This is a genomic window from Tsukamurella sp. 8F (assembly GCF_029167375.1).
Lineage (GTDB): Bacteria > Actinomycetota > Actinomycetes > Mycobacteriales > Mycobacteriaceae > Tsukamurella.
In genome coordinates this window covers 1-57,671 of the sequence record NZ_JARFTP010000024.1, presented here as the reverse complement: position 1 = coordinate 57,671, position 57,671 = coordinate 1, and the positions used below count along the sequence as shown (strand labels likewise).

At 70.1% G+C, this 57,671-nt stretch carries 52 protein-coding genes and 1 riboswitch (1 of these 53 running past the window's edge); of the genes, 12 read left to right on the top strand and 40 right to left on the bottom strand.

Going from position 1 to position 57,671, the window contains the following annotated elements; all coding sequences use genetic code 11:
• The 22 genes from ileS to P0W64_RS16765 all read right to left on the bottom strand — a co-directional run.
• Nucleotides 1-2,368, bottom strand: the 5' portion of a protein-coding gene (ileS, locus tag P0W64_RS16870; protein WP_275481331.1) for an isoleucine--tRNA ligase. Its footprint begins 749 nt before the window's first position; only the first 2,368 of its 3,117 coding nucleotides appear in the window; its start codon is at nucleotides 2,366-2,368; its stop codon lies off the left edge, out of view.
• 351 nt (nucleotides 2,369-2,719) lie between these two features.
• Nucleotides 2,720-3,571, bottom strand: coding sequence for a hypothetical protein (locus P0W64_RS16865; protein ID WP_275481316.1), 852 nt, complete (start codon nucleotides 3,569-3,571; stop codon nucleotides 2,720-2,722).
• 36 nt (nucleotides 3,572-3,607) lie between these two features.
• Nucleotides 3,608-4,468 carry a DivIVA domain-containing protein gene (locus tag P0W64_RS16860; protein ID WP_275481315.1) on the bottom strand — a complete coding sequence of 287 codons (861 nt, stop codon included), beginning with the start codon at nucleotides 4,466-4,468 and terminating at the stop codon, nucleotides 3,608-3,610.
• Between the two features lie 145 nt (nucleotides 4,469-4,613).
• Complete coding sequence (locus P0W64_RS16855) at nucleotides 4,614-4,895, bottom strand: YggT family protein (RefSeq protein WP_275481330.1); 282 nt, start codon at nucleotides 4,893-4,895, stop codon at nucleotides 4,614-4,616.
• A gap of 159 nt (nucleotides 4,896-5,054) precedes the next feature.
• Nucleotides 5,055-5,732, bottom strand: a complete 678-nt coding sequence (sepF, locus tag P0W64_RS16850; protein ID WP_275481314.1) for a cell division protein SepF — start codon at nucleotides 5,730-5,732, stop codon at nucleotides 5,055-5,057.
• A gap of 59 nt (nucleotides 5,733-5,791) precedes the next feature.
• On the bottom strand, nucleotides 5,792-6,502 hold the full coding sequence (locus P0W64_RS16845; protein WP_275481313.1) for a YggS family pyridoxal phosphate-dependent enzyme: 711 nt from the start codon (nucleotides 6,500-6,502) through the stop codon (nucleotides 5,792-5,794).
• Nucleotides 6,499-7,212: a peptidoglycan editing factor PgeF gene (gene pgeF, locus P0W64_RS16840; RefSeq protein WP_275481312.1), complete on the bottom strand. Its 714-nt coding sequence runs from the start codon at nucleotides 7,210-7,212 to the stop codon at nucleotides 6,499-6,501. The genes P0W64_RS16845 and pgeF overlap by 4 nt, the downstream gene beginning before the upstream one ends.
• Before the next feature lie 104 nt (nucleotides 7,213-7,316).
• Nucleotides 7,317-8,480 carry a cell division protein FtsZ gene (ftsZ, locus tag P0W64_RS16835; RefSeq protein WP_275481311.1) on the bottom strand — a complete coding sequence of 388 codons (1,164 nt, stop codon included), beginning with the start codon at nucleotides 8,478-8,480 and terminating at the stop codon, nucleotides 7,317-7,319.
• A gap of 287 nt (nucleotides 8,481-8,767) precedes the next feature.
• Nucleotides 8,768-9,478 carry an FtsQ-type POTRA domain-containing protein gene (locus tag P0W64_RS16830; RefSeq protein ID WP_275481310.1) on the bottom strand — a complete coding sequence of 237 codons (711 nt, stop codon included), beginning with the start codon at nucleotides 9,476-9,478 and terminating at the stop codon, nucleotides 8,768-8,770.
• Nucleotides 9,475-10,965 carry a UDP-N-acetylmuramate--L-alanine ligase gene (gene murC, locus P0W64_RS16825; RefSeq protein WP_275481309.1) on the bottom strand — a complete coding sequence of 497 codons (1,491 nt, stop codon included), beginning with the start codon at nucleotides 10,963-10,965 and terminating at the stop codon, nucleotides 9,475-9,477. Before murC ends, P0W64_RS16830 begins: the two co-directional genes overlap by 4 nt.
• A gap of 49 nt (nucleotides 10,966-11,014) precedes the next feature.
• Nucleotides 11,015-12,100: an undecaprenyldiphospho-muramoylpentapeptide beta-N-acetylglucosaminyltransferase gene (gene murG / locus P0W64_RS16820; protein ID WP_275481329.1), complete on the bottom strand. Its 1,086-nt coding sequence runs from the start codon at nucleotides 12,098-12,100 to the stop codon at nucleotides 11,015-11,017.
• On the bottom strand, nucleotides 12,097-13,890 hold the full coding sequence (ftsW, locus tag P0W64_RS16815; protein WP_275481308.1) for a putative lipid II flippase FtsW: 1,794 nt from the start codon (nucleotides 13,888-13,890) through the stop codon (nucleotides 12,097-12,099). Before ftsW ends, murG begins: the two co-directional genes overlap by 4 nt.
• Entirely contained in the window at nucleotides 13,887-15,329 is a 1,443-nt protein-coding gene (gene murD / locus P0W64_RS16810) for a UDP-N-acetylmuramoyl-L-alanine--D-glutamate ligase (RefSeq protein WP_275481307.1), read from the bottom strand. Before murD ends, ftsW begins: the two co-directional genes overlap by 4 nt.
• Nucleotides 15,329-16,408 carry a phospho-N-acetylmuramoyl-pentapeptide-transferase gene (gene mraY, locus P0W64_RS16805; protein ID WP_275481306.1) on the bottom strand — a complete coding sequence of 360 codons (1,080 nt, stop codon included), beginning with the start codon at nucleotides 16,406-16,408 and terminating at the stop codon, nucleotides 15,329-15,331. The genes murD and mraY overlap by 1 nt, the downstream gene beginning before the upstream one ends.
• A gap of 1 nt (nucleotide 16,409) precedes the next feature.
• On the bottom strand, nucleotides 16,410-17,972 hold the full coding sequence (gene murF / locus P0W64_RS16800; RefSeq protein ID WP_275481305.1) for a UDP-N-acetylmuramoyl-tripeptide--D-alanyl-D-alanine ligase: 1,563 nt from the start codon (nucleotides 17,970-17,972) through the stop codon (nucleotides 16,410-16,412).
• Nucleotides 17,973-18,005: 33 nt separating this feature from the next.
• Nucleotides 18,006-19,580 carry a UDP-N-acetylmuramoyl-L-alanyl-D-glutamate--2,6-diaminopimelate ligase gene (locus tag P0W64_RS16795; protein WP_275481328.1) on the bottom strand — a complete coding sequence of 525 codons (1,575 nt, stop codon included), beginning with the start codon at nucleotides 19,578-19,580 and terminating at the stop codon, nucleotides 18,006-18,008.
• A gap of 85 nt (nucleotides 19,581-19,665) precedes the next feature.
• Nucleotides 19,666-21,492 carry a penicillin-binding protein 2 gene (locus tag P0W64_RS16790; protein WP_275481304.1) on the bottom strand — a complete coding sequence of 609 codons (1,827 nt, stop codon included), beginning with the start codon at nucleotides 21,490-21,492 and terminating at the stop codon, nucleotides 19,666-19,668.
• Between the two features lie 137 nt (nucleotides 21,493-21,629).
• Nucleotides 21,630-22,487, bottom strand: coding sequence for a hypothetical protein (locus P0W64_RS16785; RefSeq protein WP_275481303.1), 858 nt, complete (start codon nucleotides 22,485-22,487; stop codon nucleotides 21,630-21,632).
• A gap of 5 nt (nucleotides 22,488-22,492) precedes the next feature.
• Nucleotides 22,493-23,572 carry a 16S rRNA (cytosine(1402)-N(4))-methyltransferase RsmH gene (gene rsmH, locus P0W64_RS16780; protein WP_275481302.1) on the bottom strand — a complete coding sequence of 360 codons (1,080 nt, stop codon included), beginning with the start codon at nucleotides 23,570-23,572 and terminating at the stop codon, nucleotides 22,493-22,495.
• 143 nt (nucleotides 23,573-23,715) lie between these two features.
• Nucleotides 23,716-24,150: a division/cell wall cluster transcriptional repressor MraZ gene (gene mraZ / locus P0W64_RS16775; RefSeq protein WP_275481301.1), complete on the bottom strand. Its 435-nt coding sequence runs from the start codon at nucleotides 24,148-24,150 to the stop codon at nucleotides 23,716-23,718.
• Nucleotides 24,151-24,702: 552 nt separating this feature from the next.
• Entirely contained in the window at nucleotides 24,703-25,110 is a 408-nt protein-coding gene (locus tag P0W64_RS16770; protein WP_275481300.1) for a DUF3040 domain-containing protein, read from the bottom strand.
• 207 nt (nucleotides 25,111-25,317) lie between these two features.
• Nucleotides 25,318-25,827: an SAV_6107 family HEPN domain-containing protein gene (locus P0W64_RS16765; RefSeq protein ID WP_275481299.1), complete on the bottom strand. Its 510-nt coding sequence runs from the start codon at nucleotides 25,825-25,827 to the stop codon at nucleotides 25,318-25,320.
• 267 nt (nucleotides 25,828-26,094) lie between these two features.
• On the opposite strand from P0W64_RS16765, the gene P0W64_RS16760 reads away from it, so the two are divergent.
• From P0W64_RS16760 to P0W64_RS16750, 3 genes are all read left to right on the top strand, one after another.
• On the top strand, nucleotides 26,095-26,769 hold the full coding sequence (locus P0W64_RS16760) for an N-acetyltransferase (protein WP_275481298.1): 675 nt from the start codon (nucleotides 26,095-26,097) through the stop codon (nucleotides 26,767-26,769).
• Nucleotides 26,766-28,346, top strand: coding sequence for an NAD(P)/FAD-dependent oxidoreductase (locus P0W64_RS16755; protein WP_275481297.1), 1,581 nt, complete (start codon nucleotides 26,766-26,768; stop codon nucleotides 28,344-28,346). The genes P0W64_RS16760 and P0W64_RS16755 overlap by 4 nt, the downstream gene beginning before the upstream one ends.
• A 67-nt stretch (nucleotides 28,347-28,413) precedes the next feature.
• Nucleotides 28,414-29,166 (top strand): DUF3153 domain-containing protein, encoded by a 753-nt coding sequence (locus P0W64_RS16750; protein WP_275481296.1) that lies wholly within the window; start codon nucleotides 28,414-28,416, stop codon nucleotides 29,164-29,166.
• 4 nt (nucleotides 29,167-29,170) lie between these two features.
• Here the strand turns inward: P0W64_RS16750 and P0W64_RS16745 are convergent, their stop codons facing one another.
• The gene (locus P0W64_RS16745) at nucleotides 29,171-30,097 is read right to left on the bottom strand and encodes a methylenetetrahydrofolate reductase (protein WP_275481327.1); all 927 of its coding nucleotides are present in this window, start codon (nucleotides 30,095-30,097) and stop codon (nucleotides 29,171-29,173) included.
• A gap of 152 nt (nucleotides 30,098-30,249) precedes the next feature.
• Between P0W64_RS16745 and P0W64_RS16740 the strand changes: the two genes are divergently transcribed.
• Complete coding sequence (locus P0W64_RS16740; RefSeq protein WP_275481326.1) at nucleotides 30,250-31,233, top strand: polyprenyl synthetase family protein; 984 nt, start codon at nucleotides 30,250-30,252, stop codon at nucleotides 31,231-31,233.
• A gap of 2 nt (nucleotides 31,234-31,235) precedes the next feature.
• The gene (locus tag P0W64_RS16735; RefSeq protein WP_275481295.1) at nucleotides 31,236-32,762 is read left to right on the top strand and encodes an alpha-(1->6)-mannopyranosyltransferase A; all 1,527 of its coding nucleotides are present in this window, start codon (nucleotides 31,236-31,238) and stop codon (nucleotides 32,760-32,762) included.
• Here the strand turns inward: P0W64_RS16735 and P0W64_RS16730 are convergent.
• Complete coding sequence (locus P0W64_RS16730) at nucleotides 32,731-33,117, bottom strand: Rv2175c family DNA-binding protein (RefSeq protein ID WP_275481294.1); 387 nt, start codon at nucleotides 33,115-33,117, stop codon at nucleotides 32,731-32,733. The genes P0W64_RS16735 and P0W64_RS16730 overlap by 32 nt on opposite strands.
• Before the next feature lie 184 nt (nucleotides 33,118-33,301).
• Between P0W64_RS16730 and pknB the strand changes: the two genes are divergently transcribed.
• A complete protein-coding gene (pknB, locus tag P0W64_RS16725) occupies nucleotides 33,302-35,521 on the top strand; it encodes a Stk1 family PASTA domain-containing Ser/Thr kinase (protein ID WP_275481293.1) in 2,220 nt (739 codons plus the stop codon).
• Nucleotides 35,522-35,549: 28 nt separating this feature from the next.
• Here the strand turns inward: pknB and P0W64_RS16720 are convergent, their stop codons facing one another.
• From P0W64_RS16720 to P0W64_RS16675, 10 genes are all read right to left on the bottom strand, one after another.
• Nucleotides 35,550-36,551 (bottom strand): 2-dehydropantoate 2-reductase N-terminal domain-containing protein, encoded by a 1,002-nt coding sequence (locus tag P0W64_RS16720; RefSeq protein ID WP_275481292.1) that lies wholly within the window; start codon nucleotides 36,549-36,551, stop codon nucleotides 35,550-35,552.
• A gap of 62 nt (nucleotides 36,552-36,613) precedes the next feature.
• A complete protein-coding gene (locus P0W64_RS16715; protein ID WP_275481291.1) occupies nucleotides 36,614-38,488 on the bottom strand; it encodes an acetate--CoA ligase in 1,875 nt (624 codons plus the stop codon).
• Nucleotides 38,489-38,566: 78 nt separating this feature from the next.
• Complete coding sequence (locus tag P0W64_RS16710) at nucleotides 38,567-39,964, bottom strand: 3-deoxy-7-phosphoheptulonate synthase class II (protein WP_275481325.1); 1,398 nt, start codon at nucleotides 39,962-39,964, stop codon at nucleotides 38,567-38,569.
• Between the two features lie 19 nt (nucleotides 39,965-39,983).
• Entirely contained in the window at nucleotides 39,984-40,457 is a 474-nt protein-coding gene (locus P0W64_RS16705; RefSeq protein WP_275481290.1) for a polyadenylate-specific 3'-exoribonuclease AS, read from the bottom strand.
• Between the two features lie 26 nt (nucleotides 40,458-40,483).
• Nucleotides 40,484-41,188, bottom strand: coding sequence for a lysophospholipid acyltransferase family protein (locus tag P0W64_RS16700; RefSeq protein ID WP_275481289.1), 705 nt, complete (start codon nucleotides 41,186-41,188; stop codon nucleotides 40,484-40,486).
• Between the two features lie 43 nt (nucleotides 41,189-41,231).
• On the bottom strand, nucleotides 41,232-42,200 hold the full coding sequence (locus P0W64_RS16695) for an ROK family protein (RefSeq protein WP_275481288.1): 969 nt from the start codon (nucleotides 42,198-42,200) through the stop codon (nucleotides 41,232-41,234).
• The gene (locus tag P0W64_RS16690; RefSeq protein WP_275481287.1) at nucleotides 42,197-42,718 is read right to left on the bottom strand and encodes a hypothetical protein; all 522 of its coding nucleotides are present in this window, start codon (nucleotides 42,716-42,718) and stop codon (nucleotides 42,197-42,199) included. The genes P0W64_RS16695 and P0W64_RS16690 overlap by 4 nt, the downstream gene beginning before the upstream one ends.
• A complete protein-coding gene (locus P0W64_RS16685; RefSeq protein ID WP_275481286.1) occupies nucleotides 42,705-43,988 on the bottom strand; it encodes an ArsA-related P-loop ATPase in 1,284 nt (427 codons plus the stop codon). The genes P0W64_RS16690 and P0W64_RS16685 overlap by 14 nt, the downstream gene beginning before the upstream one ends.
• A complete protein-coding gene (locus tag P0W64_RS16680) occupies nucleotides 43,989-44,435 on the bottom strand; it encodes an SRPBCC family protein (RefSeq protein ID WP_275481285.1) in 447 nt (148 codons plus the stop codon).
• The gene (locus P0W64_RS16675; protein ID WP_275481284.1) at nucleotides 44,432-44,902 is read right to left on the bottom strand and encodes a hypothetical protein; all 471 of its coding nucleotides are present in this window, start codon (nucleotides 44,900-44,902) and stop codon (nucleotides 44,432-44,434) included. Before P0W64_RS16675 ends, P0W64_RS16680 begins: the two co-directional genes overlap by 4 nt.
• Nucleotides 44,903-45,030: 128 nt before the next feature.
• On the opposite strand from P0W64_RS16675, the gene P0W64_RS16670 reads away from it, so the two are divergent.
• On the top strand, nucleotides 45,031-46,860 hold the full coding sequence (locus tag P0W64_RS16670) for a long-chain fatty acid--CoA ligase (protein ID WP_275481283.1): 1,830 nt from the start codon (nucleotides 45,031-45,033) through the stop codon (nucleotides 46,858-46,860).
• 1 nt (nucleotide 46,861) lies between these two features.
• Here P0W64_RS16670 and P0W64_RS16665 read toward each other — a convergent pair whose 3' ends face one another.
• The 3 genes from P0W64_RS16665 to P0W64_RS16655 all read right to left on the bottom strand — a co-directional run bounded on the left by P0W64_RS16665 (nucleotide 46,862) and on the right by P0W64_RS16655 (nucleotide 49,877).
• Nucleotides 46,862-47,989, bottom strand: coding sequence for a glycosyltransferase family 4 protein (locus P0W64_RS16665; RefSeq protein ID WP_275481282.1), 1,128 nt, complete (start codon nucleotides 47,987-47,989; stop codon nucleotides 46,862-46,864).
• A gap of 60 nt (nucleotides 47,990-48,049) precedes the next feature.
• Nucleotides 48,050-49,111, bottom strand: coding sequence for an NlpC/P60 family protein (locus P0W64_RS16660; protein ID WP_275481281.1), 1,062 nt, complete (start codon nucleotides 49,109-49,111; stop codon nucleotides 48,050-48,052).
• Between the two features lie 121 nt (nucleotides 49,112-49,232).
• Nucleotides 49,233-49,877, bottom strand: a complete 645-nt coding sequence (locus P0W64_RS16655; protein ID WP_275481280.1) for a C40 family peptidase — start codon at nucleotides 49,875-49,877, stop codon at nucleotides 49,233-49,235.
• A gap of 16 nt (nucleotides 49,878-49,893) precedes the next feature.
• Nucleotides 49,894-50,037, bottom strand: a riboswitch (cyclic di-AMP (ydaO/yuaA leader).
• Between the two features lie 586 nt (nucleotides 50,038-50,623).
• Between P0W64_RS16655 and P0W64_RS16650 the strand changes: the two genes are divergently transcribed.
• On the top strand, nucleotides 50,624-52,441 hold the full coding sequence (locus P0W64_RS16650) for a DEDD exonuclease domain-containing protein (RefSeq protein WP_275481279.1): 1,818 nt from the start codon (nucleotides 50,624-50,626) through the stop codon (nucleotides 52,439-52,441).
• Between the two features lie 27 nt (nucleotides 52,442-52,468).
• A complete protein-coding gene (locus P0W64_RS16645; protein ID WP_275481278.1) occupies nucleotides 52,469-52,744 on the top strand; it encodes an Lrp/AsnC ligand binding domain-containing protein in 276 nt (91 codons plus the stop codon).
• Nucleotides 52,745-52,808: 64 nt separating this feature from the next.
• Here the strand turns inward: P0W64_RS16645 and P0W64_RS16640 are convergent, their stop codons facing one another.
• The 3 genes from P0W64_RS16640 to P0W64_RS16630 are packed head-to-tail and all read right to left on the bottom strand — an operon-like array spanning nucleotide 52,809 to nucleotide 54,782.
• Nucleotides 52,809-53,264 carry a YbaK/EbsC family protein gene (locus P0W64_RS16640; protein ID WP_275481277.1) on the bottom strand — a complete coding sequence of 152 codons (456 nt, stop codon included), beginning with the start codon at nucleotides 53,262-53,264 and terminating at the stop codon, nucleotides 52,809-52,811.
• Nucleotides 53,261-54,301: an anthranilate phosphoribosyltransferase gene (gene trpD / locus P0W64_RS16635; RefSeq protein ID WP_275481276.1), complete on the bottom strand. Its 1,041-nt coding sequence runs from the start codon at nucleotides 54,299-54,301 to the stop codon at nucleotides 53,261-53,263. Before trpD ends, P0W64_RS16640 begins: the two co-directional genes overlap by 4 nt.
• Before the next feature lie 19 nt (nucleotides 54,302-54,320).
• Complete coding sequence (locus P0W64_RS16630; RefSeq protein WP_275481275.1) at nucleotides 54,321-54,782, bottom strand: hypothetical protein; 462 nt, start codon at nucleotides 54,780-54,782, stop codon at nucleotides 54,321-54,323.
• A gap of 105 nt (nucleotides 54,783-54,887) precedes the next feature.
• Here P0W64_RS16630 and P0W64_RS16625 point away from each other — a divergent pair, with 105 nt between their 5' ends.
• Genes P0W64_RS16625 through P0W64_RS16615 form a run of 3 tightly spaced genes read left to right on the top strand, consistent with a single transcriptional unit; the run spans nucleotide 54,888 to nucleotide 57,651 of the window.
• Nucleotides 54,888-55,502 carry a heme-copper oxidase subunit III gene (locus tag P0W64_RS16625; protein WP_275481274.1) on the top strand — a complete coding sequence of 205 codons (615 nt, stop codon included), beginning with the start codon at nucleotides 54,888-54,890 and terminating at the stop codon, nucleotides 55,500-55,502.
• A 47-nt stretch (nucleotides 55,503-55,549) separates the two neighbouring features.
• On the top strand, nucleotides 55,550-56,476 hold the full coding sequence (locus tag P0W64_RS16620) for a cytochrome c (RefSeq protein ID WP_275481273.1): 927 nt from the start codon (nucleotides 55,550-55,552) through the stop codon (nucleotides 56,474-56,476).
• Nucleotides 56,473-57,651: a ubiquinol-cytochrome c reductase iron-sulfur subunit gene (locus tag P0W64_RS16615; protein ID WP_275481272.1), complete on the top strand. Its 1,179-nt coding sequence runs from the start codon at nucleotides 56,473-56,475 to the stop codon at nucleotides 57,649-57,651. The genes P0W64_RS16620 and P0W64_RS16615 overlap by 4 nt, the downstream gene beginning before the upstream one ends.
• The last annotated feature ends 20 nt before the right edge of the window (nucleotides 57,652-57,671 follow it).

Here is a 57,671-nt window from a genome sequence, read left to right as displayed (position 1 = left end):
GCCAGTCCGCGAGATGCACCGATTCGCGCCCCGTGAGACCACGCCAGATGACCTCGGTCGCCATCGGGAGCAGCGGAGCGGCGATGCGGCACACGGTCTCGAGAACGGTGTAGAGGGTGTCGAAGGCGTCCTTGTCGCTGCCCTCCCAGAAACGCGAACGCGAGCGGCGCACATACCAATTGGTCAGAGCGTCGAGGAACAACCGGATCTCGTCGCATGCGTCGTCGATCCGCGTGACCTCGAGCGCCGCCGTCACGGCGTCGCGCGTCAGCGCCAGCTTCGCCAGGATGTACCGGTCCAGCGGGTCCACCGAATCGGTGCGCCATGTCGCCTCACCCTCCGCGTACAGCGCGAAGAAACTGTACGCGTTCCACAGCGGCAGCAGCGCCTGGCGGACGCCCTCCCGGATACCCTGCTCGGTGACGACCAGGTTTCCGCCGCGCAGGATCGGGCTGGCCATGAGGAACCAGCGCATCGCGTCGGAGCCGTCGCGACCCAACACCTCGTTGACGTCCGGATAGTTGCGCTTGCTCTTCGACATCTTGAGGCCGTCGTCGCCGAGCACGATTCCGTGCGCCGCGCACGTGCGGAAGGACGGGCGGTCGAACAGCGCCGTCGCCAGCACATGCAGGTAGTAGAACCAGGCGCGGGTCTGCCCGTTGTACTCGACGATGAAGTCGCCCGGGTAGTGCGTCTCGAACCAGGCCTGATTCTCGAACGGGTAATGCACCTGAGCGAACGGCATCGACCCCGACTCGAACCAGCAGTCCAGTACCTCGGGCACGCGGCGCATCGTCGAGCGCCCACTCGGGTCGTCCGGGTTGGGTCGGGTCAGCTCGTCGATGTAGGGACGATGCAGGTTGGCGGGGCGCACGCCGAAGTCACGCTCCAGTTCATCGAGCGAGCCGTAGACGTCGACGCGCGGGTACTGCGGATCGTCCGACACCCAGACCGGTATCGGCGCGCCCCAGTAACGGTTCCGGCTGATACTCCAGTCGTGCGCGCCCTCCAGCCACTTGCCGAACTGACCGTCGCGGATGTGCTCGGGCACCCACGTGATCTGCTGGTTGAGCTCGACCATGCGATCGCGGACGCGCGTCACCTCGACGAACCAGGACGTCACGGCCATGTAGATGAGCGGTTGCCCGGAGCGCCAGCTGTGCGGATAGCTGTGCTCGATCGTCTCGTGCCGCAACAGCTTTCCGGCGGCCTTGAGGTCCTTGATGATCACCGGGTTCGCGTCGAAGACGAGCATCCCCTCGTACGGCGGCACCGCGGATGTGAACTTTCCGCCCGGGTCCAGCGGCTGCACCACCTCGATGCCGTACGCGCCCGTGGCGAGGTCCATGTCCTCCTCACCGAATGCGGGCGCGAGGTGGACAACGCCGGTGCCGGAATCGGTGGTTACGTAGTCGGCCAGCAACGTCACGTGAGCCTTGGGGTGCCCCGCGAAGAAGTCGAAAGGCGGTTCGTAAGCGGCGAATTCGAGATCCGCCCCCTTGTAGCGTCCCTTGACCGGCGGCTCATCCCCCAGCTCCCGCGCGTACTGGGGCAGTCGCGCCTCGGCCAACAGATACTCGCCACCGTCGGCGCCGACGACGTGCACGTAGTCGAGCTCGGGGTGCACCGCGATGGCGAGGTTCGACGGCAGGGTCCACGGCGTGGTAGTCCAGATGAGCGCCTGCACGCCGTCGAGGGCCTCGAGCTTCGTCCCCTTGGTACGCAACGGCATACCCACGGTGACCGCCGGGTCCTGGCGCATCTTGTACGCATCGTCGAGCTTGGACTCGGCGTTGGAGAGCGGGGTCTGCTCAGACCAGGAGTACGGCAGCACGCGATAGCCCTGGTAGATCAGACCCTTGTCGTAGAGGCTCTTGAACGCCCACATCACCGACTCCATGAAGTCGATGTCGAGCGTCTTGTAGTCGTTGTCGAAGTCGACCCAGCGCGCCTGGCGGGTCACGTAGTCACGCCACTGGTCCGTGTACCGGAGCACCGACGTGCGGCAGTAGTCGTTGAACTTCTCCACGCCCATGGTCTCGATCTCGGACTTGTCGGTTATCCCGAGCTGGCGCTCGGCCTCGAGCTCTGCCGGGAGGCCGTGGGTGTCCCAACCGAAGCGCCGGTCGACCTTGTAGCCGCGCATGGTTCGGTAGCGCGGGATCAGATCCTTGACGTAGCCCGTGAGCAGGTGGCCGTAATGCGGCAGCCCGTTGGCGAACGGCGGGCCGTCGTAGAAGACGAACTCCTCGGCACCCTCGCGCCCCTCGATCGACCTGCGGAACGTGTCGTCCTTCGCCCAGTAGGCCAGAACGCGCTCCTCGAGGTCGGGGAACGATGGGCTACCGACCGCGCCGGAGCCGGTCATGTCGGTCTTGGGATAGGGGCGGGTCTGCTCACCCACGGCGTCGTCTCCTCATGCCTCGTCGCTCGTGCCTGCCTGGCACGGGGACGACGCCCGGCGTCGCCGGGTACCGCGGTACCACCCCGCTTGCCGCACCGCGAGACGGATGCAGCCACTTCGTTCGGCTGTGACGGGCCGCGCCCGTCCGGTTCTACTGAGGCTCGCGCCCGTTCTTCCGGATGCTCCCCGGTGATAGCCGGATCGATGCAGATACCAGTGTAAGGGACGTGCCCCACCGGTTATTCCACGTGCTGCAGGTACATGCGCCGCGACCGGTCGGACACCGTACACAGTGCACCGTGGCTCGTACCGACGTCAGTCGTCCAAGTCGGGACGGGGGAACTCCGTCGTGCTGTCGGTCGGCGAGGGCCGCCGCACGTCGCGTGTCTCCGGGGTCTCGTCCCGTGGACGGGCTGCCCGGTTCGCAGTCTCTTCCGCGGCCGACGAGTCCGCGTCGGGATGCTGCCAGGAGTCCGAACCCCAGGACGGAGCGTCCTCCACTCGCTCGATGAAGTCGGTCTTGTCGGGGTCGTAGCCGCCGGACCGTGCCGGCGAACCGGACCGCTCGGACGATCCTGCGCGCCCCTGGACGTCCGAGCCGTAGAGCTCCTGCTCCCCCTCGTCGTCAGTATCGGCGGCACCCTCGTGCGCCCACTGCACGGCCGATACGCGGCCGTAATCGATCGAGAAGTCCCGGGTCGGCGTCTCGTCGTGGTGGCCGAACTCCTCGTGCCCGACAGCGGGGCCCGGAGCGCTCTCTTCGCCCGCGCTATCGGGCGAAGTCCCGCCGACGTCCTCGGTGGACCATTCGTCGCCGCGTGTGGGGTCCGCCGCACCGGCGTCGGCGGCCACGGGGGCCCCGGTCGCAGAATCCGCGGCAGCCGCTCCGGATTCGTGGTCGGCCTTCGAATGTGCGGCGGAAGCAGCACCCGCCGCGCCGACGGCACCCGCCGCACCGGCCGCGGTACCCCCGCGGCCACCACCCGTGTCCCGACCGCCGGGGTCGCGTTCGGCGCGGCGGTACGTCAGAACATCTCCGAGCAGCAGGAGGACGCCGACGACACTCACCGCGACACACGCCACCGCCAGCCACATGTTGGCGGTGATGAGCGCGACGACGAGCAGGACGAACCCGATCACCGTCGCTGCGAGCGCGGCTATCAGCATCCGTATCCCCTCATCTGCCCGGCGGGCGCCGACTCGTTACTTGTTGAACGACGCGTTGCCCGGATCGTTGAAGCCCTGACCGGTCCCATGATCGACGGGCGCCGCGCTGCGCAGCGAGGACAGCTCCTCGAGCTGGCCCTCCAGGTAGGTCTTCAGGCGAGTACGGTACTCGCGCTCGTAGGTCTTGAGCTGCTCGATCCGCCCCTCCAGCACGGTGCGCTGCTGGTTGATCGTGCCCATGATCTCGGTGTGCTTGCGCTCGGCATCGGCCTGCAGAGCGTCGGCCTTCTCCTGCGACTGGCGCAGCTGGTTCTCCGAGCGCGTCTGGGCGTCCGCGAGCATGGCGTCCGAGCGCTGGCGCGCGTCCGCGAGCATGGACTCGGACTTCTGCCGCGCGTCGGCGACCATCGCGTCGGACTTCTGACGGGCGTCCGCCACCAGCTGCTCGGCCTCCTGGCGCGAGTTGGTGGTGAGACGGTCGGCCGTGTCCTGCGCCATCGCGAGGACGCGAGCAGCACGAAGCTGGTGCTCCTCGAGCTCGGCGGCGGACTTGGTCGGCGCGCCCGTAGCGGCCAGCGGTGTGGTCGCGGCCGGAGTGGCGTCGGCCGGAGCCGCGTCCTCGGTGGCCGGCTTCGCGAAGGCGACCGTGCTGCTGCTGGACGGCTCCGGCGCCGCTGCCGTCGGGGCGGCGGCGGGCTTGGCCTTCTTGGCGTCTGCGAGCTCACGCTCGAGCTCGGCGTTGCGCTGCTTCAGGTCCGAGTTCTCCTCGACCAGCCGCGCGAGCTCGGTCTCGACGAGATCGAGGAACTGGTCCACCTCGTCCTCGTTGTACCCGCGCTTGCCGATGGGTGGCTTGCTGAACGCCACATTGTGCACATCAGCGGGTGTCAGCGTCATTTCTCTTTCCCCTCACGTCGGCGGTCGATGCTGCTCAAGTCAGTCGGATAACACTGTAACTAGAGCACATCCTGTCACACTAGACCCGTTCGTTCCTCATCACCTAGTCACATACAAGCCAAAATGCCCGAATCACTCCTGCGGATCAGTACGGGATCACCTGCTGCAGGATGCCGATCAGGATGAACAGGACCAGCATCGACAGGTCCAAACGGACGGCTCCGAGGCGGATCGGCGGGATCAGGCGGCGTAACAGCTTGATCGGTGGATCCGTGACCGTGAACACGGCCTCGAGCAGCACCACACCGAAGCCCGACGGATTCCAGTCCCGGGCCAGCGACTTAACAACCTCGAACACCAGGCGTATCAGGAGCAGTACGAGGAACAGCACCAGGAACACGTGGATCGCGAGTAACAGACCATGCACGGTTACCACTCTGCCTGATCCGCGGCCGTCGAACGTCGCGAGGCCCTGACGAACGCCGCGAGCCCCCTTGCGCGGCGCATGCGCAGGGGGCTCGGACCGGTGTCTCTCCGGTGGTGGATGCTCGGGCTAAGCGGCCCTACCACACCGGGTAGCGGTGTGTCAGTTGGTGTAGAAGCCGGATTCGGCGATCCGTGCCCGCTCCTCGGCCGTCACATCGATGTCGGCGGTCGACAGGATGAAGACCTTGGGCGCGAGACGGTCGAACGAACCACGCAGCGCGAACGCGAGCCCGGCCGCGAAGTCGACGAGACGCTTGGCGTCAGCGTTCTCCATAGCCGTGAGATCCATGACGACGGGCGTACCTTCGCGGTACTTCTCGCCGATCGTTCGGGCGTCCTCGTACGCGGACGGCTTCAGCGTCACGATCCGGGACAGCGCGCTCACATCCGCCGCCTGCTCGACGCGGGGGTCGACCGCGAGCGCTCCGCGGGTCGTCGGAGCCGGGCGGTGCAGATCGGCGCGGGCGTCCAGGCGCTCGGGCGAACGCAGCGGCTCCAGGCGGGCCGGTCGCGGTGCAGGCTCATACGCCTCCTCGTAGCCGTAGTCGCGCCCACGTCCGTAGTCGTAGTCGTCCTCCCGGCCGCCGTACCCGTAGCCGCGGTCGCCGTGGTACGCGGGACGGTAATCGCCCTCGTAGCCGTCGTACTCGTCGTCCAGGTTCCGCCGCCGAGCCGCGTGTGCCCGCGGCTCGGGGGTGGCGCTGTCGAGGTAACGGTCGTCGTACTCCTCCAGCGGCACCATGCCGAAGTACTGCTTGACCTTGTGCAGTGTGCTCATCGAAATCGTGACCTTCCCTCGGCGCGCCTTCGTCGGCCGTGTGACTGCTGTGACTGACGTTATGGCTGAGAGATTACGGGCCGTGCACCGAGAATCGCGGTTCCGACACGCACGCACGTCGAGCCGAATCGCACGGCGAGTTCGAGATCACCGGACATGCCGGCCGACAGCATCGTCGCCCCGGGGTACTGCGTCCGTATGCCACGCCATTTCTCGGCCAGGTCCGCGAAGGCACGCTCCGGCTCCCAGGCGAGGGGAGGGACACCCATCACGCCGGTGAGCTCGAGACCGTCGGCGTCCGCAACCTGTGCCACCAGCGCATCGAAGTCGCCGACGGGAACGCCGCCGCGATCGGGGTCGCCATCGAGGCTGACCTGCACGAGCACGGGCAGGCGACCGTCGCGCTCGCCCGCATCGCGCGCCGCGATCGCCGACCGGTCGAGGGCCGTCGCGAGCCGCGCACTGTCGCACGAATGCACGAGCGTCGCCCACCGGGCGACCGACTTCGCCTTGTTGCGCTGAATGTGGCCCAGCATGTGCCACCGCAGCTGTGGCAGCTCTGCCGCCTTCCTCGCCGCCTCCTGCTCGCGGTTCTCGCCGACGTCGGTGCATCCCAGCTCGGCGAGCAGCGCGGCGTCGGACGCGGGGAAGAACTTGGTGACGGGGAGCAACTGCACCTCGCCCGGCTCTCGTCCGGCCGCCCGGCACGCCTCGTCGATACGCTCGCGCGTGGCCTTCAGACCCGAGGCCAGCTCGTCGCGCCTGGTCATGCGCTCGCTTCCGTCCGGCTCGTCGGGTCCATCCAGATCACCGACGCGAGCCGCCCCGTGGGGGCGCCGCGGCGGTGCGAGAACAGGGAGGCGTCCGTGATGGTGCAGCGCGGGTCGACCGCGACTCCCCCGATGCCCGCCGCCTCGAGCTGCCTCCTGATGCCGGCCCGCAGGTCGAGGCCGTGCGTGCCCTTGTGCGTGCGGCACCGGCTGCCAGGCAGATGCTTCTCCACGTCGGCGGCCATGTCCGCTGGGACCTCGTACTCGGCCCCGCTCGCGGCCGGCCCGAGGAACGCGCCGATCCGCTCGGGCGCCGCGCCCAGCGACACCATCGCCTCGAGGGCGCGAGGAACGATGCCGATGCGCGCACCCACGCGACCGGCGTGCACGGCGGCGACGACCCCGGCGTCGTCGTCCGAGAGCAGGAGGGGCACGCAGTCCGCAGTGAGCACGGCAAGGGCCAACCCTGGCACGTTCGTCACGATGCCGTCGCACGCCTCGACCGGGCCGTCCTGCGGACCGTCGACGATGGCGACCGTGCGGCTGTGGATCTGCTCCATCCACACCATCCGCTCCTCGGGCACCGATATCGATTGCGCGAGGCGACTGCGGTTCGCGGCGACGGCGGCCGGGTCGTCGCCCACGTGGTCGCCGAGGTTGAACGACGCATAGGGCGGCCCGGAGAAGCCGCCCGCGCGGGTGGTGATCACCCTTCGCACACGAAAATCATTGCCGGGCAATGCATTTGGCTCAGAAGAAAAAGAAGCGGGCACGCACCCAGTATAGGTGCGTGCCCGCTGTGCGTTCCGGGAGGTCAGCGACGCATGAAGTCCGGGACGTCCACGTCCAGGTCGTCGTCGTATCGCGGCCGCTGCGCGCGCGCCGGCTGAGCGAACGGATCACCCTGGCGCGGGGGCTGGGCGAAGACGTTGCTGCGCGGACGCGCTGCCGACTGCTGATCGGGCTCCGGCTCGGCCGCATGCTGCGCCTGACGCGGCGCGGCCCCCTGGGCGGGACGCTGCTTGGGCGTCGCGGTGCCGTCGAATCCCGCCGCGACCACGGTGATGCGCACCTCGTCCCCGAGGTTGTCGTCGATCACGGTGCCGAAGATGATGTTCGCGTCCGGATGCGAGGCCTCCTGCACCAGTGATGCCGCCTCGTTGATCTCGAACAGCCCGAGGTCGCTGCCGCCGGCGATCGAGATGAGGACGCCGTGGGCACCATCCATCGACGTCTCCAGCAGCGGCGAGTTGACCGCGGCCTCGGCGGCCTTGAGCGCACGACCCTCGCCACGCGAGGAGCCGATACCCATCAGGGCGCTGCCCGCGCCGGCCATCACTGACTTGACGTCCGCGAAGTCGACGTTGATCAGGCCCGGAGTGGTGATCAGGTCGGTGATGCCCTGGACACCGTTGAGGAGGACCTCGTCGGCGCTCTTGAAGGCGTCCAGCGCGGAGACATTGGCGTCGCCCAGCTGCAGCAGCCGGTCGTTGGGAATCACGATGAGGGTGTCGCAAGCCTCACGCAGGGAGGTGATGCCCTGTTCGGCCTGCTTGCCGCGGCGCGCACCCTCGAACGTGAAGGGGCGGGTCACGACGCCGACGGTGAGTGCGCCGAGCTTCCGGGCGATCGACGCGACGACGGGGGCGCCGCCGGTGCCGGTGCCGCCTCCTTCACCCGCGGTGACGAAGACCATGTCGGCTCCCTTGAGGAGCTCCTCGATCTCGTCCTTGGCGTCCTCGGCGGCCTTGCGTCCCACCTCGGGGTCGGCGCCGGCGCCGAGCCCGCGGGTGGAGTCGCGCCCGACGTCGAGCTTGACGTCGGCGTCGCTCATGATGAGGGCCTGGGCATCGGTGTTGATCGCGATGAACTCAACGCCCTTGAGGCCCTGCTCGATCATCCGGTTAACGGCGTTCACGCCGCCACCGCCGATGCCGACGACCTTGATTACGGCGAGGTAGTTGTGCGGGGGCGTCATAGCGCTGTCGCCTTCCTGGTATCGATGGTGAGTCTTCGTGGTGGGTGCGTCTTCGTTGTGGGGAGCGCGGCCCGGCGAGGCCCGCCACCCGGGCAAACCCTAAACCTCAACCACAGGCTTAGAATTATGTCAAGTAGCTGCTCGTGGAACAACGTATGCGCCGACACCGGTCGCGTCTGTTAGGCGCGCCGCGTGTCGGGGAATTCCCTCGGAATCTCATCGGGCCAGGCGACCATGTGGTGTCGGGACAGAGCGCTCTCGTCACCGGGGCGTCGTGTCGAACCGATCTACTTGGCCGTCGGCACCGCGGGGTTGACGACGGTGTACTCGTGGCCCGGGCGAGTGAGGACCGTCCGCAGCGCAGTGGCCTTCTCGCCTGTCAGGGTGTCGTCGCCCCAGAGCACGATCCGCTTGTCGTGCAGGACGATACGCACAGCGGCGGGCGACTCGGCCCCGATCTCCTTGACCTGGCCGCGCAGATCGGCGGGCAGGGACGTGAGCACCGCGAGTGCGGCGCGGGTGTCTGCATCACCGGACGACGGATTCGACGTCGTCAGCCGGGGCGTGAACGAGGGCGGCTTGGCCACCTGCAGGAAGGGGGTGCCCTTGGCGTCGACGAGCGCGGTCGCGCCGCGGATGGACGCGTACGCGACGACCTCCCGCTCCACCACGTGCACGACGACCGACGACGGGTACTTGACGGTCACCGTCGCACTGTCGATCCATGGGCTCACCTCGGCGACGCGCACCGCGGCGGCGTCTCGCTCCGACCGCTGCAGTTGCATCAGCGGCCTCCCCTTCAGCCCGTCGACGGCCGCGGCGACGCGATCCTGCGGCGCATTGGTCGCGCCGGTCACCTCGACACTGCGTACGGACAGCAGCGGGCTGAAATACAGGGCGGCGACGATGCCCACGAGCACAGCCACCGCCCCGAAGGCGACCAGCAGCGGCAACAGCCCCGGGATCCGGCGGCGGCTCCCCTCGACGCGAGAACTCAACGGCCCGCCTCGGCAAGAGCTGTGAGGATCGCGGGCCCCTGGAGGGTCACATCCCCCGCGCCCATCGTGATGACGATATCGCCCGGCCGTGCCAGTCCCTTGACCGTCGACGGAACGCGGGACACGTTGGGCTCGTAGTGGACCGTGGCGGTCACGTGGTCGGCGATCAGCTTGCCCGTCACGCCGGGGACGGGCTCTTCGCGCGCGCCGTACACGTCCAGCACGACGGCCTCGTCGGCGAGCGAGAGGGCCGTGCCGAACTCCTCCGCGAACGATTCGGTACGGGAGTACAGGTGCGGCTGGAACACCACGATCACGCGTGAGCCTTCGCCGGTCTTCTCCGTCATATCGCGGGCTGCGGTGAGGACCGCGCGGACCTCGGTCGGGTGATGGGCGTAGTCGTCGAAGACCCGTACGCCGCTCTCGGTGCCGCGCAGCTGGAACCGGCGGTGCACTCCCCCGAAGCTCTCGATACCCTCGATCACCTTGGGCGTCGGGTAGCCCAGGCACACCGACGCGATGGTGGCGCCGATAGCATTGAGCGCCATGTGTTTACCGGGCACCGAGAGGACCAACGCGCGCTCGCTCACCGTGCGGTGCTCGTCGGAGAACCGGACGCGCAGCAGGCCGCCCTCGGCACGCGGCTTGTAGTCCACGAGGGTCGCGATCAACGTGACGTCGGGCGCCAGGTCGGTGTGCAGCCCCTCTCCATAGCCGAAGACGGAGACCCCGCGCGTCCGAAGGGCGGCGTGGTTGCGCTGCGCGAGCGAGGCTGATCCCGGGTCGTCGAGGCACGCGACGACGGCGCCACCCGGGCGCACGCGTGCGAGGAACGCGTCGAACACCTCGACGTACTTCTCGGCGGTGCCGAAGAAGTCCAGGTGGTCGGCCTCGACGTTGGTGACCACTACGACGTCGGGCGAGTACTGCAGGAGTGAGCCGTCGGACTCGTCGGCCTCCGCCACGAAGACGTCGCCGCTGCCGTGGAACGCGTTGGTGCCGGACTCGTTGAGCTCGCCGCCCACCGCGAACGAGGGGTTCGCGCCGCAGTGCTGCAGGCCGACGACCGCCATCGACGTCGTCGACGTCTTGCCGTGGGTGCCGGATACGAGCAGGGTCCGATAGCCCTCCATGAGGTCGGCGAGGACCTCCGGCCGCAGGATCACGGGGATGCCGCGCCGGCGCGCCTCCACGAGCTCGGGGTTGTCCTTCGGGATGGCGGCGTGCGTCGTGACCACGACCGAGGGGCCGCCCTCGAGCAGATCCAGCGCCTCAGGGCTGTGGCCGACCGCGATCTGCGCGCCGCGCGCCCGCAGTGCCAGAACACCCCGGCTCTCCTTGGCGTCCGAGCCGGAGACCTGACCCCCGCGCGCGAGCAGGATCCGAGCGATCCCGGACATACCGGCTCCGCCGATACCCACCATGTGCACGCGTCGCAACCGCTCGGGCAGGCCCGCCTGTACCGATGTCACCGACTGCAGTCCCATCTTCTCTCTCGTGCCGTGGCTGAAGCTCCCGGCCGCGGCGTCTCGAATCTCAGCGCCGGGCGAGGTCCAGCGCCGCCGCGGCGACGGTGCCCGCAGCGTCCCGGTGACCGCATCCCGCGGCCGCCGTCCCCATCGCGGCGAGCCGGTCGCCGTCGAGGGCGAGCGGCGCCACGGTGTCGCGGACGTAGCCCGGGGTGAAGTCGCTGTCGGCAACCATGATGCCACCCCCCGCGTCGACCACGGGCCGCGCGTTGAGCGCCTGCTCGCCGTTGCCGTGCGGGAGCGGCACGTACACCGCCGGCAGGCCGACCGACGCGACCTCGGCCACGGTCATGGCCCCCGACCGGCAGACGGCCAGGTCCGCCGCGGCATAGGCCAGGTCCATGCGGGTCAGATACGGCACGGCCACGTAGCCGGGCTCGCTGACGTCGAGGGTGTTCTTGGGCCCGTACGCGTGCAGCACGCCGACCCCCGCCGACGCGAGCTCCGGCGCCGCGCCGGAGATCCCCTCGTTCAGCCGCAGCGCGCCCTGGCTGCCGCCGAACACGAGGACCACGGGGCCGTCGCCCGGCAGACCGAAGTGGGCACGCGCCTCGGCGCGCAGCCCCCGGCGGTCGAGCGAGGTGATGGCCTCCCGCACGGGCATGCCCACGACTCGGCCGCGGATGCCTGAGTCGGGCACGGCCGCGAAGACCTCGGTTGCGAGGCGCGCGCCCACCTTGTTGGCGACGCCGGCGCGGGCGTTCGCCTCGTGGATGACGACGGGCAGCCTCAGGCTGCGCGCCGCGAGATACGCGGGCAGCGCGACGTAGCCGCCGAAGCCGACCACCACATCGGCCTCCACCTCGCGCAGCACCTGGCGCGTGCGGCGCACCGCACCCACGACGCGCGCGGGCAGCTCGAGCAGGTCCCGGCCCGGTTTGCGAGGTAGCGGCACCGGCGGGATCATCTCGAGCCGGTAGCCGCGCTCGGGCACGAGACGGCCCTCGAGCCCCTTCGGGGTGCCGAGGGCCGTGATACGTGCGTCCGGGTCGATCCGCTGGACCGCATCGGCCACGGCCATCGCGGGTTCGATGTGGCCGGCGGTGCCGCCGCCGGCCACGACCACCGATGCGGGCCGGGTGGGCGTGCTCAGGATCGTCTCCTCCGGTCGGTGCGGGTGGCGCGAGGCTCGGCCGAACGGCCCTCGGACCGGGCGGAGCGGCCCTGTGCCTGGCCGACGCCGCCACGGCGCCAGGGCTGGGCCACGGACGCGGAGCGTCCACTGGTGCGGGGCGCCGGGCCGCCACTGGTGCGGGGCGCAGGACGTCCGGCGGTGCGGGGCGCCGGGCGGCCCCACCTGGGGTCGTCATAGGGCTGACGGTCGTAGGGCGACGGGCCGGAGACGCGGCCGTACGATCCCGCCCCGCGCGGTGCGCGACGGTACATCTCAGGGCTCGCGACGCGTGCGCCACGGGGGCCGGCCGCGCCCGGTCCGGGGCGCCCCTTCCCGCGGCGGGGGTCGGGGGTTGCACGGTACGGCGCGACGTAGGGTCGCGGCGTGGGCAACCGCATCCAGCGCCCGAAGCGGCTGTCGCGACCGGTGCTCAGTGCCGCCACCGCCTCGGGTTCGTGCCTGGCAGCGCTCGCCAGCAGGCCGAACATGAACAGCACCATGATGATCGAGTTACCGCCCGCGGAGAGCAGCGGGAGCTGGATACCGGTCACGGGCAGCAGCCCGACGACGTAGCCCATGTTGATGATCGCCTGCGTCGCGATCAGCGTCGTGATGGTCGCGGCCGTGAGCCGGACGAACGGGTCCGCATTGCGCCGCGCGATTCGCAGGCCCACCCACGTGAGCAGCGCGAACATCGCGATCGTCACCGCCGCACCCACGTAGCCGAGTTCCTCGCCGATGATCGCGAAGATGAAGTCGTTCTTCGCATTGGGCAGGTAGTTCCACTTGGCCTTCGAGCCGCCGAGCCCGACGCCGAAGAATCCGCCGTCCGCGAGCGAGTACTTGGCCTGGGTGGTCTGGTAGTCGGCGCCGAGGTGGTCGTTGGCCGCCCCGGTGAAACCGCCGATGAACGAGCGCACGCGCGCCGACCGGTAGCCCTCGGTGAACGCGAGGATGATGGCTGCGGCGACTCCGGCCGCGATGAGGCTCACGAAGATCCGCACCGGCAGCCCGGCGAAGTACAGCAGGGTACCGACGACGATCGCGATGATGATCGCGGTCGACAGGTTCGGCTCCTTCGCGATGAGCGCGGCGATCAGCAGGCCCACGGGCACCAGCGGCACCGTCAGCTCCTTGAGCGTCGAGTCGGGGCGCTTATCCGCGAGCAGATGCGCGCCCCACAGGATCAGCGCGACCTTTGCGAGCTCCGAGGGCTGCAGGGTGATCGGGCCCATCTCGATCCAGCGGCGACCGCCGTCGACCATCGTGCCGATGCCCGGCACCAGCACCGCGACCAGCAGGATCAGGGACACGACGACGACGAACAGCGAGATCCGCCGGAGGAAGCGCATCGGCATGTGCATCGCCACCAGGAACGCGACCAGGCCGATCACCGCATACATGACCTGGCTGAAGAAGAGGCCGTACGCCGAACCGTTGCGCGTGTAGTCCTCGACCGACGACGCGGACAGCACCATGATCACGCCCATCACGGTGAGCACCATCGTCAGGCCGACCACGATGTGGAACGACGCCAGCGGACGGTCGAGCGCCAGCAGCACGTTCGATACGGCCGTCCGGACTCCGGAGGCGCCGTCGCGTACCAGTTCGCCCGCGTTGCGGCGGGGCTCGGCGGGCTCGTTCGCCTCGTCGCCTGGCTGCGCATCGAATTCGGTGCTCTCGGGCGCGCTCGGTTCGAACTCGTCGTCGAAGTCGTCGTGGTCCTGTTCAGTGGCCGTCCGGGCACCGTCTCCGACGGCCTCGCTCATGCGCGTTCCCCTGCCAGTGCGCGGGCGGAGGTGGCGAACGCGTCGCCGCGGTGGCCGTAGGACGTGAACATGTCCAGCGATGCGGCGGCGGGCGCGAGTAGCACCGCGGACGCGCCGCCCTCCTCGGCCATGCGTGCGGCGGCGCGGACGGCGACGTCCATTGCCGCGTCCGGCCCGCTCGGCGCCGTCACTGTGGTCAGTCGCGCAACATCAGTCACTGGAGACACATCTCCATCGTCACCCGTAGATACCCGAACCACCGGGACATCCGGCGCGTGTCGCGCCAATGCCTCCGCGATCACACCCGCGTCGACGCCCAACAGGACCGCTCCGGCCAACCGCGGCGCCGTATCGGCGACGAGCGGCGCGACGTCGGCGCCCTTGAGCTGTCCACCCGCGATCCACACGACGCGCTCGTGCGCCGAGAGCGAGACCCGAGCCGCGTGCGGGTTCGTCGCCTTCGAGTCGTCTATGTAGATGACCCCGCGCACCGTCGCCACCGGCTGCGCGCGGTGCCCGCCCACCTCGAACGCGGCGAGGGCGGCGCCGGACGTGGACGGCGGTACGCCGACGGCGGCGGCCAGCGCGGCGGCCGCGAGGGCGTCGGCTACACCCGCGGGGCTGGCGGGCACGACGTCGGCGGCCGGCAGGATCCGGGCACCACTGCCGTCGACCAGCACGCCGTCGCGGACACCGTACTGCCCCGGGCCGGGCTCGCCGGTGGTGAAGCCGACGGTGACCTCGGGGCCCGACAGCGCGGACGCCACCGGGTCGTCCAACCCGATCACCGCTACGTCACCCCGCAGGGCGCGCGCCTTGTCCGCGGTGTACGCCTCCATCGAGCCGTGCCAGTCGAGGTGGTCTTCGGCGACGTTGAGCACGACGCCTGCGCGCGGATGGATATTCGGCGCCCAGTGCAGCTGGAACGACGACAGCTCTATCGCCAGCACGCGGTGATCAGCGGGGTCGGCGACCGCGTCGATGACCGTGCGGCCGATGTTGCCGCATGCGACCGCGGCGAGGCCCGCGCGCCGCAGGATCGCCTCCAGCATCGATGTGGTCGTGGTCTTCCCGTTGGTGCCGGTCACCACGAGCCACGTGCGTGGCGCGCCGAACAGGCCCGCCCGGTCCGCCTGCCACGCGAGTTCGACATCACCGACCACCGGCACTCCGGCGGCCTGCGCGGCGACCAGCAGCGGGGAGTCGGGCCGGAAACCCGGCGCGCACACGACGGCGGCGAATCGGGATGGATCCGCGCGCTCGAGGTCGAGGACCGCCACGTCCGGCACCTCGGTCGCCGCCTTCTCGCGCGCCGCAGGCTTGCCGTCGGCGATCGTGGGCCGCACTCCGAGTGTCCGGAGCGCCCGGGCGACGGCCGGCCCCGTGACACCCGCCCCGGCGACGAGGACCTCGGCGCCCGGTTCGAGGTACGGCTGCATCAGCCCGCGCTGCCGAGGAACTCGATGTAGAACAGGCCCAGGCCCAACGCGCACGCGATGGCCGTGAGGAGCCAGAACCGGATGATCACGGTGGTCTCCGCCCACCCCGCCAACTCGAAGTGATGATGGAACGGCGCCATGCGGAACACGCGCCGGCCCGTGGTCCGGAAGACCGCGATCTGCGTCACCACCGACACCATCTCGGCCACGAACAGCGCGCCGATCACGATGGCGAGCAACTCGGTGCGGGTCGTGATGGAGAGTCCGGCCAGCAGACCGCCCAGCATGAGCGAACCCGTGTCGCCCATGAAGATCTTCGCGGGAGCTGCGTTCCACCACAGGAACCCGAGGCAGCCGCCGCCCGCGGCGACGGCGACCAGGGCGAGGTCGAGCGGGTCGCGCACGTCGTAGCAGCCCGCCGTCATCCCCTTCGGCCCGCCCACGCACGCGTTGCGGTACTGCCAGAACGTCATGAGTACATAGGAGCCGAGGACCATGGCCATCGACCCGGCAGCGAGCCCGTCCAGGCCGTCGGTGAAGTTGACGGCGTTCGACCACGACCAGATGACGAACAGGCAGAACAGCACGAAGACGATCGGCACCATGGAGAGCTCGTTGATGTCACGCGTGTAGCTCAGGTGTGGGCTCGCAGGCCCGGTGCCGCCGTCCCGGAACTGCAGCACCAGGACCCCGAACACGATCGCGGAGACCGCCTGGCCCACCAGCTTCGCGGTCTTGTTCAGGCCGAGGTTGCGCTGCTTGCGGATCTTGATGAAGTCGTCGAGGAAGCCGACGAAGGCGAGGGCGGAGGCGAGCCCCAGCACCAGCAGGCCGGATGCCGACGGGCCCGGTCCGCTTCCCAGGCCCACCAGGTGTGCCCCCAGGTAACCGCACCACAGTGCGACCACGATCGCCACGCCGCCCATCGACGGCGTGCCGCGCTTGGTCTGGTGGCTCTGCGGGCCCTCGACCCGGATCTCCTGGCCGAAACCCTGCCGGGAGAAGATCTTGATGAGCACCGGCGTGAGCATGATGGCCACCGCCAGCGAGATCCCGCCCGCGAACAGGATTTGCTTCACCTTACGAATTCCCCTCGGTCGTAACGCCCCTCTGTGCGGGGTCCGACGTGCCGGGCGCGGTCGTGCCCAGCGCGGTGACGGCTTCCGCCACGGTCCACATCTTCTCGGATTTGGACGCCTTCACCAAAACGAGGTCACCCGGGCGCACCTGCTCCGTGAGCAGGGCCACGGCCTCTTCCCGCGTGTCCACCCGCACGGCCTCGGCTCCCCAGGAGCCCTCCTGTACCGCTCCCTGCCACAGCGCGCGTACCGACCGGGACGGTCCGACACATACGAGCTGCGAGATGTCGAGGCGCACCGCGTACCGTCCGACCTTGTCGTGTTCCGCGATGGATTCGTCGCCCAGCTCGCCCATCTCGCCCAGGACCGCCCACGTCCGGCGCTTCTCGGCGGCGGGCGAGCCTTCGGGCGCGAACCGGGCCATCTGTGCGAGCGAGCGCAGGGCGGCGCGGACCGCATCCGGGTTGGCGTTGTAGGAGTCGTTGATCACCGTGACGCCGTTCTCCGCCGTCGTCACGTCCATCCGGCGCGGCGACGCCGCCGTCGCGCCCGACAGGCTCTCGGCGACGCCGGCGACGGTCGCGCCGCACTCGAGCGCCACCGCGGCCGCGGCCAGCGCGTTGTGCACCTGGTGCTCGCCGTGCACGAGCAACTGCACCGCCGCCTCGTCGCCGCGGGCGTGCAGCGTGAACGCCGCGCGCGCCCGGCCGTCGAGGGAGACGTCCGCGGCCCGCACGTCGGGAGTCTCGCCGAAGCCGTAGCTCACGACACGCGCAGACGTCCTCGGCGCCATCGCGGCGACCGCGTCGTCGTCGGCATTGAGTACCGCGACGCCCGTCTCCGGGAGTGCCTCGACCAGCTCGCCCTTGGCCTGTGCGATGGCCGCCCGCGAACCGAACTCGCCCAGGTGCGCGGTGCCGACGTTGAGCTCGACTCCGATGCGCGGCGGCGCGACGCGGGCCAGGGCCGCGATGTGGCCGGGGCCGCGCGCCGACATCTCGAGCACCAGGAAGCGTGTGGATTCGTTGGCGCGCAACGCCGTCCAGGGATGGCCGATCTCGTTGTTGAACGAACCGGGCGGTGCGACCGTCTCGCCGAGCGGGCGCAGCACGGCAGCGATGAGATCTTTGGTCGAGGTCTTACCCGCCGAGCCGGTCACGCCGACCACGGTGAGACCGCCGTTCGGTCGCGACGGATCCGCGAGCGCACGCACCACGTGGTTCGCGAGTGCCGCGAGCGCGCCCAGGACGGCGGCCCCCGCACCGTCGGCGTCGCTCTCGAGTGCCATGACCCGATTGTCGGTCTCCCCGGTCACCGGCACGACGATGGCCGGCACACCCACGGGGCGCGCTGCGAGGACCGCGGCCGCACCCTTCTCGACGGCAGCGGCGGCGAAGTCGTGCCCGTCCACACGCGCTCCCGGTAGGGCCAGGAACAGCCCGCCCGGGCCGATCTCGCGGGAGTCGAACTCGACGGTGCCGGTGATCCGGATGGACGGGTCGGGCGCATCGTGCAGCTCGCCGCCGACGATGTCGGCGACCTCACGCAGCGTCAGGGGGATCAACTGTTCTCCTTCCAGATCCGGACGGACGCGGGCTCAGGCCCGGTCCGGTCCGGCGTCGACGGACCCGCGCAGGCGCGCATCGATTGCGCGCGCCAACTCGTCGCGGTCGTCGAACGGGTGCTTGACGCCGGCGATCTCCTGGCCCGGCTCGTGCCCCTTGCCTGCGATCAGGACGACGTCGCCCGGACGCGCCCACGCGACCGCGGCCGCTATCGCGGCGCGCCGGTCGCCGACCTCACGCACCTCGCCTCCGCCGCGGCCCTCGCCCGCCGCGACGGCCGCACGGGCACCGTCGAGCACGGCCGCACGGATCGCACCCGGCTCCTCGGTGCGGGGGTTGTCGTCTGTGACGACCACCAGCTCGGCCCCACGCGCGGCGGCCGCGCCCATAAGAGGCCGCTTGCCGCGGTCGCGGTCACCGCCAGCGCCGACGACGATGCCGATGCGGCCCGGGGTCTGGGCGCGCAGCGTCGCGATGACCGCCTCGACGGCCGCGGGCTTATGCGCGTAGTCGACGACCGCGAGGAAGTCCTGGCCACGGTCGATCCGCTGGACCCGGCCGGGCACCGCCACGAGCGCGACACCCGCTGCGGCGGCGGCCAGGTCGGCTCCCGCCGCGTGGGCGACGGCGAGCGCCAGCGCAGCGTTGGCCACGTTGTAGCGGCCAGGCAGCGCGATGGTGACATCCGCCGTTCCGCCTGGGCCGGTCAGCGTGAAGGACTGCGAGCCGTCGGCGGCGACCACGACATCCCCCGTGGTCCAGTCGGCGGCGGAGGCGTCGGTCGGCGAGTTCGTGGCGACCGTGCTGAGCGGCAGGCCCGCGGCGCGGCGCAGGTCGGCCATCCGGCGGCCCCAGTCGTCGTCGACGCAGATCACCGCGTGAGCACAAACCGGGTCGCCGGGCTCGACCGGCACGAACAGTCGGGACTTGGCCTGGAAGTAGTCCTCGATCGTCGGGTGGTAGTCGAGGTGGTCCTGGCTGAGGTTGGTGAAGGCACCCACGGCGAACCTGGTGCCGCCCGCCCGGTTCTGATCCAGCGCGTGCGAACTGACCTCCATGACGGCTGCGGTGACCCCGCGTTCGACCATGACCGCGAACAGTCCCTGCAACGCGCTGCCCTCGGGCGTGGTGAGCGAGGTCGCGATGACCTCGCCCGCGATCCGTGTCCCGACGGTGCCGACCAGCCCCGTCGTATTCCCCGCCGCGCCCAGCGCCGCGTCGACGAGGTAGCTCGTCGTCGTCTTGCCGGAGGTGCCGGTGATTCCAACCAGCGTGAAGCGCGTCGAGGGATCGCCGTAGACGACGGCGGCGACCGGGCCGAGCACGTGACGCGGATCCTCGTGGACGACGACCGGCAGCCCCTGTGGCGGAAGGAGCCGTGCACCGTCGGGCCCGGCCAGCAGCGCCGCACCGTCGGGGTCGGTCAGCACGGCGACCGCACCCCGCCCGGCGGCGTCGCCGACGAACCGCGCGCCGTGCGTGGTCATGCCCGGCACTCCGGCGAACAGGTCTCCCCGCTGCACGGACTGGGCTCGAACCGTCGCGCCGGTCACCAACGTCTCGGCGTCCTCGCGAGCGATGCGCAGGTCCGGAACGGCCGCCGCCAGGGCGCCCAGAGTCGCCCCGGCCACGTTGGTCGGTCGAGTCGGATCCGATTCAGGCACCGGCGTAGCCTACCCGTCTCCTGGGCGTCTACTGCCAACCCGCCTGCAGCGTCAGCTTCGGCGCCGGCGGGGACAGTGGAACGCTGTTCTTCTGCAGGAGGTACGCGGCGATGTCGTGGAACAGCGGGGCCGCGGACTCGCCTCCCGTGCCGTCCGAACTGCGAGTGGGCGCGTCCATCATTATGCCGACGACGAAGCGGGGGTCGTTGGTGGGCGCGATCCCGGCGAACGTGATGTTGTACTTCGAATTCGAGTACGCATGGGTCACCGGATCGACCTGCTGCGCCGTACCCGTCTTGCCGCTGATCTGGTATCCGGCGACGGCGCCCTTCGCACCCGTGCCCTCCTGGAGCCCGGTCGGGTCGTCCTGCAGCGCCGCGCGGAACATATCCAGGACCGTCTTGGCCGAGTTCGGGCTCATCACCTGGTCGGTCTTGGCCTGCGCGACCGGGTTGTCGGCGCCCGCCACGGACTGGAGGATGCGCGGCTGGATGCGCTCACCACCGTTGGCGAGAGCCTGGTACATCCCCGTCATCTGGAGCAGCGTCATCGACAGGCCCTGGCCGATGGGTAGGTTCGCGAACGTGCCTCCCGACCATTGGCTCTGCGGCATGACCGAACCCGGGCTCTCCCCCGGCAGGCCCAGGCCGGACGCCTGGCCCAGGCCGAAACGCTGCAGGTAGTCCGCGTAGCGCTTCTCCCCCACCCGCTGAGCGAGCATCAGGGTGCCGACGTTCGAGGACTTACCGAAGATGCCGGTCGTGGTGTAGGGCGCCACACCGTGCACCCACGCGTCGTTGACCGTCACACCTGCCATCCGGATCGAACCGGGCACGTGCAGGACCTCGTTCGGGTTCGTGAGGTTGTTGTCGATCGCGGCCGACGCGGTGACGATCTTGTTCACCGAGCCCGGCTCGAAGGGAGTGCTCACAGAGGGGTTGCCGAGTTGGGCGTCCGGAGCCTGATTGGCCATGCCGAGCGCGGGGTTGAAGGTGTTGTTGTTGGCCATCGCCAGAACCTGGCCGGTCTTGGCGTCCATCACCACCGCCTGCACGCCCTTGGCGCCCGACTTCTTGTACGCCGACTGGACAGCCTGCTGGACGAAGAACTGGACGTCGTTGTCGAGCGTCAGCGTCACCTTGGAGCCGTTGACCGCGGGGTGCACGTCGCGGGTACTGCCCGGGATGACCGCGCCGTCGGAGCCGCGGTCGTAGACCTCGGAGCCGTCCTTACCCGCCAACACCGAGTCCAGCGACGACTCCAGGCCGACCAAACCGTGCCCGTCCCACCCCGTCGAGCCGACGACGTTGGCCGCGAGCGAGCCGCCCGGGTAGTTGCGGATGCTCTGTCGCTCAGCCCCGACCTCGCTGTACTCGTCGGTGATCTGGGACGCCTTCGCGGGATCGACGCCGCGGGCGATGTAGACGAACGTCTCGTTGCTGTTCAGCTGATCGAGAACCTTCTGCTCGTCCACCTCGCTACCCAGCACCTGCGCGATCTTGTGCGCGATGTCCTTGAGCCGCTGCTCGGGCTCCGGGTTCTTCTTCGGGTCTTTGGTGTAGGCGTCCTGCAGTTGCTTGCGGACCGCCTGCGGCTGGAAGGTCAGCGACTTGGCCTCGAGCGTGAACGCGATCGGCTGCCCGTTGCGGTCGACGATGGCACCGCGCGTCGCGGGCAGCACCTCGTAGACCTCGCGCTGATCAGCCGCGCGCGCCGAGAGGCCGGGCGCCTGCACGAACTGCACCACCGCGAGCCACAGCGCGATCGCGGTGAAGACAGCCAGGATCACGGCGCCGCCGAATCGGTTGCGGCGCAGGTACTTCGTCGCCAGCGGGAGGCCGGCGCCGCTCTTCATCCGTGCCCGGGCCGCCTGCGGGCGAGCCTGTCGCTGTGCGTTGCCCCTGGTCGGCTGAGACCGCCCCCTCGCCGGCTGCGGTCGGCCGGCCTGGGGACGGCCACGGCGCGTGCCGCGCGGCGGCTGCATCGAACGCGTCACCGGGCCCCCTGGGGTGCCTGAGTCTGCTGTGTCTGGGTCTGCTGCGCCTGGGGCCGGCCCTGTTGGGCCTGCGGCTGCTGGGCCTGTGGGCCCGGCTGGGCCTGGGTGGTGGGAGCCGGGGACGGCGTACCGTTCGCCGGCGCTGCCGTGTTGGGCACAGCGGGAGTACCGGAGTTCATGGTGACCAATTGTTCACCGCCGGAGCGCGGCTGCCCGGGATTCGGTCCTGTCGGCGTGCCACCCGCGGGCGGCGCATTGAGTGGTGCGGGCGCCGTACCGGTGGCCGGCTTGGGCGTGCCGACCACCTTCACCTTGCCCCTGGCGCCCTGCATGAGCACCGGGAGGTCGCCCGCGGGCACCATGCCCAGCTGAGTGGCGCGCTCTGCGAGATCCGGAGCGCTCTCCCCCGCCTTCACATCGCGTTCGAGCCCGGCGCGGCGCTCCGTCAGGGCCTGGTTGATATCGGATTGGCGACCGAGCGCGTAGGCCTTCTCCGCGCTCCCCGTAGACAGCCACAGGGTCAGGGCCAGACCTGCCGCGACCAAGAGGCAGACGCCGACCATGAACGGGACCCGGCGGGCCATCGCGGCGGGCGCGGAAGGGATGCGCGCGACGATGCGGCGCGCCGAGTACCCGCCCTCACGGTGCCGACGCAGGGCTCGCTCGCTGGGTGTCTCCCGAACGAACCGGCCCGACGCGGCGGCCGCGTCCTGGGCCTGCCTGCGGCGGTCGCGGCGCTCGATCGCGCGCTGCGCCGCTGCCGACCGTGTCCTGCTGCGTCCGTCCCGCGTGCGGTCCGCGCGGCGGGGGGACGCTGCGCGGGCACCTGGGCGGGGATCCGACGTGATGGTCATCGCGCTCAGCTCCTCTTCGTGGTCGGCGTGGTCTGGTGTGGCGTGACGGGGTTCGCGAGCGGAGCGTCGAGACTGGCGAGCCGCTCGGCCGCACGCATGCGGACGGGCGCGGCGCGCGGGTTGTCGGCGATCTCCTGCTCGGTGGCGCGTTCTGCACCACGGGTGAGCAGCCGGAACGTAGGGGCGGTACCGGGCAGATCCACCGGTAGCCCGGCGGGCGTCGTGGACCGGGTGCGTTCGGCCAGCGCGGCTTTGACGATGCGATCCTCGAGCGACTGATAGCTCATGAACACGATGCGGCCGCCGGGCGCGAGCACGTCCAGGCCGGCGGGCACGGCCGCCTCCAGGGATGCGAGCTCGCGATTGACCTCGATCCGCAGTGCCTGGAACGTGCGCTTGGCAGGGTGCCCCCCGGTCCGCCGCGCCGGCGCGGGGATGGTGGCATACAGCAGTTCGACGAGGCGGCCGCTGGTCGTGAACGGCTCGCGCACCCGCTCGCGAACCACGGCGGCGGCGATCTTCGACGCGAACTTCTCCTCGCCGTACGTGCGCAGCACACGTGCGAGATCGCGAGCCTCGTACGTGTTGAGAACGTCGGCGGCGGTCAGCTCGTCGGTCGGATCCATGCGCATGTCGAGTGGAGCGTCGACCGAGTATGCGAACCCGCGATCGGTCTGATCCAACTGCATCGAGGAGACGCCGAGGTCGAACAGGATCGCATCGGCGGCGGGGATGCCCAGGCCCGCGAGCGCATCTGCGATGCCGTCGTAGCGGGTGTGCACGGCCACGAACCGGTCGCCGAACGGCGCGAGGCGTTCGGTTGCCGTCGCGATCGCGCGAGTGTCCCGGTCCAGGCCGACGACGGTGAGCGCGGGGAACGCCCGCAGCATCATCTCGCTGTGGCCGCCCAGCCCGAGAGTTCCGTCCACGTACACCCGGCCGGCACCGTCCGCACCGACTACCCGCGCCTGGTCGGGGGCCGCTCCCAGCGCCGGGGCGAACAGTTCCCGCGCCCGGGCGGCGAGAACGGGGACGTGCCCGTAGGCACGGGAGGCCCCCACCTCGTCGGCACCGTCTGCGGGCATGGGGGAACTCCTGAAGTCGCGTCGTGTTCTGTGGGAAGCGCGGCGATGATCCTTGGTCCCCGCCCGATCCGTACCTGGCGCTGGGGAAGTGCGTCAGGGCCGTTCGGGCGCAGGCCACGGGCCACCGCGGTGTGCCGGGACACTCAGAAGATCGATCTGAGGGCGTCCGACTGGGGTTGCGAGTAGTCCTCCTCATGCGCGGCCTGGTAGACGTCCCAGGCCTCCGCGTCCCAGATCTCCAGGAACCGCCGGGATCCCACGACCACGCATTCCTTGGTCAGGCCTGCGTAGCGTCGATGATCGTTCGACAGGGTGATCCGGCCCTGGGCATCGGGTCGTTGCTCGTCGGAGCTGGCGAAGAAGTTGCGGTAGAAGGCGCGCCCGGCCGGGTCGGTCCACTCGATCGCGTCGGCCTTCTCGGAGATCCGTTCGAACTCCGCCTTGGGGTAGACGGTGAGGCTGCGGTCCTGTCCTTTCGTGATGGTGATTCCTCCCGCGAGTTCGTCGCGGTACTTGGCAGGCAGGGTCAGGCGACCCTTGTCGTCGAGCTTCGGCGTGTAGGTACCCGTGAACGCCACGGCAACCTCCCGCCTCCCGCTCTGGGGGTGTGTTCCGGATCGGGCCCCTGGGTCGTACTCCCTCTCCGCTGCGCCCCACTTTACCCCACGATTCACCACTTTCAACCACGACGCGCACGAAATTTCGGGGCTTTCCACGAGTATATGCAGGTCAAGGTAGTGGTTGACGGTGGGGGAAGCGACCGGGGTCCGCGCGTCGCACGATGGGTGGCCAGCGATTTTCCCTCACGCCAGTGCATTTCAGTGACGTATGTGACTTGGCTACCTGCGGAGATGTCACAGAGTGGGGAGAAGTGGGGATCTAGGGGCCGGGTGGGGCGCGGTGGGGCGCGAGTGGGGCGTCAGCGCGCCAAGGAGGCCCAGACACGATTAAGGCCGCCACCCCGGTAGGGTGGCGGCCTTACGAGACACGATATGAGCCGATAGAAGCGGCGCCGAGTCCGGCCTCACGAATGCCGCGCGGCTACCGGCCTTGCCGCCGACATCATGCGCGCAAGCTTGCGTTCGCCGGTAGCGAAACCCGGTGAGCACCGGCCGACCGGGGCGCGCCGACTACTCGAACCGGTGCCTGAAACGGTCCTCCATACGCTTACTGAAGCTGCGACCGTCGCCGCCCTTGGAGCTCTTCTTGCCGGGCTTCGGGCCGACGGTGCCGTCTGAACGGACCGCGCCGACCGGCCCCTTGGTCCCGCCGGACCAAAGGAGGTAGACCAGGGAGCCGAACATCAGGAGGAACCCCACGATGCCGACGGCCACCTGGAGCTGGACCGCTTGAAGCAACAGGCCGGTGACGAGAAGTACCAGGCCAACGATGAAACCGACCCCTGCAAAGATCCGACGCTTCCCCGGAACCCGTGAGATCCGGCTCCCGCGCACGCTCGATGCGAACTTGGGGTCCTCAGCGTAGAGCGCGCTCTCGATCTGATCGAGCATGCGCTGCTCGTGCTCGGAGAGTGGCACGTTCCCCTCCTTTAGCACTAATGGGGTCGACCTTGTTCCTGTACAGAATCCGCTTCCGTACGGATCCCACCGCCAATGATACGAGGCTTCCGGGCCCGGGACCACTGACCTGCTGCAAGTCTACTACCGCGCGTCACGCTGAGAACCCGGCCGCGCGGTGTGGATCGGACCGCTTCCCCTGCTCACTCGGCCCCCGCCGGACTCGAGTCAGGCCGCCGCCTCCAGATCCGCCTCGACCGCGTTCAGGAAGGTCTGGACCCGCGCGTGCAGGGTAGCCACCTCATCATGAGACACGGTGCGACCCGACGTCGTCTCGAGAGCCGCTACCACCCCGGACACCGCCGTGAAGTAAGACGCCCACTCCTGGTACGCCGGTGCCGCCTTGGCCAGCCTCAGCCAGGCGTTGCGTGAAGGACGTCGAACCCCGGTCTCCCGCTCGGCGAGTACGGCGGCCGCACCGCGCAGTGCCGCCAGATAGATCTCGCGGAACTGGTCCTCTGTGGGCGCCTCCCCGCCGGCGCGGGACAGGAACTGGTCGGCTCGGTCGAGCATCGCCAGTGAACCCGTGCGGGTGCTCGCCGCACGCGCCCGACCGGTGCGGCTCGCGCGCACACCGCGTAGCACATCGCCTCGCGAATGCGCCGTATACACCGCGGCCTTCGCCTCTGCCCCCTGCGGCACCGCCCCGGCCATCGCCGGCGTCGTCGTCTCGGTCATGTCCGCCCCCTTTCGCGAGCCTCGATCCGTCACCGTCTTCGTACCGGACGGGTCTGACATGTAACGCTTCCCTCGTTCCATGCCAGCCCGCCGGCACCGGGCCGCGCTCGGTGGACACGCCACGTCTGGCGCAGGTTATCGAACAACTGACCCGTTTATCGAACTTCCATTCGATACCTTCTAATATAGCCTGGGTCCCCGACACGTCAAGGCGACCCGGGCCCGGCGCACGGGCCCGAACGGGCCAGGCCGAACGAGGAGGGCGGGATGGACTCGGCAGCACGACCCGGCGCGCCCGCCGCCGACTACCGCGACACACGGATCGTCGAACTCTCACCGCACGACGCAACCCTGTGGCTGCCCGCTGCGCTGGAGATCTACGTGACCGCGATGGACTATCCGCGGGGGACCGAGACCCACCGCGCACCCATGTGGCGCGAGCACCTCGGACGTGACGGCTTCGCCGCCTTCGGCGCGATCACCGCGCTGCCCACGCCGGAGGGGGCAGTCGACCATCTGGTGGGTATCGCGTACGGCTACAGCGGCGAGCGGGATCAGTGGTGGAACCACCAGCTCCGGCTCGGGCTGCGACAACGCGGCTACGGCGCTCGCCAGGTCGACGAGTTGTCGGCCCGGTACTTCGAACTCACCGAACTGCACGTGCACCCGAGCGCGCAGGGCCACGGTATCGGCAGCCGGTTGCTGCATGCACTGCTCACCGACCGCCCCGAGCCCCGGGTCCTGCTCTCGACGCCCGAGGTCCCCGGCGAGGAGAACCGCGCCTGGCGCCTCTACCGGCGCTGTGGGTTCACCGACGTCCTGCGCGACTTCCGTTTCTCCGGCGACCCCCGCCCTTTCGCCGTCCTCGGGCGCACCCTGCCGCTGGCGTCCCGACCCGCCTCCGCGCGATCGGCCGCCCCGCAACCCGGCCCCGCCGGGTGACCGACGTCGACTGCGCCGTCGTAGGGTCCGGTCACAACGCGCTGGTAGGGGCTGCGTACCTCGCCCGAGCTGGACACTCCGTCACCGTGTTCGAGCGGGACTCCGTACCCGGTGGGGCCGTATCCACTGTCGAGCGCTTTCCCGGATACCGCGTCGACCGCGGCTCCTCCGCACACCTGATGATCCGGCACACCGGCATCGTCGAAGAACTGCAGCTGGCGGACCACGGCCTCACCTACCTGGACTGCGACCCATGGGCGTTCGCTCCCCCGCCTCCCGAGGAGCCACACGCCCCGCCGATCGTCTTCCGTGTCGACCTGGACGCGACCTGCGCATCGATCGCCCGGGCCTCCGGCGACCGCGACGCGCGCGCATATCGCCGATTCGTGACCGACTGGCGCCCGCGCGCCAGGGCCATGATGTCGGCGTTCGGCACGGCCGCGACCCCCGCCGGCCTGGGGCGGGCGTTCTGGCCCGCGCGCGGCAGGGACACCGTCGCCGGCATGTCCCGCGCGTTCCTGCAGTCCGGGGACGCACTACTGGACGACTACTTCGACGACGAGCGCCTCAAGGCGGCGCTCGCGTGGTTCGGTTCGCAGTCGGGTCCCGCGATGAACGAGCCCGGAACCGCGCCGATGGTCGGCTTCGCCGCGCTGATGCACGACCTACCGCCCGGGCGTGCGATCGGCGGCAGCGGGGCCCTTACGTCGGCTCTCCTCTCGCGTCTCGGCTCCGACGGTGCCACAGTCCACGTGGGACGGGCCGTGACCGCACTCGCCCTCGACGGCGACGGATGGCGCGTCGAGACCGCGGCCGGGCCCGTCCACGCCCGCACGGTCCTCGCCGGCTGCCACATCCTCACCACGCTGGACCTGCTCGAGGCCGGCGGACGCACGTCTGTCGCGAACTGGCGTCGCCGGATCGAGGTAGGGCCCGGCGTCGGGATGGTGCTGCGCTTGGGGACGACCACGATGCCCGCGTTCGACGGTGTGCCCGCGTCCGACCAGGCGGGTCTGGGCCTGCTCGTGTCCGACCGCGGGCAGCTCGCCCGGGCCCGCGGCGAGATGCTCGCGGGGCTGACGCCCACGCGTCCCGCGGTGCTGTCGATGGCGTTCTCGACCCTCGACCCGTCGATCGCTCCGCCCGGCGAACACTCGGTGACGCTGTGGTCGCAGTGGTATCCATACCGTCTTCGCACCGGCTCCTGGCCCGACACCGCGGCGGCCGAGGCGGACCGCGTGCTCGCCGAGGCGGATCGGTGGGCTCCCGGTCTCTCCGCCGCCGTCCGGCACCGGCACGTGCAGACGCCCGACACACTCGAATCGGAACTCGGCCTCGTCGGCGGGAACGTGATGCACGTGGAGATGACGCTGCACGACATGCTGCTGTTCCGGCCCCTGCCCGAGCTGGCGGGCCAGCGGGTCCCGGGGGCGCCCGGGCTCGTCCTGACCGGCGCGTCCACGCACCCGGGCGGAGGCGTCAGCGGTGCATCGGGCCGCACCGCGGCGCGACTCGTCGCCCGGGACCTGCAAGGCGCCACCGGTCCGCTCACCCGTCTCGTGCGGCGTCGACGCTGACCGGCGAGCGGACGCGCCGGGCGGGCACATGCCACCGCCGCCCGCGGGAACTGGCACGATGTCACACGTGCGTGCCGAACTCCCGACCGAGCTCCCCGCGCGACAGCGCCTTCCCCGCGTCCTCGCGGTCGCGGTCCTGCTGCTCGCGGTGTGCCTGCCCGCGCTCGCGGCGTGCTCCCCCGACCCCCAGGCCGGAGACCGGGTGTACGGCCGGATCGTGGCGGCCCAGGTGCCGGCCGCCGATCCCAAGGGACCGCAGCTGTCGGTGCCGACGGAGCTCACCGGCGTCGCCTCCGTCGCGGGCTACGATGCGGCGGGCAAGGTGGGCACGCAGCTGACCTTCGGCCCGCTGACGTTCGGGCAGTTCAACCAACTGGGCGACCTGATATCGCAATCGCTGCCCGAGTCGTCGGCATCCATGAAGATGACCGTGGCGCGCACCGGCTCCACGGTCGTGCTGTCCGGTACCGCGGACCTGACGTCGCTCGCCAAGGGCAGCGCCGTCGTCACCGTGTCGGTGCAGTTCCCGGGCCCCGTCACGGCGACCAACGGCCAACAGGACAGCGACGACACGGTCACCTGGAACCTGCAGGCAGGGGCTTCGGCGACCATGACGTCCGAGAGCCAGTACGCCGACCCGTCGATCCAGTCGTTCACCAAGTGGGCCTGGATCACCGCACTGATCACCGTGCTCATCGCCGCGGCCGTCGGCGCCGTGGCTTACACGCACCGGGACCGCAGCCCGAAGCCGGGCTCCGACGGCCCGGCCGAGTCGCTGATCGAGCTACCCCAGTGGCTCCGGGAGAAGCTCGGCCGCTGAGCCGCTAGACCCGCGCCGGGATCATCCCGAGGTTGCCCAGCACCTCGCTCGTCGCCTTGGCGAAGTTCAACGTGCAGAAGTGCAGGCTGGGCGTCCCCTCGTCGATCAGCCGCTGTGCGATCGACGTCGCGATCTCGATGCCCGCGGCCCGCACCGCGGCGCGGTTCTCCTCAGGCCCGTCGCCCGCAGCGGTCTGCAGGGTGGCTCGGATGTCCGCGGGGATCTTCGCGTTCGACAGCTCGGCCATGCGCGAGACGCTGCGCAGCGACGTGACCGGCATGATGCTCGGGATGATCGGCTTGGCGCCCTGCTCGGGGTCGAGCGCGGCGACGCGGTCGCGCAGCCGAAGGTAGTCGTCGACCTCGAAGAACATCTGCGTGATCGAGTAGTCCGCGCCGGCCCGCAGCTTGTCCACCAGGAATCGCGTATCGGATTCGATACTGGTCGCGCGGTAGTGCCCCTCGGGGAAGGCCGCAACGCCTACGGTGAAATCGCCCAGCTCGCGGACGAGCGCTACCAGCTCCGACGCGTACTCGACGCCGCGCGGGTGCTTCACCCATTCGCCGAGCGGGTCTCCGGGCGGGTCACCACGCAACACCAGTAGGTTGCGCACACCCTGGTCGGCGTACGCGCCCACGAGCTGACGCAGCTCGTCGACGCTGTGGTTCACAGCTGTGAGGTGCGCCACCGGCAGCAGTTGCGTGGTAGCCACCATCTCGCCGGTGACGCGCACTGTGCGCTCGCGCGTGGACCCGCCCGCTCCGTAGGTCATCGAGGCGAAGGCGGGGTCCATCCGCTCGAACGTGCGCAGCGCACGCCACAGCCGCGCCTCCCCGTCGGCGTCGCGCGGTGGCATGAACTCCACAGAGAACGGCATACGCCCCGCCGCGCGCTGCGCCCGCACACGGGCACCCACCGTGGGTTCCGTCACCGTCTGGCGCGCTCCCGGCGCGTCCCGGTTGTCTTCCGTCACGTCGCCCAGCATAGATTTCTCCTATGGGAACTCAGCCCGCCACCACCCTCGCCGACATCGCCGCAGCGGTGCAGCCGGAGCTGGAGACCTTCGTCGCGGAGCGTCGGGCGATGGTCGAGACCGTCGGGCCCGCCTTCGCCGACGCCGTGTCGGGGCTGGAGAGATTCGTCCTGCGCGGAGGCAAGCGGATCAGGCCGGCGTTCGCATGGGCGGGCTGGCTCGCGGGCGGCGGTGATCCCGAATCGCGGGAGGCACGGCGCGCGTGCTCATCGCTCGAGTTCGTCCAGGCCTGCGCCCTCATCCACGACGACATCATCGACGCGTCCCACACCCGCCGCGGGCACCCGACCACACACCGCGAGTTCGCCGCGCTGCACGTCGAGAACGGCTGGGCGGGGTCGGCCGACAGGTTCGGCGAGGCCGTCGGGATCCTGCTCGGCGACCTGGCGCTCGCGTGGGCCGACGACATGTACCGGGACGCGGGCCTGTCGCACGCGGCCTATGCGCGCGCCGCAGGGGCATGGGCCGCGATGCGCACCGAAGTCCTCGGCGGGCAGTATCTGGACATCGTCGGCGAGGCGTCGGGGGACGAGAGCCCGGAGGCAGCGGAGCGCGTCGTGCGGTTCAAGACGGCCGGCTACACCGTCGAGCGTCCGCTGCATGTAGGGGCCGAGCTGGCCGGCGCGGATCCGGGCACGGTCGACGCCCTGCGCGCGATCGGCGTGGACCTGGGTATCGCGTTCCAGCTGCGAGACGACCTGTTGGGCGCGTTCGGGGACCCGGCGGTCACCGGCAAGCCGTCCGGGGACGACCTGCGGTCCGGCAAGCGCACGCCGATGCTGGCGGACGCGCTCGCCGCGGGCGGTTCGGCCGCGGAACGCCTACGTGGGCTCGTCGGCACGGACCTGGGCGACGACGGTGTGCTCGCCGCGCGAGCGGCGCTCGTCGAGACCGGCGCCGTCGCGCACGCCGAGGAGCGGATCGCGGAGCTGACGCGCCGGGCCACGTCCGCCGTCGCGGCCGCGCCCATACCCGACGGTGCCCGGACCGTCCTGTCCGGCCTTGCCGCCGTACTCGCCGATCGGAGGGCGTGACCATGAGCTTCCGCGACTTCCTGCGCGGCCCCGAGGGACGCCCCGCCCTGACCGGCTGCGCCGCCTCGGTGCTGATCACGATCGGAAGCTTCGGCGCAGCAGCCGTCCGCGTGCACGATGTGGCGCTCGAGGAGACCCACCTGTCGTGGCTGCGCTTCGGGCACGGGCTGATGTTGTCGTCGATCGCGTTCTGGGTCGGCATCGCGGTATTCGTCGTCTCGTGGGTGCGACTCGGCCGATTCACGCTCGCCGGCCGCATCGGCCTGCCCGAGCTGCGCGGCACCCTGGTGCTCTGGGTGGTCCCGCTGCTCATCGCGGTCCCGCTGTACTCCCGCGACGCGTATTCGTATCTGGCGCAGGGCGCGTTGCTGCGCGACGGGCTCGACCCGTATCAGGTCGGCCCGGTCGTCGACCCCAACCCGATCCTCGACGACGTGAGCGGCATCTGGACGACCACGACCGCGCCGTACGGTCCCGCCTTCATCCTCCTCGCCAAGTTCGTCACGCAGTTGTGCGGCGACGACGTCACGCTCGGGACGATCGCGCTGCGCATCGTGATGCTGCCCGGCCTCGCGCTCATGGTGTGGGGCGTGCCTGCGCTTGCGTGGCGACTCGGCGTGCGCCCCGCAGTCGCGACATGGTTCAGCGTGCTCAACCCGCTGCTCGTCATCCACCTCATCGGCGGCGTGCACAACGAGACCCTCATGGTCGGCCTGCTGCTCGCGGGCATCGTGCTGGTGCTCGACCGCAAGCACGTAGCGGGGGTTGCGGTGCTCGCGGTCGCCGTCGCGGTGAAGGGCACGGCGGGCATCGCGCTGCCGTTCGTCGTCTGGATCTGGTACCACCACCTCCGTGAGGACCGGAGCGACGAAGCCAGAACGCGCGGTCCGGTGTGGGACTTCGTGCGGGTCGGAGTGTCGTCGGTACTGCTCTTCGCCGCGGTGTTCGCGGGTTTCACGCTCGCCGCCGGCGTGGGCATCGGGTGGCTCAAGGCGCTGGCCGGGGCGATCAAGATCATCAACTACATCTCGATCCCGACCGCGCTCGCGCAGCTGGTGACGCTCGTGGCCAGCCCGTTCACCGCACTCAACCTGATGCCGGTGCTGGCGGTGACGCGCACCCTCGGCGTGGCCGCCCTGGTGATCGCTCTCCTGACTCTGTGGTGGCGATTCCGGCAGGACGAGAAGCGCAACGTGGAGGGCATCGTCTGGTCGCTGCTGGCGGTGTGCCTGCTCTCCCCCGCATCGCTGCCCTGGTACTACACATGGCCGCTCGCGGTGTCGGCCGGGATGACGCTGTCGCCGCGCGCGATGGCGGTCGTGGCCGGCTGCGTCACCTGGGTGATGGCCGTTTTCATGCCCACGGGGTCCATCGGCCTGTACTCGTGGTGGAACGTGCTCCTCGCGGCGGCGCTCGGCGTGCTGACAGGGTGGTCGCTGCTGCGGCCCGACCCGCTGCACGTGCGGGAGTTCCTCGGACTGTCGGAGCTGCCGCCGGTCAGAACGCCAGCGACTGCGCCCGGCGAATGACCTCGCGCGCGTGATCGGTATGCAGGACGTCGATCGGCGCGGCGCCGCCCTCGAGGTCCTCCTGCTCCTCGAACAGCCAACGCATCGCCTCGTCGATCGTGAACCCGCCGTCGGCCAGCACGCTCAATAGACCGGCGAGGTGCTTGGCCACGGCGAAACGGCCGTCCACCTCGCCGAAGAAGGCCTGGGGTACATGGAGGTCGCCACCGCGGCGCACGGCGATCAGCCGGCCGTCCCGGATGTACTGGAGCACCTTCGACGGTGAGACCCGGAGGCCCTTCGCGACGGTGTCGAGGGAGTAGGTCGGGACGGTATCGGGCAGCACGCCGGCCGCGACGTACGGAATCGCACTCACCGGCGGCACTCTACCCGCCTCGGGACCCACCCCCTCGAGGTCACGATCCGGCTACGTCTTCCGGCGCCGAGAGTGCCGAACCGGACTTGTCGTGCCCGGTCGCTACGCTGAACTGTCGGCTCGGGAAGCTCCCGGCGCCGTCGGCCGTGCGGCCGTCCGTCACGCAGAGAGGACCACGAGCGAGGTGAACGCCCCCCGCGACCGCCTGATCGGCGCGCGCATCGACCAGCGCTACCGCATCGACGCCGTGATCGCGCGCGGCGGCATGTCGACCGTGTACATGGGGCTCGACCTGCGGCTGGACCGACCGATCGCCATCAAGGTGATGGACCCGAAGTACGCCGAGGACAGGCAGTTCGTGTCCAGGTTCGAGTTCGAGGCGCGGTCGGTGGCCAAGCTCAAGGACCCTGGGCTGGTGGCGGTCTACGACCAGGGGGTCGACGGTGAGCTCGCGTTCCTGGTCATGGAGTTGGTGACGGGCGGGACGCTGCGCGAGCTGCTGGCCGAGCGCGGTCCCATGCCGCCGCATGCCGTGGCAGCGGTCATGGCCCCCGTCCTGGGCGCTCTGGGCACCGCCCACCGCGCCGGGCTGGTGCACCGCGACGTCAAGCCGGAGAACATCCTGATCTCCGAGGGCGGCGAGGTGAAGATCGCCGACTTCGGACTGGTCCGAGCCATCGCCGCGGCGTCGGTGACGAGCTCGTCCGTGATCCTGGGAACCGCCGCGTACCTGTCGCCGGAGCAGGTGGAGTACGGCACGGCCGACCCGCGCTCGGACGTCTACTCGAGCGGCATCATGATCTACGAGTTGCTCACCGGTGACGTGCCTTTCACCGGCGACACCGCGATCTCACTCGCCTACCAGCGCCTGCACAACGACGTCCCGCCGCCCAGCGAAGCGATCGCGGGGGTCCCGCCCGAACTCGACGAGTTCGTGGCGCGCGCGACGGCCAGGGATCCCGAGCAGCGGTTCGAGGACGGGGAGTCCATGGGTGCTGCGCTGGCCGAGCTGTCGGACCGCCTGCACTTGCCCGCCTTCACTGTGCCCGCGCCCCGGTCCAGCGCCGAGCAGCGCGCCGCCGCAGCGATGTACGACGCACAGCGGAACCAGCCGCACATCCCGTCCGCCGCCGAGCCGACGGGCATGGTCGGCCCCGCGGGCCCTATGCCGATGTCCGACCTGCCGCCACCCGTCGCGGACGGCCCCGCGCCGACGCTCGTGGAGCCCGCGTTCGGGCTGGGCGCAGGTCCCGCGCACCGGGTCGCCGGCCCCGCCGACGGCCGGCACGCGACCCGCGCGGAGACGATGCACGAACCGCTGCCCGAGGAGGTGGCTCCGCGCCGCCGCCGGCGCACCCGGACCTACGTGCTCGTGGCCGTGATCGCGATCCTCGCACTCCTCCTCGCGCTCGGCGGATGGTGGCTCGGCGCGGGGCGGTTCACCAACGTGCCGTCCGTGTCCGGGCTGGATAAGACGGCAGCGGTCTCGGCCCTCGAGCACGCCGGATTGGAGGTCTCCGAGTCCGGCACGTACAGCAACGACATCGCCGAGAACAAGGTGACTGGGGTCGAACCACCGTCGGGGGCCCGCGTATCACGGTTCTCGTCGGTGACCCTGAAGTACTCGCTCGGCCGCCCGGTCGTACCGCAGTTCCAGGCGGGGGCGAGTCCCGATACCGTCGACAAGCTGCTGCGCGACCACGGCCTGACGCCCGTCCACGGCCCGCGGCAGTTCAGCGAGAGCGTCCCCGAGGGCGGCGTCGTCGGCCTGTCGCCCACGCCCGGCACGCGCATGACGGTCGGGGCACAGGTCACGGTCGTCGCCTCGGCCGGCAACCACCCGGTCACCATCCCCGATGTACGTGGCCAGTCCGAGGACGATGCCCGCACGGCGATAACGCGCGCGGGCCTCACGGTATCGGGGACGAAGCAGCAGTTCGACTCCGGCGTGGACGCCGGACGGGTCGCGGGTACGGACCCGTCCGGCCAGGTGAATCGCGGCGGCAGCGTGACGCTGCTGATCTCCAACGCGCTGACGGTGCCCAACGTGACCGGCAAGACCCGCGCCGACGCCCAGCAGGCCCTGCAGGACGCCGGGTTCGATGTGCAGGTCTCAGGCGACGACGGCGACTCGTCCCTTGTGACATCGGTCAGCCCGCCCGTCGGCTCACACGTCGATCCGGCGAACAACACCGTGACACTCACCGTCTCCCGCAAGGTCGTGGTGCCCTCGGTGACCGGCATGAGCGTCGGTCAGGCGAAGAGCACCCTCCAGGGGATGGGGTTGCAGGTGAAGGTGCAATCGATCCTGAGTTCCGACAGCTCCCAGGTCATCTGGCAGTCACCGAGCGGCGGGTCGCAGGTCGAGCCCGGGCGCACCGTCACCGTGACGGCGATCCCCTGAGCCGCCGGCCACGCCCGACCCTCCGGGCCTAGAGCCCCAGAGCAGCAGCGAGTTCGGCCGCGGTGATCGCACCGGGCCCGGTGCCTTCCGCGCTCGCGCGGCGCATCGCACGAGCCAGCCCCCCGTTCACGGGTGCGCGCAGGCCGAGCCCGTGGGCGAGCGTCACGATCTCGCCGTTGAGGAAGTCGACCTCGGTGGTTCCCGCCCCACGCGCGAGCGACTGCCACGTGGACCCGCCGAGCTGCTCCGGAGCTCCGGGCACGGGCTGCACCTGCAATCGTGCGCGCGAGGCCTGCTCCTCCTCCTCGGAGTTGATGCCGATCCCGGCCGCCGCGTAGATCGTCTCCGCCTCGTCCCGGACGGCGCGCGCGATATCACCGTCGACTGTCCCGAGCAGCGCCTGGTTCGCGTTCACGAGGTTGTTCAGCAGCTTGCGGTACTTCCAGGGCAGCACGTCGTCGGGCAGCGGCACCTCGAATCCCGCCCGTCCCCAGTCTGCGGCGACGGCTCCCAGCAGGGCGCGGTCATCGTCGTCGGCCAGCGCGGCGGGGACGCGGCTCGTGTGCAGGATCCCGCGCAGGGGCGTCCCCCCGACGAGCACCTCGCCGGGGGTGAGGAACGTCGCCGGCATCCACACACACACGCCGTAGACGCGGGCGAACCAGCGCTGCGCGCGGTGCTCGGCCTCGACCCCGTTGAGCGCGATGAGAGCGGGCAGCGCCTCCCCGGCGGTGCGGTCACCCACCGGAGCATCGGCCCACTCCGCCAATGCCGCCTCGATCTGGTGGGTCTTGGTCGCGAAGACCAGGACGTCGTCGTCGGTGAGCACTACGTCCGCGGGTGAGCCCGCGACGGTGACCGCCGTCGTGAAGTCAAGGTCGGGCGTTCGGACACGCAGGCCCGCGTCGCGCAATCGATCGAGGTGCGCGCCGCGGGCGACGAGCACGGTGGGGATGCCGGCGCGCGCGAGCAGGCCGCCGATCCCGCCGCCGATGGCGCCCGCACCGACGATCACGTATCGGTTCGTCATGACTGCCATGTAACCCCTTCGCCCGACTTCTCGCCGGGTTGCGCTCAGCGCGAGCGCGAACGCTACGGCGACAACGTGCCCCGCAGACTCTCGAGCACGGCCGGATCCTCGATCGTCGACGGCACGGCCTCGTTGCGGCCCTCGGCGAGGGCCCGCATGGATCGGCGCAGGATCTTGCCGGAACGGGTCTTGGGCAGCCCCTGGACCACTACGACCTCCCGGAGCGCGGCCACGGCACCGATGGTGTCGCGGACGCGGGCCACTACCTCGTCGCACAGGGTGTCGGGGTCGATCGCCACGCCGGCCTTGAGCACCACGAGAGCCCGGGGGACCTGTCCCTTGAGCGGGTCGGCCACACCGATCACGGCGCACTCCGCAACAGCGGGATGCGAGGCGATCACCGCCTCCATGGACCCGGTCGAGAGCCTGTGCCCTGCAACGTTCATGACATCGTCGGTGCGGCCCATGACGAACAGGTAGCCGTCGGAGTCGATGTAGCCACCGTCGCCGGTGAGGTAGTAGCCGTCGAACGTCGACAGGTACGAGTCGATGAAGCGCTGGTCGTCACCCCACAGCGTGGCGAGCGTCCCCGGCGGCATCGGAAGCGAGATCACCACGGCCCCTTCGGCCCCGGCCTCCGCCTCCGTCCCGCGATCGTCGACGATCCGCACACCGTAACCGGGGACGGGCACGGTCGACGAGCCCGGTTTGATCGGCATCGGCTCCAGCCCACGGAGATTCGCGGAGACGGGCCACCCGGTCTCGGTCTGCCACCAGTGGTCGACCACCGGGACGCCGAGCTTCTCGGACGCCCACGCATACGTGTCAGGGTCCAGGCGCTCGCCCGCCATGAACAGCGTGCGCAGCGTCGAGGTATCGCTGCGCGCAAGCAGTTCCGCTTCCGGGTCCTCCTTGCGGATGGCCCGCAGGGCAGTGGGAGCGGTGAAGAGAGCGACTACCCGGTGGCGCTCGACGACCCGCCAGAACGCACCCGCGTCGGGCGTACCCACCGGCTTGCCCTCGTACACGACGGTGGTCGCACCGATCAGCAGCGGCGCGTAGACGATGTACGAGTGCCCCACCACCCAGCCCACGTCGGATGCGGTCCACCACACCTCGCCCGGTCGCACGTCGTAGACCGCGCGCATCGAGTAGGCAAGCGCCACAGCGTGTCCACCGTTGTCCCGGACCACGCCCTTGGGCCTGCCGGTGGTGCCGGACGTGTAGAGGATGTAGAGCGGATCCGTGGCCTGCACCGGCACCGGTTCGGCGGGCGCCGCGTGGGCGACGGCGTCCTCCCAGTCCACGTCGAGCCGCCCCAGATCCGCCCTCAGCTGAGGCCGCTGCAGCACTACGACGGCCTCGGGCTCCTCGACGGCCACGTCGATCGCCGCGTGCACGATCGGCAGGTACGGCAGCACCTTCGCCGCCTCCAACCCACACGACGCCGTGACGATCACCTTCGGTCGGGCATCGTCGAGCCGGGCCGCGAGCTCCGGGGCCGCGAACCCGCCGAACACCACCGAGTGCACCGCGCCGAGCCGGGCGCACGCGAGCATCGCGATCACGGCCTCCGTGATCATGGGCAGGTAGACCACTACTCGGTCGCCCTTGGCGACGCCCAGCGCGGCGAGCGCGCCGGCGAAACGCGCCACACGATCCTGCAACTCGCGGTAGGTGACCTTCTGTACCTCACCGGTGATCGCGGAGTCGTGGATGACGGCGATCTGATCGCCACGTCCGGCCGCGACGTGGCGATCGACGGCGTTCACACAGGTGTTCAGCTCCGCGTCCGGGAACCACGAGTACAGCGGCGCCCGCGCGTCGTCGAGGACGCGCTCGGGCGGAGTGACCCAATCGATCGCGGCGGCCTGTTCGGCCCAGAACCCAGTGGGGTCCTCCATGCTTCGGCGGTATTCGTCTGCGTACGCACCCATGACCTCGAAACTACCCACCACACGCGGCCGCCGGGCGGGATCACACGCTCGAGCAGTTCAGCGACGGCGGCGAAAGCCCTAGCCCCGCAGCATCTCCGCGACGAGGAAGGCGAGCTCGAGGGACTGCTGCGTGTTGAGGCGGGGGTCGCAGGTGGTCTCGTAGCGCCCGGCCAGGTCGGCGTCGGAGATCTCCTGGGCGCCACCGAGGCATTCGGTCACGTCCTCGCCTGTCAGCTCGACGTGCACTCCGCCCGGGTGGGCGCCCACACCGCGAACCACCTCGAAGAAGCCCTGCACCTCGTCGACGATGCGGTCGAAATGCCGCGTCTTGTAACCGGTCGACGCCTCGTGCGTGTTGCCATGCATGGGATCGCACTGCCAGATGACCTTGTGCCCGGTCGCCTCGACGGCCTGCACGATCCCGGGCAGCGCGGTGCGCACGTTGCCATTGCCCATGCGGGACACGAGGGTGAGGCGGCCCGGCTTGTTGGTCGGGTCGAGCTTGCGGACGTACTCGACAGCCTGTTCGGGCGTCGTCTTCGGGCCGATCTTGACGCCGATCGGGTTCTGGATCACAGCCGCGAGGGCGATGTGCGCACCGTCCAGCTGCCGGGTGCGCTCGCCGATCCAGAGGAAGTGCGCCGACAGGTCGTACAGGACCTGCTGCGCGGCAGGGTCGTCGGGGTTCTCGGCGAGCCGCAGTAGGCCGCGCTCATAGTCCAGCACGAGCGCCTCGTGCGAGCTGTAGATGGTGGCGGTCTTCAGATTCCGGTCCTCGACACCGCACGCGCTCATGAATCGGAGGCCGCCGTCGATCTCAGCCGCCAGGGCCTCGTAACGGGCACCTGCGGGCGAGTTCGACACGAACTCGCGGTTCCAGTCGTGCACCTTGTGCAGGTCGGCCATTCCGGAGCCGGTGACCGCGCGGACCAGGTTCATCGCGGCACTCGCGTTGGCGTACGCCCGGATGAGGCGGGACGGGTCGTGGCGACGCACGGCCTCGTCGGCGGGGAACCCGTTGACCATGTCCCCGCGGTAGCTGGGCAGACCCAGGGCGTCGGTGTCCGACGACCTCGGCTTCGCGTACTGCCCCGCGATACGCGCGACCTTGACGACCGGCATCGACGCCCCATACGTGAGCGCGACCGCCATCTGCAGCAGCGTGCGGATATTGCCGGTGATGTGCGGCTCCGTGTTGTCGACGAAGGTCTCGGCACAGTCGCCGCCCTGCAGCAGGAAGGCGCGGCCGTTGGCGACCTCCGCGAGCTGCGCCGACAGGGCCTCGACCTCGGGAGGCACACAGATCGGCGGGACGGATTCGAGCACCGTGCGCATCGCGTCCGCCTGCTCCCGCGGCCAGCTGGGCTGCTGCAGCGCCGGGCACGCGAGCGCGTCGTCCAGCCGCTGCCGGAGGTCACCGGGGAGGTCCGGCAACTTCGGGAGGGTATCGATGGGGACGTCGACGGTCCAGTTCACAGCCACGGATCAGAGATTACTAGCCGACGATGGCCCGGTACTTCGCCAGGTTGTGCCGAGCGTCGGCGAGCGCATCGTGGGCGTCCGACGGTGCCGCGGGCAGGTACGGCCGTCCCTGTTCGTCCCACAGCTGCTTCAGCTCGCGCGTGAACCGCGGGACGGCGCGCGGCAACGCAGTCATCGGCCCCCACAGCTGGCAGAGCGCGACGTGGTCGTAGGCCGCGACCCACGCCCACAGCTCGACGTCGCCCGGCCCCGCCGTCAGGAACTCGAGAACCTCGTCGCGGATCCGCGCACGCGAGCGCCACAGCTTCGACGCAGGCGGGGGCAGCTTCGGCAGCACGTTCGCCCGCACCCACGGCCCGGCGGCCTCCGGATCGAATTCCGTGGAGACGGCGTAGAACTCGCGACCGTCCTCGCCCACTATCCCGATGGACACCAGTTCGATGGTGCGCCCGTCCTCGATGAATTCGGTGTCATAGAAGTACCGCAAACCGCTCCGCCGATCCCCCGTCGCCCCTAGGCGGCGCTCTCGCCGCCGGGCGCCTCCACCACCCCGTTCTTGACGTCGGCGGCGTACACGTCCACATAGGGTTGGCCCGACAGTCGCATCAGCTCGTACATCACCTCGTCGGTGATCGCGCGCTCGATGAACCGGTTTCCCGCCATTCCATCGAACCGCGAGAAGTCCAGCGGCTCACCGATCCTCACCTTCACGTGAGTGAACCGCGGCAGCGTGGTACCGGGCGGATTGAACTTCTCGGTGTTCACCATCGCGACGGGGATGATCTTCGCGCCCGTCTCCAGAGCCATGCGGGCCATGCCCGTCTTGCCCTTGAACAGGCGGCCGTCGGGGCTTCGCGTGCCCTCCGGGTACAGGCCGAGCAGCTCGCCCGACTGCAGCACTCCGACGCCCGCGTCGAGCGCGTCCTGCGCCGCACCGGCGCTACCGCGGTGGATCGGTATGCACCCGACCGAGGTGAAGAACCACTTCTGGAAGACCCCCTTGGGGCCCTTACCCGTGAAGTACTCGGACTTCGCGAGGAACCGGATGCGCCGCGGCACCATGAGCGGCAGGAAGAACGAGTCCATCACCGCGAGATGGTTACTCGCGACGATCGCCGAGCCGTTCTTCGGCAGGTTCTCGAGGCCCTCCACCCGCGGGCGCCCGATGACCCGCAGAACAGGCCCGATCACAACCCACTTGAAGACCATCCACCACATCCCGCGCCGCTCCTAAGCAGTAGCCGATCCGTCGCCGATCACCTTACCGCCCGGCGGATGCCACCGTCTCGCGTGCGATCGCCGCGGCTCCGAGCATGCCTGCGCGCTCCCCCAGTTCGGTCGCACGGATCCGCGCCTTGCGCCGGTACTTCGCCCCGGTGAGCAGCCGCGCGTAGTGATCGCGTGCGTCATCGAGGTACAGCCGCGACGCCGAGCCCACGCCCCCGGACAGCACGATCAGATCCGGATCGAAGATGTCGCTGACCATCGCCAGGCCGACTCCCAGCCACTTCGCGAAGTCGGCCATCACGTCCAGGGCCACAGGGTCGCCCGCCTCTGCCGCCGCGGCCACGCGGCGCCCGGTCAGGGAGCCCGGATCAGCCGCGACCTCGCGTGCCATCAGCAGGCCGTGCGTGCCCGAGGGCGCCATCATGTCGATAGCGGTCTCCACGAGCGCGGTGCCGCTGCAGTACCGCTCCCAGCAGCCCTGCTTGCCACACGTGCATGGACGTCCGTCGGGTACCACCTGCAGGTGGCCGAGCTCCGGCGCGACCCCGAAGGCGCCCCGGAACAGCTTCCCGTCCACGATCAGCGCCGCGCCGATGCCCGTCCCGATCGCGACGACGCATGTCACCTCCGCACCCTTCGCGCCGCCGTACGCGTACTCGGCCCAGGCCGCGGAGTTGGCGTCGTGCTCCATCACCACGGGCAGGCCGATGCGCGCGCTCATCTCGTCGGGGACCGCGGCGTCGCGCCACGGGAGGTGTGGCGCGAACGCCACGTGCTTGCGCTCGGGGTCGAGGAAACCCGCCACCGCAAGACCGACCGCGGCAACGTCGTTGCGTCCGGCGAGCTCGCCGACGAGCCGGTCGAGGCACCGCTCGACGGCACTGGCGCTGCGCGGGGTCTCGGCGCGCGCCGAGTCGAGCATCGTGCCCTCGGCGTCGACCACACCCGCACGCACCGACGTGCCGCCGATATCGATGCCGATCGTCGCGGGTCCCTGGTTCACTCTTCCTCCTCGTTGCGAGGCGTTTCGACGGATACTTCGATCGGCACGTAACCTCGTCCGCCGCGGGCTGCACGTCCACTCGGGCCCGGCCCGGCGCCGTCGACGGCTGGGCCGGGCCCGTCCGACGGCACCCCGCCCTCGGTCTCGGTGTCGTCCTCGTCGGCGGGCGTCGACGAGGACGCGGTGTAGCGCTCCCGGATCTGCTCGATGGTGAGGCTGACGCGCCCGAACAATTCCTCGATGAGGCGCATCAGCTCCTCGAAGACCAGGGTCCCCAGCTCGGCGAGACCGGCCGTCGCGTCACGCAGCAGCTGCTCGGCGGGGTCGGCCACCGCGTCTACGGCGGCACACAGTCGGCACGCACCCGGCTCGCCCCGGGGATGCGCGAGGTGCTCGGCCATGCCCGCAGCGACCCACGGCCGCATCGACTCGAGAAAGCGGGTAGCCGCGAGATAGAACTCGTCGATCCGCGGATCGCCCCACGGACCGGCCTCGCCGGGGGTGTCATGCTCCGCCACGGGGCCACACCTCCGGATCTGGGACGAAACTCACGTGCAGGGCGTCATCGGAGTAGGAGGCGCCCTCGACGACGCATCTGCGCAGGACCGACGGGAGCCGTATCCGCCGGCGGACGCCTTCGGCGTCGATCACGACATCCTCCTCGACCCGGCCCAGGCCTATCGTCGCCGGGTCGACGAGCGGCAGCTCGACGGTCCACTCGTATCGAGCATCCAGCCCGGTCCCGCCGACGTGTCGTACCGCCGGGGGCGCAGCGTCGTCGCTACCGAGCAACGACAGCACGTCGCCCGCCGCCGGTCCGCCGGATTCGGTGTCCGATCCGCCCGGGCGGGACACATCGAGCCGTCCCGCGTCCGCGGCGTCCGCCAGGGGGGCCGGCGCCTCGTCGACGGTCAGCACCGGCCGCGCAAGAGCCGCGCCGAACTCGGCGGCGCCGCTCAGCGCGGCCTCCTGATCCGCGAGTCGGCGCGCGAACCACTGCAACGCCGGATGCGGAAGATCGTGTGCGAAGCGGGAATCCGCGCGCAGCACCCGATTGAGCACGATCGCCGCGGGTCGCAGGCCCAGCACCTCGAGGGCGGCGAGCTCGGACCGTGCCCGGGGGATCCGGCCGCCGTCGGCGACGAGGACGTACAGCAGCCGCAGCGCGTCCCGGTCCCCGACGAACGCGGCGAGTTGCTCGGCCAGGACCGTCAGCCGCTCGGCGAGGATGAGCCCGGCGAGCGCGCCGGTCGCCGGCCCGTCGGTGGCCGGTCCCGAGAGGCGCACGTGCCGCGGCCATACGCGCTCCAGATAGGCGGCGACGGTAGCCGGCGCGGTCAGCAGGGCGGCGAGGTGCTCGAATCCCGGCGCGTCGACGAGCACGTCGTCGTACCCGCCCTCGCCTGTGGCGTACCGGTGCACCGCGGCGAGCGTGAGCAGGTGCTCCGCGTCGGCGAGCCCCGTGATCTCCGGGGGTTCGAGCACGAAGGGGTCGAAACCCGGGGGTTCGCCGTCGCCTCGCATCGGACGCGAGGCCGCAACGGCCCTGGCGGTGCGCTCCCACCAGTCCGCGAGCAGCCGGATGGGATTGAGGTGGACGTGGTCGTAGCCGGCTGCGGGTGTGGCCGTCAGCGGGTCTGCGACGCGGCCGATAGAGATCAGCAGCACGCGCCGTCCGGCCGCGGCACCGCGGGCCGCGAGCGCGCACGCCACCGCGGTCCTGCCCGCGCCCCCCGCGCCCGCCACCAGCACGGTGCGCGGCGCGACGGGGACCTGCCCGCCCGGCACCTACTCGCTGCCCTCGACGTGGCGCTTGAGCTCCTTGAGCGCGGTGTCCGTGATGGTCTTCTCCGCCTTGCGCCGCAGCATCCCGAGCATCGGGATGTGCACGGTCACCTCGAGGGTATAGGTGACGGTGGTGGAGGCGCCGTCTACGGAGGATCTCAACTCGTAGCTGCCGTGCTGGCTGCGCTGCATCGTCGACTCCGCGAGCTCCCAGCTGACGGCCCGGCCGCCCGCCTCCCACGTATAGACCAGCTCGTACGTGTCCTTGAGGAAGCCGGCGTCGATCACGAATCGCACTCGCGCAGGCCGACCGTCCGCCGAGCGTTCGAGGACGGTCACCTCCTTCGCCGTCGCCACCCACTTGGGGTAGTTGTCGAAGTCCGCGATCGCCGCCATCACGCGCTCGGCGGGCGCGTCGACGACTATGGACGCCTGCGTGCGGTCGCTCATTGCTTCGCCTCCCGGTTGCTGTGGCGTGGTGCTCCGCCCGTCGCGCCGTCCGACAACGGCGGCGGGGCCTGTGCCGCGGCGGCGGGCTCGCCCAGTCGGCGCCCCTCCTCCGCCGCGAACTTCACATCGAACATCGCGGAGTGCCCCGCGACCCGGCGATCCCGAGTCTGTGCCGCGGCCTGGCCGGGCGTCAGCGGTGAGTTCGGCTCCGCGTGCAGGAAGTAGTGGAGCAGGCTACCGTCCAGCAGCGGCTCGATCCACATCTCCGACGTACCGACGACGTCGCCCGACACGCGCCAGCGCAGCCCGAGCTCACCGCGGTCCTCCGTCACCTCCAGTGTGAGATCGGGGAACCACTTACGCCACCGGGCCGGGTGCGCCAGAGCGGCGGCCACGCGCGCCGGCGCCGCGGCGACGAATGCCTCGTCTGCGACTTGGATGGTGCTCACGTCATAAGACTGGCACATCCCCCCGACGGGCTCACGGCGCCCGGCCTTGCAGGGCCTCTGCCAGGCATTCGTGATCGCCCGGGACGCGAATGACCACGGTGTAGGGTTCAGGCAACCCTCACATTCCGAGCCGACCGGAGGATCGCGTGCGCGAGATCGCTGTGCCTGCCAACTTCACCGTCCCCGAGGACGCTTCGACAGTGGACATCCTGCTCGACCTCGCCCGCACCGCGCCCCAGAGCGTCCGGATCAAGCGCCTGGTCGGTGAACACTGGCGGCCGGTGACCACGCGGCAGTTCACCGATGAGGTGCTCGGCGTCGCCAAGGGCCTCGTGGCGCAGGGGGTACAGCCCGGCGATCGCGTCGCGCTCGTCTCCTCGACGCGCTACGAATGGCCCCTCATCGATTACGCGATCTGGGCCGCCGGCGCCGTGACGGTCCCGGTCTACGAGACGAGCTCGTCAGGCCAGATCGATTGGATCCTGCGGGACTCCAAGGCCGTGCTGCTCATCATCGAGGGCGACAAGCAGGCAGCCGAGGTCGCAACGCTCGACAGTCTGTCCGACGTCGAGCGCGTGCTGCGGATAGACGCGACCGAGGGTGGCAAGGATGCGGCGGACGCCGAGAAGGGCGCCGTGGAGACGCTCACTGCCGAGGGTGAGGGGATCAGCGAGGACGAGGTGCACGCGCGCCGCGCCGGCGTCCGCAGCTCGGACGTCGCGACGCTGATCTACACCTCGGGAACCACCGGACGGCCGAAGGGCTGCGAGCTCACGCACTCGAACCTCATCAGCGAGGTCGACGCGATCCTCGAGTCCGACATCGGCGACGTGGTTCGTAAGCCGGGCAACTCCGCTCTGTTCTTCCTGCCGATGGCGCACGTCCTCGCCCGCGCAGTGTCGATCGCATGCTTCAAGGGCGGCACCGTGGTCGGCCACTTCAACGACACCAAGAATCTGGTCCCACAGTTCGCGGTGTTCCAGCCGGGAATCGTCCTGTCGGTGCCTCGCGTGTTCGAGAAGGTCTACGCCGGCGTCGAGAAGAGCGCCAACGACGGCGGGAAGGGCAAGATCTTCGAGATCGCCGCGCAGACGGCGATCGAGTACTCCAAAGCGCTCGACGAGGGAAGGCCGGGCCTGCTGCTCACGGCGAAGCACACCGTCTTCGACAAGCTGGTCTACTCCAAGCTCAAGGCGGCGCTCGGAGGCCGCTGCACCGTCGCGATCTCGGGTGGGGCGCCGCTCGGCGCGCGCCTCGGCCATTTCTTCCGGGGCGCCGGCCTGACCATCCTAGAGGGCTACGGTCTGACCGAATCCACGGCCGCAGTGGCGGTGAACCAGCCGAATGCACAGCGCATCGGGACGGTGGGCCGTCCACTTCCCGGCCAGTCCGTCAAGATCGCCGACGACGGCGAGCTCCTGCTCAAGGGGTCCGTGGTGTTCCGCGGATACTGGGGCAACGAGGAGGCCACCGCGGACGCGCTCGAGGACGGCTGGTTCCACACCGGCGACCTGGGCGCGATCGACGCCGACGGGTACGTCTCCATCACGGGCCGTAAGAAGGAGCTCATCGTCACGGCGGGCGGCAAGAACGTCTCCCCCGCCGGGCTCGAGGACGCGCTCCGCAGCAACCGCCTCATCTCCCAGGCGATGGTCGTCGGCGACCAGCAGCCCTTCATCGCGGCGCTGGTGACCATCGATCCCGAGGTCTTCCCTGCTTGGAAGAGTGAGAAGGGTAAGCCCGAGTCGGCCACCGTCGCCGACCTTCGGGACGATCCTGATCTGAAGGCCGAGATCGACGGGGCGGTCGCCGTCGCCAACCAGACCGTCTCGCACGCCGAGGCGATCAAGAAATGGCGCCTGCTCCCCGAGGACTTCACCGAGGAGACCGGTGAGATGACGCCGACGCTCAAGGTGAAGCGAAACGTCGTGGCGCAGAAGTACGCCGACGACATCGCCTCGATCTACGCGAGGTAGTTCACTCGGCCAGGATGCTCTGCAGGCGCGCGCCGAGGCGGCGCCAGTCGAACGCCTCCTCTACGTACGCCCGGCCGGCACGGCCCATCTCGGCCGCGCGGTCCGGGTCGGCGAGCAGGTCGGCGACCGCGTCGGCGATGCGCGGGACGTCCCGCCCGGGCACGACGTGGCCGGTCTGGCCCTCGCGCACCGTCTCCGGCGCGCCACCGGAATCCCCTGCGACGACGGGCTTCCCACTCGCCGACGCCTCGAGGAACACGATGCCCAGGCCTTCGACGTCGAGCCCCGCGCCGCGCGTGCGGCATGGCATCGCGAAGACGTCGCCCAGATTGTGATGTGCCGCAAGCTCTCCCGCGGGAACCGAGCCGGTGAACACGACGTGTTCCGAGACCCCGACGTCCGCCGCGAGCTTGTGCAGGTTCTCGGCGTACGGTCCCCCACCGGCGATCACGAGCCGCGCGCCGGGCACCCGCTGGCGAATGCGCGGCAGTGCCCGCAACAGCATGTCCTGCCCCTTCCGCGGCACGAGACGGGACAGGCAGAGCACCGTCGGTTCGTCGGCGCCGAGGCCGTACCGGGCGCGCAGTTCGGCGCGCGCGCCGTCGTCGGGGGCGAACACGCCCGCGTCGACCCCCGGCGGCAGATGCTCGAGCGCGCAGTCTGCGCCGAACGCGGCGGCGAACCTCCCGCGGGTGTACCGGCTGACGTACGTGACGACGTCGGTGGTCTCGCCGATCCGGCGCAGGCACGCACGAGCCGGCGGGATCATCGACCAGCCCACCTCATGACCGTGCGTTGAAGCCACGATGCGGTCTGCGCCCGCCCGGCGCAGCCGCTCTCCTAGCAGCGCCAAGGGCGCGGCCGCACCGAACCATACGGTACGGATATCGTTGGCACGTACCAGATCTCGCGCCCTGCGGTACGCGGCCGGCGTCGGCAGCAGTAGCGTTGTCGGGTGGCGCACGACCTCGAACGGCTGCGCCGCGTCGAATTCCTCGCACCCGCGCCAGCGCGACGCATAGACCACCAGATCGTCGGGGGGCAGCCGACCCGCGAACGCCTGGAGGTAGGACTGGATGCCACCCGGTCGGGGCGGGAAGTCGTTGGTCACCAACAGCGTCCGCGGCATGGCGACCACCGTACCGGCAGCGACACCGCGACTCCGGCGCGACCTGGTCGAGAAGGGTGCCTAGTAGCGGACGGCGGCGTCGAAGGGCCCGGCACGATCGACGGGGACCACCTGCACCGGGACCCCGAACGTGGGCGCGTGCACGACGTAGCCGTTGCCTATGTACATGCCGACGTGGGACGCCGACGAGTAGTAGATCACCAGATCGCCGGGCTGCAGTTGATTGCGCGAGATCTGCTGGCCGCCTGCGAGCTGTGCCTGCGACGTCCGGGGCAGTGACTTACCGGCCTGCTGATACGACCACATCATCAGCCCCGAGCAGTCGAACTGGCTCGGGCCGGTCCCGCCCCACTCGTACGGGTCGCCGATGCGCGACAGCGCCGCCTGCACGGCCACCAGCTGCGGCGACGAACCCTTGGGAACGAGCCGTGGGTCGAAGGGCACCGTCGGCCCGATGAGAGCCGAACGCTGCGCATTGGTGAGGGAGTCGTAGACGGCCTTCACGCGCGCAGCGTCCATCGCGAGGGCAGCACGCTTACGTGCCCAGTCGTCGCGGACCTCGAGAGCGTCCGCCGCGGCTGTAGTAGCCGCCGCCGTGGCCTGCTGGGCCTTCTGCTGCGCCTGCAGCGCACGCGATTTGACGGCCGCGAAACGCCGGACAGTGTTCGCGACGTCGCGACTGAGGAAGTCGAGTGTCGACATCTGGTCGAGCATCTGCTGCGGGGAGTCGCTGACCAGGAGGGCGAACAGGCGGTTCGTACGACCGCCCTCGTAGTTGGCGCGCACAACGGAGTCGACCCGACTTTGGAGGGCGTCTCGCTCCGCGGTGACGGTCGATACGTCACGCTGAGCGGCGGCGACGGCCGCCTGGGTGGCCTTCTTCGCCGCAGCCTTCTTGTCGTAGTCCACCTGCGCTGCGACGCTCGCCTCGTTGGCCTGCTCCGCCTTGCGAGCCAGGTCCTTATAGTGCCTGAGCACCGCATTGGGATCCGACGAGGAACCGGACGGGTCGGCGGCAGCCGAGCCGACCACAGTGCCGGTCACCAGCACGACGGCCGCAGTCGAAAGAGCGGCAGCGCGTGCGAGCCCACCGAATCGCGTGCGGGAGACTGCAGGATGCACAGGAGGTGCGGGTCCTTCCGATCGGCGGTCGAGCCACCCCGGGCCGGGGGCGCATCCGACCAGATTACCGACCGGTAGAGCGCACGCGACGCCGGGGTGTCGACGAGGTGAACTGCGCGCTTCAGTAGCGGCGCGCGGCGTACACCTTCATGTTGTCGAGCGGCGTCACCTTGACCGGGATGCCGTAGTTGATGGCCTGCACGACCTTGCCGTTACCGATGTAGAGGCCGGCGTGGCTGCCGCCGTTGTAGATGATGACGTCGCCGGGCTGCAGGTTGCTCAGCGAGACGGGGGTGCCGCCGCCGAGCTGACCCCAGCTGTCGCGCGGGACGCTGATGCCGGCCGACTTCATCGAGTAGTAGACGAGACCCGAGCAGTCGAAGGCGTTGGGCCCCGCGGAACCGTACGAGTAGGGCATGCCGGTCTTGGACAGAGCGGTCTGCACGGCCTGAGCCTTCGCGCCGCCCGCATGGACCTCGATGGTCTTCGGGGCGATCGAGGCGGACTGGACGAGCGGCTTCGACGCCTTTTTGACGGTCTTCACCGTCTTCTTCGGCGCAACCTTCTTGGCGACCTTCTTGACCGGAGCCTTCTTCGCCTTCTTCACCACGGGCTTATGTGCCTCGTGGGAACCGGTCGCCGGGGCGGCCATCGCGTTGGCGGCCGGCACGGCCAGGGTTCCGAGAGTGATCGCGCCGGCGGCAAGTGCGCCACGGGCTGCGGTCGCCCCGCGAGAGGGCTGCGGCTGCATGCGGTGTTTCGCCACGAAGAGTCTTCTCCTGTTGTTCTCCCTTACCGCCGACCGAGTTAGCTGACGGGTTCGGGCGAGGAAGATGCCCTACTCGGCCATACGGCCGCGATTCACCCCGGTGTTGCTTCGGTGGGTCCCCGGCGGGACGATGACGTCCCTTAGGCGGCGACCTCGTCGGGTCGGGCCGGTTTAGCCCGGGGTGCCCCGCAAGGTCTCAGAAAGATTACGAAACGGATACGCTCCTGTCCACCTGTTCGGCGAGAACCGCCGAAGAGTGTCGGATCAGCCCGCTCTCAAATCAGGATGCCGATCGGCCGGAAACACCGTTCTTGCTGCATCGACGGGCGCGCCGGCGAGGACGTTCCGCGCCCCGGAGATCATCCCGGCATCGGCGAACACACCGATGGCGCGAGCTATGTCCCTATCGGCTGCCCGCCCCGACTCTCGCTCCGGCGACCGGGCCGCGTTTCCGCCGGTAGCGGCAACGACGGGCCCCAGCAGGAACCCCACCGAGCACCCGTCGCAAGCGCGCGGACTGCCGACGCACGTGGAGCAGTCGATATGCATTGTGATCCTCGTCTCATTTCCGTAGGTCCCGAGGGCCTCGGGCGTGTCACCTCGCGGTCATCGGAAACCTACGACGCCCCACCGACAAGTAACTCGCGCCACCGACAATCACTCCAGTCACATCAGACCCAGGCAGGGTCTGAGACTCACATGGTTGTAGTCAACTTGTCGTACCCCCGGAATAGCTTCGGCTCATGCAGTTGACGTTCGAGGACCTGCCGGAGCACGACGACCGGCTGCCCGGCTCAGACCGGGACATCGACCTCCGCGACGTGACCTTCGTGGTGGTGGACCTGGAGACCACGGGAGGCAGCCCGGGCGGCGGCGACAAGATCACCGAGGTCGGCGCAGTCAAGATCCGTGGCGGCGAGGTGCTGGGCGAGTTCGCCACGCTGGTGGATCCGCAGTGCGGCATCGCTCCGCACATCGTGCATCTCACCGGGATCACCACCGCGATGGTCACGGGCGCACCTACCATCGACTCGGTCCTGCCCGCCTTCCTCGAATTCGCCCGCGGCTCGGTGCTCGTCGCACACAACTCGCGTTTCGACCTCGGCTTCCTCCGGGCCGCAGCAGACGCCACCGGAACGCCGTGGCCGAAACCGCCCTCGCTGTGCACGGTGAAACTCGCGCGCCGCGTGCTCACGCGGGACGAGGCGCCTTCGGTGAAGCTGTCCGAGTTGGCGCGGCTGTTCCGGGCGGACACCACACCGACACATCGCGCACTCGACGATGCTCGTGCCACCGTCGACGTGCTGCACGGCCTCATCGCACGAGTCGGCAATCAAGGCGTGCACACGCTCGGTGAGCTGAGGGACTACCTACCGGCCGTGACGTCGGCACAGCGGGCAAAGCGCTCGCTCGCGGACCACCTGCCGGAACGGCCGGGCGTATACCTGTTCCGCGGCCCCGCGGAGGAGGTGCTGTACGTCGGCACCGCGTCGAACCTTCGCCGCCGCGTGCGCAGCTACTTCACGTCGTCCGAGACGCGCGGCCGCATAAAGGAGATGGTGCTGCTTGCCACGCGCGTGGACTACGTCGAGTGCGCGCATCCGCTCGAGGCGGCAGCGCGCGAGCTGCGTCTGATCGCGGCGCACACTCCCCCGTACAACCGGCGGTCCCGGTACCCGCGCCGCGGCTGGTGGGTGCACCTCACAACAGAGGCGTTCCCGCGGCTCTCCGTCGCCCGGACCGCCCCGGCAGGCACGCCCTGTCTGGGCCCGGTCCCGAAGCGCGGCGACGCCGCCGACGTGGCGGACCTCGTCGCCGAGTACTGCGGCATCCGCACATGCAGGACGCGCATCGCAGCCGGGGGGACGCACCGGTGTCTGGTCGACACGCGCGGTGCCGTCCCCATCGCAGGATGCCGGGCGAGCTCCAGCGCTCCCGAGGACGCCGAGGCATACCGTCCCCGGGCGCGCCGCGCGGCGGCACTGCTTCAGGGACGCAGCCACGAGCCGCTCTCCGAGATGCAGGACAGGCTCGCCGACCTGGTCGCACGCGAGTTGTTCGAGTCCGCGGCACGCCTGCGGGACCGCGTCGCCGCGCTGATATCCGCTCTGGCGCGCACGCACGCACTCGTACGCTTCTCCGACGTCCCCGAGATCGTGATCGCGCAGCCCGACGGCGCGTCGGGCTGGCAGCTTTCGGTGATCCGGCACGGCCGCCTCGCCGCCGCCGGCACGGCGCCACGCGGGGTGCCGCCGCTGCCTGTCGTCGAGCGGTTGCGCGCGAGCGCCGAATACGCCGGCGAATGCGACGGTTCCCTGTTCCCCTCGGATGCCCTGCACGGTGCCAGCCCAGAGGAATCGGCACTGCTACGCCGCTGGGTTCTGCGGCCGGGCACGCGCATCGTGGACATCACCCACGGGCCGGACGGCATCTGCTGGTCCGAGCCGGTCCTCGGTGCCGGGCGGTGGATCGACTGGGCGCGGCTCGCCGCCGAGGCCGGGCGCGACGGGCGGGCTGCAGCCGGCGCCTACAGTGAGAACAGACATTCCCGCGCGGCGTGAGCCGGACCGATCCCGAGGAGGACCCCAGTGATCACCGCCATCGTCCTGATCAAGGCGAACGTGCACCACATCCCGGAGACGGCGCAGGCGGTGGCGGACATCTCCGGAGTCACCGAGGTCTACTCGTGCGCCGGGGACATCGACTTGATCGCGAAGGTCCGGGTACGGCAGCATGACGACATCGCGCGCGTGGTGACCGATGGCATCAACCGACTCGAAGGCGTCGAATCCACGTCGACCCATATAGCGTTCCGCGAATATTCGACGGCCGACGTAGACGCGGGCTTCGATATCGGCAACTGATGCCGCTCCTGTGGCCCATGCCATCGACGCGGCGTCCGCCTGCCATGCCGATGCGAGACGCGATCTACGACGAGATGTCCGCGACGGTCGCGCCATAGGCGGCGATCAGCGCGGCGGCGTCGACGAGCGCGCTGCGACCGTGAGAGCCGGCGCCGAGAGCGACCTCTCCCCCGATGCGCTCGTCGACGTACAGCGGCCAGTCCCCGAGAGCGCCGATCGGCGTTATGGTGCCACGCTCGTAGCCGGTGGCGGTGAGAGCCTCGTCCGCGGGCGGCATCGCGAGCCGGTTGACACCGACGGCGGCCCTCAGCTTGGGCCACGCGATCTGCCGATCGCCCGGGATCAGCGCGAACAGATAGTCGTCATCCCCGCGCCGGACCACGAGGGACTTCACCAGCTGCGCGGGAGCAAGCCCGAGGAGCTCGGCCGCCTCGGGCAGACTTCGGGCCGCGGGTCGATCGATGATCCGTACCTCCAGCCCGCGGGCGGCCGCACCGGCCTGGACCCTGTCGACCGTCACGACGCCGCGAGCTCTCGGCTGCGCGTGACCCACCGCTCGAGCAGGTCCGCGCCCGCACCGGAGTCGACGGCCTCGGAGGCACGGTCGAGCTGTCGCCGCAGCGCGTCGGTCACGGTCTCGCCGTCGCCGAACCCGTCATAGGCGGCCAGAGCGCCGGCGGAGTTCAGCAGGACCGCGTCGCGGACCGGCCCCTCCCTCCCGGCCAGCAGGTCGCGCGCCACCTGAGCGTTGACCGCGGCGTCACCGCCCCTCAGGTCGTCCAGGGACACCCGGGGCAGACCGAGCACCGTCGGATCTACCGTCTCGGTGACCACACCACCGCCGTGCACGCGCCACACCGTGGACGTCGAAGCTGTGGTGAGCTCATCGAGCCCGTCGTCGCCGCGCACGACGAGTACGTCGTCACCGCGTTCGGCGAATGCCTGCGCCACCGTCGGAGCGAGGTCCGCGAAGGCGCAGCCGACGAGCCCGACGGTCGGGCGTGCCGGGTTGGTCAGGGGGCCCAGGACGTTGAACACCGTCGGGATCCCGATCTCCCGGCGCGTCGCGCCCGCGAACCTCAGCCCGGAGTGGAACACGCTCGCGAGGCAGAAGCCGATACCCAGCTCCTCGACGGTGGTTGCGACGGCATCGGCGCCCAGCCCGATCGCGACCCCGAGCGCCTCGAGGCAGTCCGCGCCGCCCGACTTCGAGGACGCCGCCCGGTTACCGTGCTTGACGACTTTCACACCCGCGGCGGCAACGACGATCGCCGACATGGTGGAGATGTTGACCGAATGGGAGCGGTCGCCGCCTGTGCCTACGATGTCGATCGCCCGGCCGGTGAAAGGCACCGGCGTCGTCATCCCGAGCATCACATCGGCAAGCGCCCGCACCTCCGTCGGCGATGGGCCCTTCATCTTCAGCGCGACGCCGAACGCGGAGATCTGCGACGGGGTCGCCCCGTCGTTCATGATCTCCGTCATCGCCCATGCGGCCTGCTCGGGGGTGAGGTCGCGATGGGCGGTGAGTTCGGTGAGAACCGTCGGCCAATCCATGGCGTAAGCCTAATCGGCGCTACTGCGTCGCCACCTGGAGCACCCGCCACAGCAGTGCATGCCCGCCGTGGCGGGCCGTGACGCCCGCCATCCTCGACCGCTCCTGCGACACGTGCATGGCGTCCACCGTCTGCACGCGGGCGACCGCCACCAGTTCGGTGGCTTCCGCATCGTCCGCGGTGGCGCGCACCGCGTCCGCCTCGGGAACCTGCACCCGCTCGTAGCGGTCCTGCCCCACGAGGTCGAGCACCCGATCGACCTCGGTCGGAGGCAGCTCGAGCAGGTGCCACAGGACGGACTGCGCATCCGCGACGAAACCCGCGGAGCCGTCCAGCACGGCCGAGCTCGCAGCGGCATCGTCATCCGATTCCGCGACGGGAACCAAACCGGGGTGCCGCGGCGTCAAATCCTCCGAACGACGCCGCGCGAGGCGGCGGAGCAGAGGGTCGCGGACGGGCCGTCCGTTGACGTCGTAGGGCATCGCATCCCCGTTCTTCGAGGGCAGTCGGAAGCACCCGGCAGATTCGACGCGCCCAATCTGCGACCCGGGTAGTCAATCGATACTACGACCCGTCATACTTGCCGGGTGACTAGCGCCGCACCGACCTCAGCTCCTGGAATCACCCAGCGCGTGCACTCGCTGAACCGGCCCAACATGGTCAGCGTCGGGACGATCGTCTGGCTGTCGAGCGAGCTCATGTTCTTCGCCGGGCTCTTCGCGATGTACTTCGTCGCGCGCGCCGGCGCGGGCCCCAACGGCTGGCCGCCGGAGCCGACCGAACTCAGCCTCACCCAGGCCCTCCCCCCGACGATCATCCTGATCGCGTCGTCCGTGACCTGCCAGCTCGGGGTCTTCGCGGCCGAGAAGGGCGACGTCTTCAAGTTCCGGGTCTGGTACTTCGTGTCGTTCCTCATGGGCGCACTGTTCATCGCGGGCCAGGGGCACGAGTACTGGAACCTGGTGCATGAGGGCACCACGCTCAGCTCGTCGGTGTACGGCTCGGTGTTCTACATGGCGACCGGCTTCCACGGCCTGCACGTGTGCGGCGGTCTCGTGGCCTTCATCTTCATCCTGGCCCGGTCGCGCGTCAGCAAGTTCACCCCGGCGCAGGCCACCTCCGCAATCGTCGTCAGCTACTACTGGCACTTCGTCGACGTGGTGTGGATCGGCCTGTTCGCCGTCATCTACCTGATTCGCTAACGCAGTTCGGTGCGTTCGCCGCAGCCGCGACAAAAGAGGGATTACAGATGAGTTCAGTCGATAACGAGACCCCCGGCACGGGAGGCGAGCCCGGCAGCCCCGGCAGCCGGCCCGCCGGTCGCGCGGACGCCGCCGCGACCCGCCGGCGCCGGAAGTTGCGCCGTCGCATCGCCAGCGCGGCGCTGCTGCTGTTCGCACTCGTCGCGGCGGGGGGCCTGGCGGCGCTGGTCAGCCCCACTCCGCAGGTCGCCGTAGCCGACGGCAACGACTCGGCGCTTATCACCGAAGGCAAGCAGCTCTACGAGACGTCCTGCATCACGTGCCACGGTGCGAACCTCGAGGGCGTCCAGGACCGTGGTCCCGCGCTGACGGGTGTCGGCGACGCCGCCGTGTACTTCCAGGTGCACTCCGGCCGCATGCCTGCCACCGCGAACTCGGCGCAGATCGTGCGCAAGCCGGCCAAGTTCGACGATCACCAGATCGATGCGATGGGCGCATACATCCAGTCCATCGGCGGCGGCCCCTCGGTCGTATGGGAGTACAACTCCGACGGCTCGATCAAGCGCGACGCCCACGGCAACCGCGTTGTCGCCCAGGCCTCCCTGCGCGGCAACAGCATCCCTGAGGGGTCGGAGCTGTTCCGCCTGAACTGCGCCTCCTGCCACAACTTCACCGGCCAGGGCGGCGCGCTCTCGGGCGGTAAGTTCGCGCCCCCGCTCGGACCGGCCAACGAGCAGGAGATCTACACGGCGATGCTCACGGGCCCGCAGAACATGCCCAAGTTCTCGGACCGCCAGCTGTCGCCGGAGGAGAAGAAGAACATCATCGCCTACGTCAAGTCGGCAACCGAGACCGCGTCGCCCGGCGGCTACAGCCTCGGCGGCTTCGGCCCGGTCTCCGAGGGCATGGCTATGTGGGTTATCGGAATCGTCGCCGTCGTGGCGGCCGCGATGTGGGTTGGGAGCAGGGGATGACTGCGAAGCCGCTCGAGAACGTCCCGTCGGACGACGAGCTCGACACACTCGGCAACGACGAGCTCGTCAAGCTCGGCACCGCCCTCGACGGTGTCGAGGTCGTCTATCGCGAGCCCCGTTGGCCCGTCCCCGGCACCAAGGCCGAGAAGCGCGCCGCGCGCTCCATCTCGCTCTGGTTCGTCCTGGCCGGTGTCTTCGCGCTGGCCTTCCTCGGCATCTTCATCTGGTGGCCGTGGCAATACCAGGGCATCGACGACAAGAACTACTGGCTGTACACGGTGTACAACCCGCTCATCGGCATCACCTTCGGCATCTCGGTGCTCTGCGTCGGCGTCGCGGCCGTGCAGTTCACCAAGAAGTTCATCCCGGAGGAGATCGCGGTCCAGCAGCGGCATGACGCCGGCGGCTCGGCCAAGATCGACAAGAAGACCACCGCCGCGCTGTTCACCAACGCGCTCGAGACGTCCACACTCCCCCGCCGCAAGATGATCATCGCGTCCGCCGGATTCGGCGTCGGCGTGCTGGGCCTGGGCGCCGCCATCGGCTTCCTCGGCGGCCTCATCAAGAACCCGTGGGCGCAGGGCCCTGCGTCTCCGCTGTGGCACACGGGCTGGTCGCCCCGTTGGGACTCCCTGACGAACACCTACGGTGACGTCAAGAACGAGACCGTCTTCCTGCGCAACTTCACCGGCGATCCCGAGGTCGTCAAGCTGGTGCGCCCCGAGGACATGGACGCGGGCGGCATGATGACGGTCTTCCCGTGGCGCGTCTCCGACGGCTTCGGCGAGACCGAGGAGTCGCGCGAGCGTCTCCTCAACGGTGTGAAGGCGATCCGCAACCCCGTCATGCTGATCCGCCTGCGACCCGAGGACTCCGTCAAGGCCGTCAAGCGCAAGGGCCAGGAGGACTTCAACTACGGCGACTACTGGGCGTACACCAAGGTCTGCAGCCACTTCGGTTGCCCGACCTCGCTGTACGAGCAGCAGACCAACCGCATCCTGTGCCCGTGCCACCAGTCGCAGTTCAACGCACTGGAGTACGGCAAGCCGGTGTTCGGGCCCGCGGCCCGCGCGCTGGCCCAGCTGCCCATCTCTGTGAACGAGCAGGGCTACATGGTTGCCAACGGCGACTTCATCGAACAGGTCGGACCGGCCTTCTGGGAGGCGACGCACTGATGACCGCAATAGGAGATCGG

Bases quoted from the DNA above. Each gene is read 5' to 3' on its own strand.
- P0W64_RS16845 (WP_275481313.1), bottom strand. From the start codon at position 6,502: ATGACCAGGCGCGACGAGCTGGCCTCGGGTCTGAAGGCCACGCGCGAG.
- P0W64_RS16785 (WP_275481303.1), bottom strand. From the start codon at position 22,487: ATGACCATCACGTCGGATCCCCGCCCAGGTGCCCGCGCAGCGTCCCCC.
- P0W64_RS16760 (WP_275481298.1), top strand. From the start codon at position 26,095: ATGGACTCGGCAGCACGACCCGGCGCGCCCGCCGCCGACTACCGCGAC.
- rsmH (WP_275481302.1), bottom strand. From the start codon at position 23,572: ATGCCCGCAGACGGTGCCGACGAGGTGGGGGCCTCCCGTGCCTACGGG.
- trpD (WP_275481276.1), bottom strand. From the start codon at position 54,301: ATGGATTGGCCGACGGTTCTCACCGAACTCACCGCCCATCGCGACCTC.
- murD (WP_275481307.1), bottom strand. From the start codon at position 15,329: ATGCAGCCGTACCTCGAACCGGGCGCCGAGGTCCTCGTCGCCGGGGCG.
- P0W64_RS16720 (WP_275481292.1), bottom strand. From the start codon at position 36,551: ATGACGAACCGATACGTGATCGTCGGTGCGGGCGCCATCGGCGGCGGG.
- sepF (WP_275481314.1), bottom strand. From the start codon at position 5,732: ATGAGCACACTGCACAAGGTCAAGCAGTACTTCGGCATGGTGCCGCTG.
- P0W64_RS16700 (WP_275481289.1), bottom strand. From the start codon at position 41,188: ATGTGGTGGATGGTCTTCAAGTGGGTTGTGATCGGGCCTGTTCTGCGG.
- P0W64_RS16790 (WP_275481304.1), bottom strand. From the start codon at position 21,492: ATGAAGAGCGGCGCCGGCCTCCCGCTGGCGACGAAGTACCTGCGCCGC.
- ftsZ (WP_275481311.1), bottom strand. From the start codon at position 8,480: ATGACGCCCCCGCACAACTACCTCGCCGTAATCAAGGTCGTCGGCATC.
- P0W64_RS16735 (WP_275481295.1), top strand. From the start codon at position 31,236: ATGAGCTTCCGCGACTTCCTGCGCGGCCCCGAGGGACGCCCCGCCCTG.
- P0W64_RS16675 (WP_275481284.1), bottom strand. From the start codon at position 44,902: ATGTGCCAGTCTTATGACGTGAGCACCATCCAAGTCGCAGACGAGGCA.
- P0W64_RS16665 (WP_275481282.1), bottom strand. From the start codon at position 47,989: ATGCCGCGGACGCTGTTGGTGACCAACGACTTCCCGCCCCGACCGGGT.
- P0W64_RS16865 (WP_275481316.1), bottom strand. From the start codon at position 3,571: ATGCTGATAGCCGCGCTCGCAGCGACGGTGATCGGGTTCGTCCTGCTC.
- ftsW (WP_275481308.1), bottom strand. From the start codon at position 13,890: ATGAGCGAGGCCGTCGGAGACGGTGCCCGGACGGCCACTGAACAGGAC.
- P0W64_RS16680 (WP_275481285.1), bottom strand. From the start codon at position 44,435: ATGAGCGACCGCACGCAGGCGTCCATAGTCGTCGACGCGCCCGCCGAG.
- P0W64_RS16765 (WP_275481299.1), bottom strand. From the start codon at position 25,827: ATGACCGAGACGACGACGCCGGCGATGGCCGGGGCGGTGCCGCAGGGG.
- P0W64_RS16615 (WP_275481272.1), top strand. From the start codon at position 56,473: ATGACTGCGAAGCCGCTCGAGAACGTCCCGTCGGACGACGAGCTCGAC.
- P0W64_RS16860 (WP_275481315.1), bottom strand. From the start codon at position 4,468: ATGACGCTGACACCCGCTGATGTGCACAATGTGGCGTTCAGCAAGCCA.
- P0W64_RS16630 (WP_275481275.1), bottom strand. From the start codon at position 54,782: ATGCCCTACGACGTCAACGGACGGCCCGTCCGCGACCCTCTGCTCCGC.
- P0W64_RS16650 (WP_275481279.1), top strand. From the start codon at position 50,624: ATGCAGTTGACGTTCGAGGACCTGCCGGAGCACGACGACCGGCTGCCC.
- P0W64_RS16620 (WP_275481273.1), top strand. From the start codon at position 55,550: ATGAGTTCAGTCGATAACGAGACCCCCGGCACGGGAGGCGAGCCCGGC.
- P0W64_RS16715 (WP_275481291.1), bottom strand. From the start codon at position 38,488: ATGGGTGCGTACGCAGACGAATACCGCCGAAGCATGGAGGACCCCACT.
- murC (WP_275481309.1), bottom strand. From the start codon at position 10,965: ATGGGACTGCAGTCGGTGACATCGGTACAGGCGGGCCTGCCCGAGCGG.
- P0W64_RS16740 (WP_275481326.1), top strand. From the start codon at position 30,250: ATGGTCGAGACCGTCGGGCCCGCCTTCGCCGACGCCGTGTCGGGGCTG.